The organism is Aliiglaciecola sp., assembly GCF_039982535.1.
Lineage (GTDB): Bacteria > Pseudomonadota > Gammaproteobacteria > Enterobacterales > Alteromonadaceae > Aliiglaciecola.
Window position 1 is genome coordinate 1 of the sequence record NZ_JBDWYG010000046.1, and the last position, 57,671, is coordinate 57,671.

At 40.4% G+C, this 57,671-nt stretch carries 44 protein-coding genes (1 of these 44 running past the window's edge); 17 read left to right on the forward strand and 27 right to left on the reverse strand.

From position 1 onward, the window contains the following. Window positions 1–724 (forward strand): patatin-like phospholipase family protein (locus tag ABJV04_RS15360; RefSeq protein WP_348492456.1); only part of this gene is annotated, 724 nt, incomplete at its 5' end. Between the two features lie 61 nt (window positions 725–785). Here ABJV04_RS15360 and ABJV04_RS15365 read toward each other — a convergent pair. Then, window positions 786–1,676: a hypothetical protein gene (locus tag ABJV04_RS15365; RefSeq protein WP_348492457.1), complete on the reverse strand. Its 891-nt coding sequence runs from the start codon at window positions 1,674–1,676 to the stop codon at window positions 786–788. 177 nt (window positions 1,677–1,853) lie between these two features. Here ABJV04_RS15365 and ABJV04_RS15370 point away from each other — a divergent pair, with 177 nt between their 5' ends. After that, window positions 1,854–2,591: a PEP-CTERM/exosortase system-associated acyltransferase gene (locus ABJV04_RS15370; RefSeq protein ID WP_348492458.1), complete on the forward strand. Its 738-nt coding sequence runs from the start codon at window positions 1,854–1,856 to the stop codon at window positions 2,589–2,591. A 112-nt stretch (window positions 2,592–2,703) separates the two neighbouring features. Next, window positions 2,704–3,570, forward strand: coding sequence for a ThiF family adenylyltransferase (locus ABJV04_RS15375; RefSeq protein ID WP_348492459.1), 867 nt, complete (start codon window positions 2,704–2,706; stop codon window positions 3,568–3,570). Window positions 3,571–4,059: 489 nt separating this feature from the next. Here the strand turns inward: ABJV04_RS15375 and ABJV04_RS15380 are convergent, their stop codons facing one another. The 5 genes from ABJV04_RS15380 to ABJV04_RS15400 all read right to left on the reverse strand — a co-directional run bounded on the left by ABJV04_RS15380 (window position 4,060) and on the right by ABJV04_RS15400 (window position 10,534). Next, a complete protein-coding gene (locus tag ABJV04_RS15380) occupies window positions 4,060–4,890 on the reverse strand; it encodes a PEP-CTERM sorting domain-containing protein (RefSeq protein ID WP_348492460.1) in 831 nt (276 codons plus the stop codon). Between the two features lie 192 nt (window positions 4,891–5,082). Further along, the gene (gene prsT / locus ABJV04_RS15385) at window positions 5,083–7,749 is read right to left on the reverse strand and encodes an XrtA/PEP-CTERM system TPR-repeat protein PrsT (RefSeq protein WP_348492461.1); all 2,667 of its coding nucleotides are present in this window, start codon (window positions 7,747–7,749) and stop codon (window positions 5,083–5,085) included. Window positions 7,750–7,844: 95 nt separating this feature from the next. Then, complete coding sequence (gene wecC / locus ABJV04_RS15390) at window positions 7,845–9,086, reverse strand: UDP-N-acetyl-D-mannosamine dehydrogenase (protein WP_348492462.1); 1,242 nt, start codon at window positions 9,084–9,086, stop codon at window positions 7,845–7,847. 9 nt (window positions 9,087–9,095) lie between these two features. Then, window positions 9,096–10,220: a UDP-N-acetylglucosamine 2-epimerase (non-hydrolyzing) gene (gene wecB / locus ABJV04_RS15395; protein WP_348492463.1), complete on the reverse strand. Its 1,125-nt coding sequence runs from the start codon at window positions 10,218–10,220 to the stop codon at window positions 9,096–9,098. Between the two features lie 26 nt (window positions 10,221–10,246). Next, a complete protein-coding gene (locus ABJV04_RS15400) occupies window positions 10,247–10,534 on the reverse strand; it encodes an acyl carrier protein (RefSeq protein WP_348492464.1) in 288 nt (95 codons plus the stop codon). An 88-nt stretch (window positions 10,535–10,622) separates the two neighbouring features. Between ABJV04_RS15400 and ABJV04_RS15405 the strand changes: the two genes are divergently transcribed. From ABJV04_RS15405 to ABJV04_RS15420, 4 genes are read left to right on the forward strand one after another with little or no spacing between them, the layout of a single operon-like run. Continuing rightward, on the forward strand, window positions 10,623–12,200 hold the full coding sequence (locus ABJV04_RS15405) for an acyl-CoA ligase (AMP-forming), exosortase A system-associated (protein WP_348492465.1): 1,578 nt from the start codon (window positions 10,623–10,625) through the stop codon (window positions 12,198–12,200). Then, entirely contained in the window at window positions 12,193–13,428 is a 1,236-nt protein-coding gene (locus ABJV04_RS15410; protein ID WP_348492466.1) for a pyridoxal-dependent decarboxylase, exosortase A system-associated, read from the forward strand. The genes ABJV04_RS15405 and ABJV04_RS15410 overlap by 8 nt, the downstream gene beginning before the upstream one ends. Before the next feature lie 10 nt (window positions 13,429–13,438). Next, window positions 13,439–14,731: a hypothetical protein gene (locus tag ABJV04_RS15415; protein ID WP_348492467.1), complete on the forward strand. Its 1,293-nt coding sequence runs from the start codon at window positions 13,439–13,441 to the stop codon at window positions 14,729–14,731. A 24-nt stretch (window positions 14,732–14,755) separates the two neighbouring features. After that, window positions 14,756–16,201 carry a polysaccharide lyase gene (locus tag ABJV04_RS15420; protein ID WP_348492468.1) on the forward strand — a complete coding sequence of 482 codons (1,446 nt, stop codon included), beginning with the start codon at window positions 14,756–14,758 and terminating at the stop codon, window positions 16,199–16,201. A 21-nt stretch (window positions 16,202–16,222) separates the two neighbouring features. Here the strand turns inward: ABJV04_RS15420 and ABJV04_RS15425 are convergent, their stop codons facing one another. The 3 genes from ABJV04_RS15425 to ABJV04_RS15435 are packed head-to-tail and all read right to left on the reverse strand — an operon-like array spanning window position 16,223 to window position 20,517. Next, window positions 16,223–17,443, reverse strand: coding sequence for a hypothetical protein (locus ABJV04_RS15425; protein ID WP_348492469.1), 1,221 nt, complete (start codon window positions 17,441–17,443; stop codon window positions 16,223–16,225). Further along, complete coding sequence (locus ABJV04_RS15430; protein ID WP_348492470.1) at window positions 17,412–18,221, reverse strand: outer membrane lipoprotein-sorting protein; 810 nt, start codon at window positions 18,219–18,221, stop codon at window positions 17,412–17,414. The genes ABJV04_RS15425 and ABJV04_RS15430 overlap by 32 nt, the downstream gene beginning before the upstream one ends. Further along, window positions 18,211–20,517, reverse strand: coding sequence for an MMPL family transporter (locus ABJV04_RS15435; protein ID WP_348492471.1), 2,307 nt, complete (start codon window positions 20,515–20,517; stop codon window positions 18,211–18,213). The genes ABJV04_RS15430 and ABJV04_RS15435 overlap by 11 nt, the downstream gene beginning before the upstream one ends. Before the next feature lie 359 nt (window positions 20,518–20,876). On the opposite strand from ABJV04_RS15435, the gene ABJV04_RS15440 reads away from it, so the two are divergent. Both ABJV04_RS15440 and ABJV04_RS15445 read left to right on the forward strand, forming a co-directional pair. Continuing rightward, window positions 20,877–23,120, forward strand: a complete 2,244-nt coding sequence (locus ABJV04_RS15440; RefSeq protein WP_348492472.1) for an acyl-CoA dehydrogenase — start codon at window positions 20,877–20,879, stop codon at window positions 23,118–23,120. Between the two features lie 265 nt (window positions 23,121–23,385). Further along, entirely contained in the window at window positions 23,386–24,129 is a 744-nt protein-coding gene (locus ABJV04_RS15445; protein WP_348492473.1) for a hypothetical protein, read from the forward strand. Window positions 24,130–24,212: 83 nt separating this feature from the next. Here ABJV04_RS15445 and ABJV04_RS15450 read toward each other — a convergent pair whose 3' ends face one another. From ABJV04_RS15450 to murJ, 11 genes are all read right to left on the reverse strand, one after another. After that, window positions 24,213–24,680, reverse strand: coding sequence for a type IV pilin protein (locus tag ABJV04_RS15450; RefSeq protein WP_348492474.1), 468 nt, complete (start codon window positions 24,678–24,680; stop codon window positions 24,213–24,215). A 14-nt stretch (window positions 24,681–24,694) separates the two neighbouring features. Beyond that, entirely contained in the window at window positions 24,695–28,780 is a 4,086-nt protein-coding gene (locus ABJV04_RS15455) for a PilC/PilY family type IV pilus protein (RefSeq protein ID WP_348492475.1), read from the reverse strand. Window positions 28,781–28,792: 12 nt separating this feature from the next. Continuing rightward, window positions 28,793–29,359: a PilX N-terminal domain-containing pilus assembly protein gene (locus ABJV04_RS15460; protein WP_348492476.1), complete on the reverse strand. Its 567-nt coding sequence runs from the start codon at window positions 29,357–29,359 to the stop codon at window positions 28,793–28,795. Next, window positions 29,356–30,225 (reverse strand): PilW family protein, encoded by an 870-nt coding sequence (locus tag ABJV04_RS15465; protein ID WP_348492477.1) that lies wholly within the window; start codon window positions 30,223–30,225, stop codon window positions 29,356–29,358. The genes ABJV04_RS15460 and ABJV04_RS15465 overlap by 4 nt, the downstream gene beginning before the upstream one ends. After that, a complete protein-coding gene (gene pilV, locus ABJV04_RS15470; RefSeq protein ID WP_348492478.1) occupies window positions 30,222–30,863 on the reverse strand; it encodes a type IV pilus modification protein PilV in 642 nt (213 codons plus the stop codon). The genes ABJV04_RS15465 and pilV overlap by 4 nt, the downstream gene beginning before the upstream one ends. Before the next feature lie 370 nt (window positions 30,864–31,233). After that, window positions 31,234–32,175 carry a 4-hydroxy-3-methylbut-2-enyl diphosphate reductase gene (gene ispH / locus ABJV04_RS15475; RefSeq protein ID WP_348492479.1) on the reverse strand — a complete coding sequence of 314 codons (942 nt, stop codon included), beginning with the start codon at window positions 32,173–32,175 and terminating at the stop codon, window positions 31,234–31,236. Between the two features lie 11 nt (window positions 32,176–32,186). After that, window positions 32,187–32,618, reverse strand: coding sequence for an FKBP-type peptidyl-prolyl cis-trans isomerase (gene fkpB, locus ABJV04_RS15480; RefSeq protein WP_348492480.1), 432 nt, complete (start codon window positions 32,616–32,618; stop codon window positions 32,187–32,189). Continuing rightward, window positions 32,605–33,117: a signal peptidase II gene (gene lspA / locus ABJV04_RS15485; RefSeq protein WP_348492481.1), complete on the reverse strand. Its 513-nt coding sequence runs from the start codon at window positions 33,115–33,117 to the stop codon at window positions 32,605–32,607. Before lspA ends, fkpB begins: the two co-directional genes overlap by 14 nt. After that, window positions 33,110–35,935, reverse strand: a complete 2,826-nt coding sequence (gene ileS, locus ABJV04_RS15490; RefSeq protein ID WP_348492482.1) for an isoleucine--tRNA ligase — start codon at window positions 35,933–35,935, stop codon at window positions 33,110–33,112. The genes lspA and ileS overlap by 8 nt, the downstream gene beginning before the upstream one ends. Window positions 35,936–35,965: 30 nt before the next feature. Continuing rightward, window positions 35,966–36,892: a bifunctional riboflavin kinase/FAD synthetase gene (ribF, locus tag ABJV04_RS15495; RefSeq protein ID WP_348492483.1), complete on the reverse strand. Its 927-nt coding sequence runs from the start codon at window positions 36,890–36,892 to the stop codon at window positions 35,966–35,968. A gap of 184 nt (window positions 36,893–37,076) precedes the next feature. Continuing rightward, on the reverse strand, window positions 37,077–38,645 hold the full coding sequence (murJ, locus tag ABJV04_RS15500; RefSeq protein ID WP_348492484.1) for a murein biosynthesis integral membrane protein MurJ: 1,569 nt from the start codon (window positions 38,643–38,645) through the stop codon (window positions 37,077–37,079). 233 nt (window positions 38,646–38,878) lie between these two features. Between murJ and rpsT the strand changes: the two genes are divergently transcribed. From rpsT to ABJV04_RS15515, 3 genes are all read left to right on the forward strand, one after another. Beyond that, window positions 38,879–39,139 (forward strand): 30S ribosomal protein S20, encoded by a 261-nt coding sequence (rpsT, locus tag ABJV04_RS15505; protein WP_303474411.1) that lies wholly within the window; start codon window positions 38,879–38,881, stop codon window positions 39,137–39,139. Between the two features lie 275 nt (window positions 39,140–39,414). Then, window positions 39,415–40,215: a UDP-2,3-diacylglucosamine diphosphatase gene (locus ABJV04_RS15510; RefSeq protein ID WP_348492485.1), complete on the forward strand. Its 801-nt coding sequence runs from the start codon at window positions 39,415–39,417 to the stop codon at window positions 40,213–40,215. A 108-nt stretch (window positions 40,216–40,323) separates the two neighbouring features. Further along, window positions 40,324–42,042 (forward strand): lysophospholipid acyltransferase family protein, encoded by a 1,719-nt coding sequence (locus ABJV04_RS15515; RefSeq protein WP_348492486.1) that lies wholly within the window; start codon window positions 40,324–40,326, stop codon window positions 42,040–42,042. Window positions 42,043–42,484: 442 nt separating this feature from the next. On the opposite strand, the gene ABJV04_RS15520 is transcribed toward ABJV04_RS15515, so the two are convergent. After that, window positions 42,485–42,847, reverse strand: coding sequence for a type IV pilin protein (locus tag ABJV04_RS15520; protein WP_348492487.1), 363 nt, complete (start codon window positions 42,845–42,847; stop codon window positions 42,485–42,487). 80 nt (window positions 42,848–42,927) lie between these two features. Between ABJV04_RS15520 and ABJV04_RS15525 the strand changes: the two genes are divergently transcribed. The 4 genes from ABJV04_RS15525 (at window position 42,928) to ABJV04_RS15540 (ending at window position 47,255) form a co-directional block, all read left to right on the forward strand. Next, window positions 42,928–43,476, forward strand: a complete 549-nt coding sequence (locus tag ABJV04_RS15525; RefSeq protein ID WP_348492488.1) for a GspH/FimT family pseudopilin — start codon at window positions 42,928–42,930, stop codon at window positions 43,474–43,476. Further along, entirely contained in the window at window positions 43,470–44,096 is a 627-nt protein-coding gene (locus ABJV04_RS15530) for a prepilin-type N-terminal cleavage/methylation domain-containing protein (protein ID WP_348492489.1), read from the forward strand. Before ABJV04_RS15525 ends, ABJV04_RS15530 begins: the two co-directional genes overlap by 7 nt. 100 nt (window positions 44,097–44,196) lie before the next feature. Further along, window positions 44,197–45,207: a hypothetical protein gene (locus ABJV04_RS15535; RefSeq protein WP_348492490.1), complete on the forward strand. Its 1,011-nt coding sequence runs from the start codon at window positions 44,197–44,199 to the stop codon at window positions 45,205–45,207. Beyond that, entirely contained in the window at window positions 45,207–47,255 is a 2,049-nt protein-coding gene (locus ABJV04_RS15540) for a prepilin-type N-terminal cleavage/methylation domain-containing protein (protein ID WP_348492491.1), read from the forward strand. Before ABJV04_RS15535 ends, ABJV04_RS15540 begins: the two co-directional genes overlap by 1 nt. A 116-nt stretch (window positions 47,256–47,371) precedes the next feature. Here the strand turns inward: ABJV04_RS15540 and ABJV04_RS15545 are convergent, their stop codons facing one another. The 6 genes from ABJV04_RS15545 to tig all read right to left on the reverse strand — a co-directional run bounded on the left by ABJV04_RS15545 (window position 47,372) and on the right by tig (window position 56,119). Further along, a complete protein-coding gene (locus ABJV04_RS15545; protein ID WP_348492492.1) occupies window positions 47,372–49,258 on the reverse strand; it encodes a SurA N-terminal domain-containing protein in 1,887 nt (628 codons plus the stop codon). Between the two features lie 295 nt (window positions 49,259–49,553). After that, window positions 49,554–49,826 carry a nucleoid-associated protein HU-beta gene (hupB, locus tag ABJV04_RS15550; protein ID WP_008844220.1) on the reverse strand — a complete coding sequence of 91 codons (273 nt, stop codon included), beginning with the start codon at window positions 49,824–49,826 and terminating at the stop codon, window positions 49,554–49,556. A gap of 237 nt (window positions 49,827–50,063) precedes the next feature. Then, complete coding sequence (gene lon, locus ABJV04_RS15555; RefSeq protein WP_348492493.1) at window positions 50,064–52,430, reverse strand: endopeptidase La; 2,367 nt, start codon at window positions 52,428–52,430, stop codon at window positions 50,064–50,066. A gap of 288 nt (window positions 52,431–52,718) precedes the next feature. Continuing rightward, entirely contained in the window at window positions 52,719–53,993 is a 1,275-nt protein-coding gene (clpX, locus tag ABJV04_RS15560) for an ATP-dependent protease ATP-binding subunit ClpX (RefSeq protein WP_348492494.1), read from the reverse strand. Between the two features lie 95 nt (window positions 53,994–54,088). After that, window positions 54,089–54,718, reverse strand: a complete 630-nt coding sequence (clpP, locus tag ABJV04_RS15565; RefSeq protein ID WP_348492495.1) for an ATP-dependent Clp endopeptidase proteolytic subunit ClpP — start codon at window positions 54,716–54,718, stop codon at window positions 54,089–54,091. Between the two features lie 90 nt (window positions 54,719–54,808). Further along, on the reverse strand, window positions 54,809–56,119 hold the full coding sequence (gene tig / locus ABJV04_RS15570; protein WP_348492496.1) for a trigger factor: 1,311 nt from the start codon (window positions 56,117–56,119) through the stop codon (window positions 54,809–54,811). A gap of 446 nt (window positions 56,120–56,565) precedes the next feature. On the opposite strand from tig, the gene ABJV04_RS15575 reads away from it, so the two are divergent. Next, window positions 56,566–57,671, forward strand: the 5' end (the start) of a protein-coding gene (locus tag ABJV04_RS15575; protein ID WP_348492497.1) for a sigma 54-interacting transcriptional regulator. The gene runs 1,834 nt beyond the window's last position; only the first 1,106 of its 2,940 coding nucleotides appear in the window; its start codon is at window positions 56,566–56,568; the stop codon falls past the right edge of the window.

A 57,671-nucleotide genomic window follows, 5' to 3' on the forward strand; every position in this document is an offset into this window, starting at 1 on the left:
TCACGTCGTAGGGATCTCAGGTGGGTCTATCATCAGTGCTTTGTACTGTAGTGGCATGCCATTGGAAAAAATATTAGCCTTATCGCTGGAGACGGATTTTAAACAATTTAAGGGGTATTCCATATTTCGCCTGCTAAAAGAGGGAGGATTAAGTTCGGGAAACCAATTCGAAAAATGGATGGATAAGCAGTTAGAAGGTAAAACCTTTTCGCAACTCTCTACGGAGTTAAGCATAGTCGCTACAGATGTTAATGGTGGCGGTCCAGTGATCTTTAATCATCAAACCACGCCAGATTTAAAAGTTTCTCAAGCTGTTCGATTTTCAATGTCTATTCCATTAATTTTTAGCTTTAAAACCTATGGCGATCACCTTTTAGTGGATGGCGCAATTTTGGCGGAGGATGCGCTTTTTAGAAATTGGACGGGAAGTGACGCTAAAAATGTTTGTTTCAGGTTGAAAAGTCAGCAGATACAACAGGTACGAAAGCGGCAGGTATTTTTTCATTTACCTGAATATATATTTATGCTGATAAAGACCTTTATGACAGCTCTATCAAGAGAGTATGTGCACGCTGAGCATTGGCATAACACGATAATAGTTGATACTGGAACCTACTCTTCAGTTGATTTTTCTCTGACCATAGAGCAAAAAAAAGAGCTTTATCAAATTGGCTATGACACTGCCCACGAATTCTTACCCAAAAAAATCACACCATTGCAGTAAATTCTAATAATCTATTGTTAGTTAAGCAGTTCTGCTAATTTATTGGTAAATAATTCAACCATTACTTACCTAACATTGCACTCAATGGTAAAAGTACAATTTGCGCCATAAATAACGGCACATTTCCTTTTAAATACCCCACACAAATGTGGCTTACTTTAGCAGCACTGCCTGACATTGGGATCTCTGGCGTGACGACAATATTCAACACGTCGTTGCTGCGCAAACTTTCTAATTGTCGTTTATCAATACACAATTTGTGAGACGAATAAATCATCGGATCTTTTATTAAGTCGTGACCGATGGCTTGGGCGCGTTCCAACAAAGCAGAAGATAGCAAACTCATTGGATACATTTGTGGAAAGCGAACTTTATCAGCAAATTCATCGATATATTCAGATTGCTCGCCAAAAGCACTGGTTAGGAAGTTTTTCGCATTGCCAACAATCATGTATTTACGCTTCAAAAAACATTGGCTTGCCTGGTCAAATGTACGATCTGCGCGCATTCCCCAATCAACATCCTCTGGAAAGTTATCGGGCAGTTGAATAGGATTATATTCAGACTCACGCTTAAATCCCAAAATAACGGCTTTATCATTTGCTTTTAACAAAAGACGATTAGAATGCAACTCTCCGTCACTACTCTGGCTCTTTTTAGTAGCTTTAATATCTAGACTTAAAGTATCACCGGGATTAACAACGCCAGCAAAAGTAAATTCGAAAACACTGAAAGGTAATCCTTTAGTATCCTCGTCGATATTCAATTCAGCTTGCCTATGTTGAAATTGAGTTTCGATAAAACAGCCCAATTGAAACCCAAGAGCAATAGGTCCAGCAAAGGGATTATCTACAATCCAGTTCCAACGATTCTTATCATGAAACAAGTTAAAATCGTCTGTTGAGTTTCGCGCCGTTTCAATGTGAATTTGAGATAGCTGATAGCTTTTCAATTAAAATCCTCTCTAGAATTATATTCAACCGATGTTTAAACTAAGGTATAACACAGAAAATGCGGTATTTGTTTGACAAATAAGGACTTTAACCCGACACTTTAGTATTAACATAGTTTTTATTTTGAAAGATCCCCTATTAATAATGGTCAATAAACATAACAAAGGAAAGTTGTAATGACAGAAATTTCTGCAGACAGTATTTCGGGTCATTTTTCCGATTATTTAAAACCTGTATTTTCGGAGTCTGAACAACACAAAAAGCACTCTTTTGGTATACGCCATCAAGTGTATTGTGAAGAACTCCACTTCGAGCCTGAAAATATACAAAAAGTTGAAACAGATGATTTTGATGATCATGCATATCATTGTTTAATTCAGCACAAGTCTAGTGGGCAATATGCTGGAACAGTTCGGCTTATCACCTCAGAAAATGATGATCAAAAATTACCTATTGAGCTCTATTGTCAAAATGCAATTCAACGTCCAGAGCTTTTTCCAAATAATTTTGATCGCAACGATATTTGTGAAATATCACGCTTGGCAGTCCCGTTAGAGTTTAGACGAAGAAAAATGGATAATTTCGACGGTGCCGCGCTCGGTGTGATAAATAAAGAAATATATTCAGAAACAGAACTTCGCTGCTTTCCTTTTATCGCCGTTGGATTATATCTATCTGCAACTGCAATTTTGTTAAGTAAAAACATCCACCATTGCTACGTAATGGTGGAGCCTAGATTAGCTAGAAGTATGCGATTTGTTGGGTTACCTTTTGAACAAATTGGCCCAGTTATCGATTACCACGGAAAACGTGCTCCTTTTTACATTCAACCACAGTCTGTTGAAGATAATCTTAAACCGGATTTTAAAGCATTATTGAACAATATAACGGCTGAAGTTACTCCTCAGATATAGATCATGAATAAGGGTTTAAGTCTTTTGACTACAAGCTGTGCAAAAACATAACGGAAAGCAAATTATTTACCGTTATTAAACGACAATACCTAACACATTGAGAGTGAGAGTTATGTTTAATTATAAAGAAGCATTTTCACGTAATATTGGCTGGATGACCGAACAAGAACAAGAGGTACTTAGAAATACCAAGGTTGCAGTTGGTGGTTTAGGTGGTGTAGGTGGAGACCACGCTATAGTTTGTGCAAGGCTTGGTATAGGTAACTTTCACATTTCTGATATGGATCAGTACGATTTAGTAAACTTCAACCGCCAGGCCGGTGCTTCAATGAAGACGTTAGGCCAAGAAAAATCTAAAGTTATGGAAGACATCTTGGCGAATATCAATCCCGAGTCTAGTGTCAAAAATTTTGACAAGGGAATTAATGATGAAAACCTTGAAGACTTTTTGGACGGTGTGGATTTATATATTGATAGCTTAGATATATTTGCAATGGATATCCGTAGAAAAGTTTTCAAACGTTGCTATGAAAAGAATATTCCATGTATTACTGCAGCACCAATGGGAATGGGAACCGCAGTATTGGTTTTTATGCCCGGCAAAATGTCATTTGAAGAATATTTTTGCTTAGAAGGTTTAGAGCCAGAAGATCAGTTTTATAATTTAATTATGGGCTTATCTCCAGCGATGTTGCAACTAAGCTATCTAGTTGATAAAAGCAAAGTTGATTTTTGGGCAGGTAAAGTTCCTTCGACCCCCATGGGGATTTCTTTGGCTGCTGGTGTATTAAATTCTAATGTATTGAAAATACTACTGAAACGTGGAGAAGTGTTGCATGCCCCTTGGGGTTGGCACGTAGACGCATATAAAAATAAATCGAAAAAAACCTGGCGTCCTTGGGGTAATAAAAACCCTATCCAGAAGTACATCATGTTTCCAATGGTCAAAAAAGCAGTTGGTAAAACCAAGCCTAGCTAAGTTTCTAAGCGCTTTTATTTAACTAAATATTAGCGCGTTATAACCTAACGAAAATATCTCCTGTAAACCATTTCCCGCCATTATTTAGAGTGATTAAGCTCTAACTCCGTAATTATATTTTAAATAGATATACCTTGTAGAGAAGAGCTAGAACTCCAGGTTTTGCTGGTCTGAAAGCATTACAATTTAAATATATCACTACCAAAAACCGCTTATTCTTAATCAATGAGTCTTAGGTGAGTCAAATCACTATTATATCAAGCAACTACATTAGAAGTTTAAATCTTTCGGCCATAACAAAAGAGCATGGGATAAGGTTATTTTAGGGTTAGGAGCTAACTTGGATATTGGCAGGAGATTGAACGTAAAGCTACGAAGAAATGTTAAGTTAAATGAATTAAGTAGAAAATTATTAGATTTTTTGTAGAACTATCAAGCAATAAAAAACCCGGTGATTAAACCGGGTTTTTAAAATACTTTAAAGCAATCTTAGCTTTTACGTCTGCGAGCTGCACCAGCAAGACCTAGAAGACCAAGACTCAAAACTGCTAAGCTTGAAGGCTCAGGAATTTGGAATGAAATTGAACCGTCGTGGTTACCATTTAGAGTATAAGTACCGTCTAAGTTATCAGTAACTACTACGTCGTTAGGGTCAGTATTGAAATCTACGAATGAGAAGATATCAACCATATCACCTAGTAAATCAGTCATTGAACCGTCTTCGAAATTAAATACGTCACCTGCGGCAACACCGTTAACTGTACCTGCACCTACAGAAGAAACCATAGTCTTCAAAGAAGGACCACCAAGACTCTGAACAATTGAAACAAAATCAAGAGTAAATAACTCTGTAAATTCAGAAGTGTTAGTGAAGCCAGGTTCAAAGTAATAGAATGTAATATCACCTGAAGTGTAGTTAGTTGCTAAAGATGGACCAAGAGTACCAGATAGTTCGAATTGGAAGGTTAGACCCCAATCGCCGTAATCGTTGTCACTTTCAGGACCAAAGCTGTTTGGCAAGAAACCTTCAACAGCATTAAAAGCAATCGCTGAACTTCCCGCTGGACCACTAGTGAATCCACCAGTAGTAGTAATTGCATCACCATTGCTAGGACCATTTGCGTCCGCATCTGTAACAAGGGTTTCAGACTGATAGTTGTAAGTCGCCTGATCTAACCAACCAGTAGTAGTTGCTCCAGCAGCTTGGTTTCTAAAGTTATCGCCGAAATCAGCACCAACATCGATGTAAAATTGGTCAGCCATAGCAACAGAAGAACCCGTTGCTAAAATTATTCCTGCTATTAAGGATTTAGTTTTCATGTCTATTCTCCAGCTTAAAGTAATTTATAAGTTTTAGGTTGCAAAGTTGCCAATATTTCACAAGCTTTCCATGGCTAAAGATAATGCACATAGCAGGCCAACTTGCAAGTCACTGTTTTTTAACGTTTTTATTATTCCACCTTTTTGTCTCTGTTAAAAAAACTGACACTTTAATTACCCTTAGCTGAGAATTTATTGATTAGCCTTAAGAGAATTTTCATAATGTACACGGTAACTTTGATTGCTAGGTTCAATATCAAACGCTTTTTTACTTATTTCGATAGCGCGCTCGATTTGCCCGTCCTTTAATAACGCAACTCCAAGGGTATCCAACAACTTAGGGTTTTCAGGACGTAATGAAACCGCTTTTTCCGCGTAAGTAACGGCTTTACCACTGTCACCAGATTCCGAATACAACCACCCTAAGTTATTCAAGGCAATTATATTTTCTGGTAAAAACTTCACTACCATTTCGTAATGTTCAATTGCTTTTTCAGGCTGCTTGTCCATATAAATTTCAGCTAAACGTCCCCTTACATTCACGTCATTGGGACGTTTCACTAAGTGATTTTCAAGGAAATCTATTGCCGAATCAGCGTTTTCTAAGTTAGCTTTCGCTTTGGCTATTAAAATTGCAAAGCGACCATCTAAGCTCGCATTATAAGACTCTTCTAATAGAGGTAATGACTCTTTAATTTTACCTTCAGCAAAAAGTATCTGACCATTAATACCTTTTACGGTTACTATTGACTTAACTTGGTCTGGCAGACTGTTCATCAATCTTTTGGCCACCAATACATTACCACTCATTAAGCTATAGTGTATTTCCATTACTTTCAGTTCAGGATCATCCTGATGGTGCCCTAACGCACGTTTAACTGTATCTAGCGCACTTGAAAAGTCTCTCAAACCATCGTTAATATAAATTGCACCACTCCAAGGGTCTCTTCTTTTAGGCTCCAATTGCTGCCAAGTTTCATAAACACTAAGTGCGTCTGATGGTTTATTGAGGGCTAAATAACTGTCAGCTTTGCCTTTCCAATAGAATAGAGGCATATCCTTAGTCGGTTTTATATCCTCTAAGATAGTAAGTGCTTTTTGAGGTTCAACCGCAAATATAAGTGCACGAGCGTAGTTTAGCTGTTTCATCAAATCGTCTGGCTGCTTTTCATACATGGACTTAACTAAATCCAATGCTTTCGCCTGCTCATCTTTTCCTTGTTGTGATGCTTCAACAAAATAATCAAAAGAACCTTGAACATACTCTGGATTGTTCTCAGCAGCGGTTTTAAGAAGCGTAAGCGCTTCTTCGTTATTTCCGTTTTGCTTCGCTAATTCAGCCATAAACTTTAGAGAAGATGGATTATTAGGCGCCAGTTCCAGAATCTCATTGTGGGTTTGTTCGGCCAACGTATTTTGTTCTGACACCTCATAAATTTCTGCTAATAAGTTATGTGCTACAACTTGCTTTGGAGCATAGGCAATCCAATTTTTAGCTACTTCTATAGCCATTTCGTAGTTTTGCTCACTCACGTATGCTTGCGCCAACATCAATCTTGCAGTATCCATTTCAGGAGATAACTCAATAGCTGATTTTAAATTATCTTTGCCTGACTCATCTTTAAGGGATAGTTTTAAAATACCAAGACGAGTTAACTCTTCGGCGTTAGTAGGGTCGGTTTTCTTAGCCAACTCCAACATCTTTTGCGCTTTTGAGTCATCTCCACTTTTAATTAAATCGAATCCAGCTTGAGTAAACAATGTCACATCATTCAAGTCATAAGTGCCCATACCACCAAGAGTCTGAGCTGCGTCTGTGCTATAGCCTAAACGCAATTGTATTTCAGCAAAGAGTCTCTTTGCTGGGTGTGATTGAGGAAGTACGCCCTGCACTGCAGCTAAGTGGTTATGCGCTTGCTCTAACTTCTGCAGGTTATAGGAAGCTACACCTGCGATAAGGCGAGAAGTTGGGGAGTTTGAGCCAGAGGATATTGCTTGCTCCATAGATGTTTTTGCCGCAGAGTAATCTTTGTTATGGAATTGAACGATTCCAATAAACTCATTAAGCTTTGGATTATCAGGCAGCTTTTTAAGCAAGCTAACAGTAAGCGATTCTGCTTTGTCGTATTGCTCATTTCTTAGTAGTGCATCGATAAGCAAAAAGTTCCCTTGAGCATCCCCCGGCTTTTGCGCAACATATTCAGTAAAATCTTTGATTGCAGTCGCATAATCTTGCTGCTGCATACTTAATTGCCCTTGCAGTAATACAGCTTCCATGAACTTAGGATCGTCAACCAGTAACTCTTCAAGAATAATTAATGCATCTGTAACTTCACCATCATTTAGGGCATGGTGTGCTCTGCCTAGGCGGCTGTATGAGGAATCGGGGTAAAGTTCTGTAGCACGTTTAATAGCTAATTTAGCTCGTGACACTTCGTTTTTACGAAATAAAGCTAATCCTTTATATACTTGGGCTATAGCCTCAGTTTCGCTAGTAAGTCCAGTTAATCGTTCGACCACTTGAATGATTTCATCATCTCGATGTAAGAAGTTGAGCGTCCCTAAATAAAGGGGTAAAACTTCATTTTTAAAATAACCGCCCTCGAACGCAATCTTAAGTTCTTTTTCCGCGGATTCAGAGTTGCCACGCTGAAAGTATACTGAGCCTAGTAAAAATCGTGCTCTTAAGTTTTTAGGATCCGACGATAGAGCATTTTTAAGAACGATGACGGCACTTTCAGTGTCATTTTGTAAAATTGCTTTTTCCGCTTCATCGATGTATTCGGAAGGTGTTTTTTGGCTACACCCCATCATTACCAGAACAACAAGCAATACTCCGTATTTTTTAACTGAACACATATGTTTCTCTTTAAAGTTGGTATGAATTTTAACAAATAAGAAGACCCTAAAAAGGGTCAAACTATGATGATGTTAGCACTGAAATAGGACAACAACTAGGCAATTAGCCCACTAGAATCTATTAGTACTTTGGTATTTAATTGAGTCTTATCAAGCCCTTTAAATTGCTTGTGATTCACTAATACAACGACGATATTGGCTTGTTCTAGAGCTGATTCAACGGGTAATAGCTCAATATCGGCTGCGATTAATTTTTCCGGTAATTCATGAATATTAGGTTCTACGGCGAGCACTTTACCCAAGCCCATTTGCGCTAGTTTAAGTGTTATATCTAATGCAGGGCTTTCCCGCAAATCGTCTATATCAGGTTTGAATGCTAGCCCTAAGCAGGCAATAACCGGTCGTTTGAATTCGTCTGCGGCCTTTTCTATTTTATCAATGACAAAGCCAGGTTTTCCGTCATTAACTTCCCTGGCTGTACGGATCATTCGAGCGGTGTCGGGAGCTGAATCGACAATAAACCAAGGGTCGACTGCAATACAATGTCCACCCACACCAGGACCTGGGGTTAAAATATTCACTCTTGGATGGCGATTTGCCAATGCAATTAGATCCCAGACATTAATATGCAATTCATCGCATATCATTGATAACTCATTCGCAAATGCAATATTCACATCACGGAAGCTATTTTCAGTCAGTTTGGCCATTTCTGCAGTACGAGCGGTGGTTTTTAAACAATTACCACGCACAAACACATCGTAGAGCTCAATTGCTTTGTCACTACATTCGGCTGACATGCCACCAATAATTCGGTCATTTGATACAAGCTCTTCTAATACTCGGCCTGGCAAGACGCGCTCTGGACAGTGTGCCACGTACATATCCGGTTCTTGACTGCTGTGCCCAGGAAAGTGTAGGTCAGGACGAAGTGCTTGTAACCATGCAGTTAGCTTTTCTGTAGCACCAACTGGAGAAGTAGACTCCAAAACAATGAGGTTACCTTTTTCTAAGACTGGAGCGATGGCATTGGCCGCTTTTTCAATAAAGCTTAAATCTGGCTTTTTGCCTTCTTTAAATGGTGTGGGAACAGCTATCATAAAAGCATCGGCGGGTTCGGGCGTTAATGACGCCTTGAGTTTCCCCATAGTCACTGCTGCTTGCACAACCATGTCTAAATCCGGTTCAACAATATGAACTTTACCTTGATTAATGGTATCAACAGCTTTTTCAGACACATCAATACCAATGACTTCGACACCACGAGAAGCGATTACTGCGGCGGTGGGTAGACCAATGTAGCCCAAACCAATAACTGAAACTTTAGCAAATGCCATGTTTTTCCCTTAGTTATTTATTATTAAATTCGCTATTCTTTGGCATGCTTTTCCATCTCCGTAAGGGTTATGGGCAAAAGACATGGCCTGATAAGCTTCCTCATCATTTAATAACGAAAACGCATTTTCGATAATCTTATCGTAATCTGTACCAACTAACTTAACGGTGCCAGCCTCTACGGCTTCAGGCCTTTCCGTGGTATTGCGCATTACCAGTACAGGCTTACCAATTGATGGTGCTTCTTCTTGCACCCCTCCGGAGTCGGTAAGAATGATATGCGCTCGACTCATTAGGTAAACAAAAGGAAGATAGTCTTGAGGGTCGATTAGAAATACATCTGGCGTGTTGGCAAGTAAACGATTGACGGGTTCTTGTACATTTGGATTTAAATGCACCGGATAAAGAACTTGAACATCTTCTTGTTCGGCCAAGGTTTTTAACGCTCTACAAATATTTTCAAAACCATCGCCAAAACTCTCTCGACGATGACCAGTGACCAATATCAGCTTTTTATTTTCATCTAAAAACTCAAAACGGCTAGCAAGTTCATTATTCAAAGAATCATCTGTAGCGATTTTACTTTCCACTTGAATCAGGGCATCGATGACCGTATTACCGGTTACAAAAACAGAGCTCGATGCTACATTTTCAGCCAACAAATTCGCTTCGGCCTTAGGCGTAGGAGCAAAATGTAACTTTGTTAGTGCACCAGTTAACTTGCGGTTAACCTCTTCTGGCCAAGGGCTATAAATATCACCAGTGCGAAGCCCCGCTTCCACGTGACCGACGGGTATGCGCTGGTAAAATGCGGCCAAAGAAGCGGCAAAAGTGGTGGTGGTGTCACCATGAACTAAAATCAAGTCGGGTTTAGCTTCACTGAATACGTCCCGTAAACCTAACAATGCTCTGGTGGTGATATCATAAAGATCTTGTCCAGGCTGCATTAAATCTAAGTCAAAATCTGGAGTGAGTTCAAAAAGTGATAAAACTTGATCAAGCATTTGTCGATGTTGCGCTGTCACACAAACCGATACGTTTAAGTGACTATGCTTTTTCAGTTCGATAGCTAAAGGTGCCATTTTAATTGCTTCGGGACGGGTCCCAAACACCAGCATGATATTTTGATATTTCATAATGACTCTTTACTAAAAGGAGAGGATTAAACTTTGGTTTCAACGAATCCGCACAATGCGCCAAAGGTTTCAAATATATCTGCACTTATTTCATCATCGTCCACTTCAACACCAAAGGTATCTTCTATAGACGTTAGCACTGTTACGACAGCCATTGAATCAAATTCAGGTATTGCTCCTAACAGTGGTGTATCTTCATCAAATTCAACATCACTGGATAATTGTAAAACATCAATTAAAATTTCTTTCACAGACGCGGCTGTATTCATACTCTCAGTACCTGTATTATTGTATTTTTTAGATAGATTGGACATAAACCTCTATCATCCATTGATGTATTGTTCCATTATTTAAAGTAATAAGAAATAGTTGCAACCCATAAACAAGAGATTAGTATTAAAAATGGTAACGTTTTTTGATGAGTTAGTATCTGAATCTGCTAAGCAGTATGCTCAAAAGTCAGCCTTAATTTTCAAGCAAACGAAAATATCCTATGCAGAACTTGAAAGCAAAATCTTAGATTTAGCCGGTGGTCTTCAATCTATTGGAATCAAACGCCATGATCGGGTTGCGGTTTTCTTGCCTAAATTACCTGAAACTATAATTAGCTTATTCGCAATAAGTCGAGCAAATGGTGTATTTGTGCCAGTAAACTCGGTTTTGAAAGGTCCACAAGTTCGACATATATTAAACGACTGTGATGTTAAAGTACTTATAACTAGCAGTGACAGGCTCAAATCTTTAGAGCCGGTACTAGCTAACTGCCCAGCCCTGCAACACGTGATTCTAACCGACAAGCTACCCGCGTTTAATATTGAAGGTATCACTTTCTCTCTAATGTCTGATTTAGAGGCTCAACCATTAACTCAGGTTCACCGCACCGATAATGACATGGCAGCAATCTTATATACCTCAGGCAGCACTGGCAGACCTAAAGGAGTAGTTTTATCCCATCGCAATATTGTAGTAGGCGCAATAAGTGTTGCTGACTACCTTGAAAATGATCAATCTGATGTGATTTTAGCTTTGTTACCTTTAAGCTTTGATTATGGGCTAAGTCAAATTACTACGGGCTTGTTGTGTGGTGCGACTGTGGTATTGATGGATTACTTTTTGGCGGGAGATGTGGTCAAAGCAATGGCTCAACATAAGGTGACTGGTTTAGCCGCTGTTCCCCCCCTATGGCAACAACTTATGAAAGCCAAATGGACGACAGAAGCAACCGAGAGCTTACGTTATTTTACTAATTCCGGCGGCGCTATGCCGCAAGTAACGCTAACACTTATTCGTTCTACCTTCCCCAATGCTAAGCCCTACTTAATGTATGGTCTCACCGAAGCATTTCGCAGTACTTATTTAGATCCTGCCTTAGTGGATGAGAAAATAGGTTCTATGGGTAAAGCTATTCCTAATGCTGAAGTCATGGTTGTTCGCGAAGACGGCACTGAATGTGATGTTGATGAACCCGGTGAATTAGTCCACAGAGGTCCTCATGTTAGTTTGGGCTATTGGAATGATCCTGCGAAAACGGCTGAACGTTTTAAACCTGTACCAGCCCAATTGGACGGTTTAGTGCTTCAAGAAATGGCGGTTTGGTCGGGAGATTCGGTTAAACGAGACGCTGAGGGCTTCCTGTATTTTGTTGGACGCAAAGATGAAATGATTAAAACCTCTGGCTACCGAGTGAGCCCCATGGAAGTTGAAGAGGCCTGTTATCAAGGCTGTAGTGATATTGCTGAAGCCATAGCCAGCGGAGTGAAAGATACGGAATTAGGTCAAGCCATCACCCTGTTACTTGTTCTCAAAGAGAATTCTGACCTTAGCGAAAAAGAAATTTTAGCAATGTGTAAAAAATCTATGCCTAATTTTATGCACCCTAAATACGTCGAATTCAGAACGTCGCTTCCGCGCAATCCTAATGGTAAGGTTGACCGCAGTTTGCTCACCAAAGAAGTAAAGGAAAAGTACGAAAATGTCTAAGCCAGTTCCCGTGCACGCTCCCATGGATCAATTTGAGACTAAAGATCAGCAAATTTTAGTGGGTGGAAAAAATCTTGACACCATTGAGGCGATAATCGATAAACCTGTCTTTTATGCCTACGATAAAAAAATCGTAAAAGCCCAAATAGACAAATTTAATCAAGCAATACCAGATGCCATTAAGCTGCACTATGCAATAAAAGCTAACCCTTATCCCCCTCTAGTAAACGCCATGTGTGAATGGGTTGAAGGATTTGACGTTGCCTCACAAAAAGAAATGCTAATCGCTCTGCAATCTGGGATGCCGGTAAAAGACATTAGTTTTGCAGGCCCAGCAAAACAAGAAAACGAAATTAAAAGCGCTATTTGCGCAGGCGTTACCCTGCATGTCGAGTCAGAGTTAGAATTATCACGAGCCATGGAAATCGGACAAGAGGTTGGTATTCTGCCGATTATAGCCTTTCGAGTTAACCCTGCCTTTGAATTAAAAGCATCGGGTATGAAAATGGGGGGCGGTCCAAAACAATTCGGCATTGATGAAGAGCGCTTGTTCGAAATTTTGCCAACCCTAGACTACAGCAAAATGCAATTTCGGGGTTTTCATATATTTTGGGGCTCTCAAAACCTAAAACAAGAAGCCATTATCGACGCTCACAACAATACTTTTGAATTAGCTCAGCGTCTTCTGGACGTTACCCCTGTTGACGTCGAAACTGTGAATTTAGGAGGCGGTTTTGGTATTCCTTATTTTCCAGGAGAAACCCGTCTAGACCTAGCACCAATTGGTGACAACTTAGCGTCACTTTTATCCCAATACCCCAACCTCGCACAGCTAGAACTGATCATCGAATTGGGGCGCTTTATTGTTGCAGAAGCTGGAATCTACGTGAGTAAAATCACAGATAAAAAGGTCTCACGGGGTCACACTTACCTAATGACTAATGGTGGTTTACATCATCACCTGTCTAATTCGGGAAATTTTGGACAGGTAATCCGCAAAAACTACCCAGTGGCTATAGGCAACAAAATGAACTTAGGTAAAGGCACAGAAGCAGTTACCGCTGTTGGCCCATTATGTACTCCGTTAGACACCTTGGCCGATAAAATGATGTTATCAGATCCTCAAATCGGTGATTGGTTAGTCGTATTTCAATCTGGCGCTTACGGCCCAACGGCAAGCCCTCAGGACTTCCTCGGACATCCTCATGTAGTTGAAGTTTTGCTTTAATTAATCGTTAATGAAGAGCAATAAACGCGGCATTAAAAAGCTCGCCATTGCAGCATTTACTGTGATATTTATCGCTTCCTCTGCGGCGATAATATTTTTGCAGACGGATTATGCAAAAGAGTTGACGATTAAGGGCCGTCAGTACGTACAAATTAATTTGCATAAAAACTGGGGGATAAGGCTCAACATGCTAAAAGGCTTAGACTTGCTTCTAGGCCTTGCCCCGAAATCAGAATTGATTCCATTTGATAAGGCAGCTTCTGAGGTTGGCTTTGACAAAACCAAAATATTTGATTCTCACAGTATAAAAGCAATCTCATTACAGGCTTCCCACTTTTATTCGGTAAAGAGTACCAAAGAGTTACGAGCTGCAATGTTGAAAGCCCAACAAGGTGACGTAATTCTACTAGCACCAGGCCAATATTCAGTGCTTAAACGCCTTGAAGTTAGACACCATGGTACGCAGAAACAACCTATCCGCTTGATAACCAGTGTCCCTGGTACCAGTGTTTTAAACATTCAGAATACAGAAGGTATCTACTTAAATAAAAGTAATTGGCACATCGAAAACATTGTTTTTAATGGCGATTGTGGTGAACAAAGGTATTGTGAACACGCAATTCACATCTATGGTAATGCTGACAACACGCAATTAATTAATAATCAATTCATCGATTTTAATGCTGCCTTAAAGTCCAATGGAAATTACCAACAGACACCCGCAACCTTTGCTGACAATGTACTAGTACAAGACAACGACTTTTACAATCAAAGCGTGCGCAATACAAACACGCCTGCGACACCAATTGATGTAGTTGGTGGCAATAATTGGCTTGTTGATAACAACTTTATCGCCGACTTCGCCCGTCAATCCACTGGAAAAATATCCGTAACCTATGGTGGGTTTATGAAAGGAGGTGGTTCGGGAGGTGTGTTTAGTAATAATGTTGTGAATTGTGCTTGGCACCTACCCTATCAATCAAGCTTAGATGTACGCGTGGGTTTGTCTTTTGGAGACGGCGGAACTCAACAGCAGTTTTGTCAAAACAACGAATGTTACTATGAGCATTCCGGTGGAGTGATCAAAAATAATTTAGTGCTCAATTGTATCAATGACGTCAGCATTTATTTGAACAAAGCCAGTGAAACCGAAATTAGTGGCAACACCCTTTTAAACTCTATCGGTATAGATGCACGCTTTAAACAAACTTCGGTGAAAATAAATAACAATAGAATTGAAGGCAGAATAAAAGCGAGGGAGAATGCATTTATAAGTGAGCGTGACAATGATATGGTTAATTAATCACTCTCAGCTTACCCAGTAAACATGAAAAGCCTATTTATACCCTGTTATTTTTTAGTATTTTTCGCTCTACCTAGCACAGCACAAGTATTCGACAACAGCGTCACTTACAATTACGCAAGTAATGTAGCCCGCATTTATTGGCCTGAAGGCAACTTTGCCAAATTTCACCAACAATATGCCCAGCATATCAATAAGTTTGAAGTCCAAGATGTGGATCGGGAGCATACCGTTAGCATTGACTTATCAACGGTGAAATTAACTAATCCTCTTGTGCTTACCCTTTCAGCAGCTCCAGGGAATAAGGGGGTTGCCGATTTCTATAGCGTAGAAAAAGGAGGGTATAAAGCGCCTCAACTAACGTTCCTTGAAGGGGACAAAAAGCGTCTACTATTGGCTGAAATAGACACCTATGTCGCTAAGAAAAATCGTAAACCAGATGGTTCAAAACCGATTGTTAAGGCCGGTGGTGGCCATACGGTTTTATTAAAATTCCAATTTGCTGAAAATATTGATTTAAATTCCCTTAAACAACTTAAATTACTCCTCACCACGACGAATCGTCAATACGGTAAGTCTTCATTACAAACCCATCAAATAGATTATGTTCCACCATCTAGGCAACCAAATACTGAAGGAATTGCAAGCAAGTACATCCTAGACAAAGGAATAGAGCAAGACAGCGCAGTTTACTATGCCGACGATTTTAATAAACAGAGCTGGTTAAGCGATATAAAACAAAGCATAGGTATCTCTGAGCCTATTTGGCAAAACACTGGAAAACTGCAGTTTGTAGAGCATCAACAGGTAAGGCATTTTAGCGGTCAACCAGGAAACAGTGTAAAAATGCCCTTCAGAACCTCTCGGAATTTAGCCGGTAATCTCGACTTCTATTTTGCCAAACAGTCGGGAAGTGAACCCGAAGAAGCCTATTTTAGATACTATTCCATGTTAGCCCCAGGAGCAAAAGTAAGCGGTGGAGGAAAGTTGCCAGGATTCGGTGGAACTTACAATAAAGCCGGTTGGGGTGGGCGTGCAAACAACGGCAAAAATGGTTGGTCTGCCCGAGGTTCGTTCTACAAGTCAGTATCTCCCTCAAATGCAGACTGGGGAGGACGAATGCCAATTGGTAGCTATCTTTACGAAGTGGATACTAGAAACAAATATGGTAAATCGATACCCTGGGGAGATGAGTTGTCAACCATGGAGCCAGGCCGTTGGTATGCTATTGAACAATATCTAAAATTGAACTCCCCCGGTAAAAAAGATGGTATTTTCAAAGTTTGGATTGATGGAATACTAATTTATGAGCGCCATAATATGCATTTTAGAGACACTGAGAAACTTAAAATAGAAAAAGTGTGGTTGAATTACTATTTTGGAGGCGTTGCTAAACCTAAAAACAACTTCGATATGTACCTTGATAATATCGTGATTGCATCAAGTTACATCGGGCCAATAAGAAAATAGCCGCCAAATAGGCGGCTACTGTTAGAAGTAAAATTCCATACTCAGTTGTACAAAATCATCACGGCGATATTGATAAATAGGCTCTTCAGGAGTATCACTAGAGAAAAACCAAGCATCAAGTCGCCACTTCCAGTTATCACTGATTCGACTAGAAGCTTCAATAAAACCAGAGCGGCTATTGCTTTCATCTAAATCTTGCACGATACCAAACAAAATTTCAGTGCCGTCGATGTCATTATAAACAATTCGAGTTCCGAGCATTAAATCGTTTTGAGACGGGGTTAGCAGAGTATTGTCTCGTCCATCGTATTGGTATTCCATCAGCCAGCCCAAATCGAATTGGCTGTCAAATACACCCACAGTAGTATATTCAAATCCGCCTACCAGGGCTCGATAATCTTCAGCCGTTGTATTACGACTAATACCTTCGAACTTGATCAACCAGGATCCCATTACAGCAAGAATATCGACTCCAGCTTGTTGCATCTGTGGATAATAAGGTCGAAGTGCAGTTGACTCGTCATTAAACTCAGGGACTAAAATAGGCTCTCGAGATGTACCATCAAAATAGGATAGACCAATTTCCCAATTACCAATAGAGTGCTGCCAACGCGCTGCCCAATCGATATTATTTTCTTCATCACTGGATTCAAATATCGGGTTATCGGTATCAACATTTAAAGCAAATCTAGGTCGCCCATCTACTCCAGCAAAAGTGCGTTCACGGAAGTAAGGTAGAACAAAAATGGAGGTGGTTCCCCAATCTTTAATTAACGAAAGATTAACCATGGGTTGGCCAAGTTTATCTTCCCCATCAATTGCTTCTATTGAATCGGTTTGATTAATCACATCAACCAAATGAAGGGACTCTGTTTGCCCCCAAAACACTTTCCCGACTCCGGTACGCATTTCCCAACTGTCACCCACGTGCAACCAGATTAGTTCACGAATATCTGCATGGGTTCGCTCATCGTCATTTTGATCTATCCGGTAGAAAGGCTTAAAGGAGATGCTGTCATCCCCATCATTAAAGGCTTTATAAATTTCAGCTTCACCATAAACTGAAAAATTTGCTCGGCTTTGCTCTTCATACAGCGCATCTTGCAGAAAATAACGTTGTTCAATTACTGCCGAACCACGAACTTCAATATCACTGGCCGCTGAATTTGCGCCAACAAACATTAAAGCCAGCAATGCAAAAGTTGCAGGATTACCTTGCCCTTTTGAGACTATTCTTGTCAAAGTCACCGTCCTCTAGTCCAGTTTTAAACTCAATTTCATGGGTAATGAGCTCAGTACTTTTTCCATTTTGCTCATTAAACATTTCAGTGCGCAAAGCGCGCCAGTATTTATCTAAGTATAAAGTATACTCATCCAGTTCAAGGGTTTTTAATAAACTGTTTTTCTTATCGTAATATTCAATTTTGTATGGAATATAACGTTCCTGATCAATCCACACTTTTTGTCTTGCATAACCTGAAAATTCATCCACCGGTGTTTGTTCAACAACAAACATTTTGCGATTTTGATAGGTTTCATCAGCAATGTATTTAAAGGTGTATTTTTCAACTTCGAAAGCGGTCATATCTTCATAAGCGAATTCACTGCCCATGAAAGGACCTGATTTATTTCGAGACGCGATACGTTTGACTCGCTTCAAAGCGGGTAGATAAATCCATTGTTCATCAGGCTTTTTAGCATGGGAGAAATTGAGGAAAGCCGTTCCTTTTACGTCTTTAGGTTCATCAAAAATAGTTAAGGATTTATCGCCGCCATCTAATACTTCGAGGCCTTGCAAGCGCATAGCTCGCTCAGTTTCCTGACCTTGAGAATTACGCAGCACCATAGTAAGTTCAGCTACTGAATCCCCCCAACCACGATCTCGTAATTTACGCTCTTTAGCGATTTCTAAACCTTTTTCCTGCGGAGATTGTGCAAACCCCTCTTTGCCGATTGTGCACAAAGTGAGTAACGTAAATACAATACTTAAACGCTTAATGTGCATTTGATTAATTTTCATTGCTGGCTTCCTCAGACAAATTTTGTTTGTCAAACATCAGTAGAAACGCGGGTAAAAACAGGAAATCGACCGCTAAAGCTACCACTATAATAATTCCTGTTAGCAGTCCCATATCAGAGTTTAGTGCAAAGCTGGATAAAGTTAACACTGCAAACCCTAAAGTTAACACCACAGTTGTAACCCAGAGTGCTTTTCCAACGCTTGCAAAGGCATACCTTACTGCATTTTCAGCGTTTTCATTCTGTTGCCGTGCGTGCTGATACTTACTCAAGAAGTGAACTGTGTCATCAACTATTATACCTAAAGCCATGCTTAATACGACTGACAACCCCATATTAATTTCACCAGAGTATAGACCCCAGATACCGAAGCCGATAGCAGCTGGCAATAGATTGGGAATTAAACTAATAGCCCCCATCTTCCAAGATTTCAGTGCAAACATTAAAATCACACTAATTAAAACTAAGGCAAGAACAGTCCCTCTGAGTAGGCTATTCATATTGGCTTCACCAATATGAGCAAACATCAAATTCTGACTGCCTGCAGTAAGTCGTAACTCGGGGGCATTATCCTCCACCCATTGGTAAGCTTGCTGTTCAAAAGCAGTAATTTCTTTACTGCCAAGAGTTTCCATAGTGACAAATATACGGGTTCCCGATTTATCAATATTCAACTGGTTATTTAGGTCTAAATTAAAAGGCAGTGACATTTCATACAGTAACAAAAATTGTGCGGCCATCGGCTGGTTCTCTGGCAATCGATAGTATTCAGGATCATCACCATGCATATTTTTATTCAAGCGCAAATAGACGTCACTGATAGAGGACACATTATCAACCTCTGGCCGAGCTTTTAACCACTGACTAAATTCGTGAATATGTTTAAGGCTGGTAGGTTCGTTTATTCCAGACTCTTGTTCCGTAAATAACGCAAAATCTATAGTTGTCATGCCACTTAGAACTTGTTCTTGATAATCTGCCGCTATTTTAAATTCAGCACTGTCATCAAAATATTCAACGGGCGTATCATTTATTTTATTCATAAATGAGGCCCCTATAGCAGCAACAACCACTACAACAGTAAACGGCAATATGCGTTTATGATGGGTAATAACCCACTCTCCAATCTTTATGAAACTATCATTTCCCGATTGAGATTCGTTAGTCACCTTAATGGGTAAAAGTCTTAATATTGAAGGGAGAAAACTAATCGACATAACAAACGCGATCATTACGCCTATTGCTGTCAATGTTCCTAAATCAGCCAAAGCCGGCACATTTGAAAAGTTTAAGGTTAAAAAGCCAATAGCGGTCGTTGCGCTGGTAATAAAAATGGGTTTAACATTCAGCTGCATACTGGTTCTTATTGCTTCTACTTTTCCTTTCCCTTGTCGCAATTCGTACAATAAAGAAGCGATAACGTGCACACAATCCGCAACGGCTAGGGTCATTACTAGTGTAGGCACGTTTACTGTCGCTGTGGTTAAATCAAAGCCAATCCAGCCACCAACTCCCATTGTAGATGCGATTGAAAAAGCCACCACTAATAGCGTCACAAAAGTACCCACAAAAGATCTGAGTAACACGCCTAACACCACCAAAATGACAATAAACATGAGAGGAACTAAAGTGCCAGCATCACCTTTTGCTGCAGTTTCAAAAGCAGAGTTCATAAACACGATTCCAGTGTGATGGAATTCGTGATCTGGATATAACGATTGATATTTATTGGTTAACTGTTTGAGGTATTCAACAATTTCGCCTGTTTCTTTGGTTTTATCCCCATCAGGAAGATTCACTGTCACCGAGACTAGCGCTACTTTACCTTGCTCATCCACTAACCGGTTGAGTAAATTAGGTTCGGCTAAAGCTACCCGTTTTACTCGTTCAACTAACTCATTACCTATGCTGTCAGAATCAAGAATGAGTTGTTCAACGATCATGTCATCTTCTTCAGCCCATGTGTGCTGAAAGTTAGCGATTGAGTCTACCCGGCTAGACAAAGGCGTTTGCCAAGCATCTTCAGTAAAATCAGAAATCAGTTTCAATGTAGTTGGGTTAAAAACACTTCCGCTTTTCGGTGAAATGAGAATATTTGCATTTTCATTCTTACTGAAAATAGCCTGCATTTCATCAAATGCAATTCGCTGGGGGTTGTCTTTTTCAAAATAAACTTTGTAATCACCATTGAAAGCTAATTTCTGTGCTCCAGTGGCGCATATAAAAACAAACAATAGACTTAAGAAAATTGTTAACCAAGGTCTATTTAAAACGATATTCAACCACAAACTGCGCATTGTTCATCCTCTAAAGGGGTAAATTGGTCGCTTTGCAAACATTTAATATTGATAGCTAACAATACATCAATACAGTTACAAATTCTTGATCAGGATAATGATTAAGATAATAGTTTAATCCTTAAACAAACACCTAAATAGGTGTACCCAAGTCTCTGTATTTTGAACGAATTAATATTTATTGATACCCCTACGTTCGTTGTAAAACAAGCTCAATTCCGTGTTAATTCAATACTTCAGTTAAGTAGTCCCTTTGTATAATCGCAAATTTCGATCATATTTTTTGCAGTTTTTTTTGATCTTTTGTTAAAAACATGTAGTATTAATTCCAACTGGTCAGATGAGCGGACGTGTTAATTATGAGTATTAGAACAAGTTTAAAGAAAGTTTTACCCCCAATTTCAGTAACCGAACAAGAAGCCTTAGATGCTGGTGATGTTTGGATTGAATCTTCAATTTATCAAGGTAAGCCAGATATGCAGGCCTTGAGAGATATTCCAGCTGCTAAGCTGAGCAAAGATGAACAAGCCTTCTTAGATGGGCCTGTTAAAGAACTTTTAGGAATGATTGACGATTTTGAATTACAAAATAGCAAGCATATTCCAGACGAAGTGCTTACCTTCTTAAAAGTAAATAAATTTTTCGCATTAATAATTCCAAAGAAATTTGGCGGATTAGAATTCAGTCCTTATGCAAACTCAACGATAGTAGCAACTATCGCAGCCACCAGCGGCGCAATAGCGGTTACTGTTATGGTGCCTAACTCATTAGGCCCTGGTGAGCTGTTAATGCACTACGGTACTGAAGCACAACAAAACCAATGGTTACCTAAATTAAGTATTGGTGAAGATATTCCTTGTTTTGCGTTGACTGGCCCTGAAGCTGGTTCAGACGCTGGTGCAATTCCTGATGCAGCCTACGTTACAAAAGGTACATGGGAAGGCGAAGAAGTCATTGGTTTAAGTGTTAGTTGGGACAAGCGTTACATTACTCTAGCCCCTATCGCCACAGTCCTTGGTTTAGCATTTAAAGTGTTTGACCCTGACCAACTATTAGGTGACTCCCTTGAGTTAGGTATTACCTGTGCACTTATCCCTAAAAGCCACCCAGGTGTTGAATTAGGTAATCGCCATGATCCAATGGGCGTGCGTTTTTACAATGGTACTACTCGTGGTGAAAATGTATTCATCCCTATGGACTTTATCATCGGTGGCCAAAAGAATATCGGTCGTGGATGGCAAATGTTGGTGGCATGTTTAGGTGCTGGCCGAGGAATTTCACTTCCGGCAATGGGCGTTGCTACAGCGCAAACTGCATTTAAATCTACTGCTGAGTATTCATTTGTCCGTGAACAGTTTGGTGTGCCTATTGGGCGCTTCGAAGGTATTCAAGAGAAGCTAGCCGATATTGCCGGTAAAACCTTCGTGTTAGAAGCGATGCGAGTGTTAACCACAGAAGGCCTTGGCCTAGGGTTAAAACCCTCGGTTGTAACTGCCATTGCTAAATATCACATGACAGAGCTAGGTCGAGATGTATTAAACTCGGCTATGGATGTGCAAGCAGGAAAAGCGATTCAACGCGGTCCTCAAAATACCTTGGCAAATGGCTATGCCGCATTGCCAATTGCAATTACCGTTGAAGGCGCGAACATTTTAACTCGAAACCTAATGATATTTGGTCAAGGTGCAATGCGTTGTCATCCTTACCTTAAAGAAATGGTTGATTTGATCCACAGTGACGACAATGCTGCGGATGCTGAATTTAACAAAGTGTTAAGCAAAACCGTCAAGTTTAGTGTGGCCAATTCGTTCCGTTCGATGTTGAATAGCTATGTACCTTTTGCTCGTTCAGCTAAAAGTGCTATGCCTGAAGTGAAAAAATACGAAAAGCGCTTGAATGCATTATCTGCAAAACTTGCGCCATTGGCTGATTTATCACTATTAGTGCTAGGTGGCGACCTGAAAAAAGCAGAGCTTTTATCTGCTCGTTTAGGTGACATCATGAGCTATACATATGCAGCTATGGCAGTTGTGCGCTTTTATGAACAAAAAGTGTCTAATCGTGCTGAAGCTTTGCCATATTTTGAATACGCTATTCAATGGTGTTTACAACAAGGTGAACAAGCACTGGTTAATTTCGTTAGTAACTTCCCCAACACGGCAACTCGTGGTTTGATGAGAGTACTAACTAATACCTACAGTTCTTCAGTAAAAGGCATTTCTGATGACTTAGTTCGCCAGCTTTCATCAGCGACTATGCAGCAGTCGAGCATTAAGAAAGAACTGACACACTTAGTACAAACTAACGTAGGTGATGGTAATTACATTAATGAACAAGCATTTGATGCTAAACACGCAGCCATGCCTGTTCTTAAAAAGATTCAAAAACAGTTACGTCAAACTCCAGTGGTTCCTGCGTTAACCTTTGAACATATTGTGAATACGTTTGCTGATAAAGGTCTCTTAACCACTGATGAAGTTAGCTTGGTTATGGATTACAACGAAAAACGTAAACTTGCTGTTAGAGTTGATGAATATACTTTTGAATTAGAATTAGTGGATATTCACCAAACATCAGAAGCGGAACAAGCCGACGCAGCTTAAACAACTCAACCGTCATCGGCGGGGCATTGTATAGAAATTAAAAAGCAGATAGTAATATCTGCTTTTTTTTGTGCAATTTTTGTTTAATTTGCTCTGTAATTATGTAAAAAGTCTAAATGTGATGCAGGATAACTTCTCCATTGATAGCATCACTCCCAAAAAAACGCTACCATCACTGGTAACACTAGAAGAATATTGTTTAATCAATATTTCGATTCTACCCCCATCAAAAAATTCAAGATTTTAAAAGGCTGGATGAGACGTAATGGCAAACGAGCGATTAGATAACGATCTACCCAACATCGTTCTAGATAAAGAAGATAGAGAAGCTTTTCAGCGCACAAGAGCGAAAGAAAAAACCAAAACTAAAAAAACCAGCAGTGCTAGTAAAGAGCCCAAAAGCGGTATCTCAGGTGCTTGGTTGTTCTTAGTATTGCTGATTGCCTTGGCTGCGTGTGGAGCAAGCTACTGGCTTTACCAGCAAAAAGTTCAAAGTGATGCAGAGTTGGCCAATGCCATCAGTCGCGTCTCTGAGTTGGAACGTCGATTGTCTGCAACCGGTGAGGAGATGGACCAATCCGCTGGCGCCTTAAGAGTCACAGTATCAGAGTTGACTGAAAAGACCGATGAGTTATGGGAACAAATGGATAAACTTTGGGCTTCCGCTTGGCGCAGAAATCAAACTGACATCAACCAACTTGCTGAAAATGTTAAAAAACAAAATACCCAAACTCAGAAAAAGTTAGGTGTCATGGAAGGCGACTATTCTACGGTTTCAACCAATTTAGCTATTTTGGAAGAGCAGTTATCACAACAAGCAAATGAGTTGTCGCAATTAAGTACATTGTTAGCAGAAGTGAAATCAACAAGTAACAATAGCGCCAGAGAAGTAGGCGATATTCAGGCCAAACTGGTAGCTCTTGACCAAGTAAATGGTGCCTTAACTCGCAGAGTGGCTGAATTGGAAAAGTGGCGCAGAGAAGCACAAGTTACAACAACTGTTCCATAATCACTCTTAATACACTGTTGCTAATATCAAAAAGGCTCAATATTTTCATATTGAGCCTTTTGTATTTTAGCATCAACGCTAAGCTAGCAACCCCAGCAATACTCACTGGATGACAAAGAGCTACTGTTGTCTTTATCCCAAGCCTTTCTGCCATCACTATAAAAATACACATTGCCATCACCTGCTTGAGAAGTCCCTGTAACAGGGGTGGCCGTTATCATATAGCTACTTCCAGATGCTGAAACAGTTTCAATGGTGAGGTCATATTTTTTCTTTGCCGCAGGCTCAGAAGAAGGTGAATGCTGATGGAAAATGGCAGGTTTACCGGTATCAGCCGCAGATTCTGCAGCACCTTTATAGGTATAAGTGGACGCTTTATGACGTTCCATTGCCGCAGCTAACGCCATTAAATCAGACTGTGCTGCGCCTCTATTACTGGTTTTCAAATAACCTTGGTAACTTGGGTAAGCAATACTGGTAATAATACCGATAATTGCCACCACTATCATTAATTCAATTAAGGTAAAGCCTTTATTTAAATTACGCTGCATAATCATTCCTCTTATTACTCCCGCTCAACTTCGGTTTTCCAACTGTTTTTTAGCACCCGTTCAAAACGTCCGTAAATATTTTCCGCTAAACATTCAAATGCGGTACCACATGCTAGAGGATCTCCATCCTCATCCACATCAATCACCGCTGAAGTACACTCTGTACCTAAGCACACCACTGGTGTAGTGATATCTTCGATAAGTATTTTAGTTTCCGGGGCAATACCGGTTTGCTGTAGTTGCGCATACCTGTCTTCATTGGAAAACTCATCATCATAATTTAAATCTGTGACGGCATTAGCATTGACCAGGTTAACCAAGTAAGCACGGCTATTTCCCGTTGGCGGTGCACAAGAACTATCACTGGCAGTGGCCGGCAGATAGGTGGTAAAGAATAATTTATAATCAATGATCAAAGGTGAGGCTAAGACTTTTTCACCGCCAGCTCCAAGGGTCAAGTACCAACCATGTTTACTGGCAAATTCCGAAGTAGCTATTTCCTTGGTCGTTTCATCACTCGAGGTCAACGAGTGCGCTGTCGCATCGTATAAGTCAGAAACCAGGTAAGGCGTTGCGGGCATCGTATAATTACCATCTTCATCAAGGGTAAATACCCCTTCATCTTTAATCATATAAAAATGATCTTGAATGACGCTGTTCAGAGGTTTTGCGCGATAGCCTGATCCAAGTGCTACGGCATAATAATGATCTGTACCAAGATTAATCTCTGAAACATCAGGACCATAGAAGAAGCGTCTATTATCTGCGGCTGAATCGCCGCCAAATTTAGCCATTACCGCGCCAGTTACAAGCTCATTAACACTACTGCCATTGTGAATGTCTAATCGAAACAGTTGTCCGCCCATATCAGCTACATACATGTGATCAGCAAAGCCATCCCCTTCCCTATCAATTACTGATACTCGAGCGGGAATACTGTACTGCATATCCGTTAATACTAAGTCTGCATCAGAGTTACTGGCAGTCCACAACAAACTCCCTGTGTCTGCGTCTACCATATAAACTGCGTTACCCACAGCATCAGCACTGCGAAGTTCTTTTTCATCTTGTGAGTCATCATAACCACCAGCAAAAATTAGTACATCTTTTGTTGTTGAACCGATTTTAACTTTGGTTACAGTTGGTCTTGACCAGCTTTGCCCTAATTTTTCGAATCCGGTGCTACCACCGCGTATTTCAAACTTTAAGGAAGGTTGAGTTTTATTGGTGATATCAAATGCGTAATAATTTCTGCCACCTCGACGCATGCCAACATAGAGGTACATGCTGCTGTCTACATTGCGTAAAACCATATCTCCATCTAAGCCGTAAATATGATTGTAAGAAGAGCCATCTTTGTACAAATCATATTGGTTCGAAAGTAACTCTTTGGGCATCACAGCAAAGTTTTCACTGCCCGAAGTGGGGTCGAAAGAATGCAATAAACCATGATTGGTAGCGACTAAGATTGCACTATCTGTTGCCGTGTAGTTGACTATTATGGGCTGTGAATGGATCGGGTCACCCATGGCTAGACGAACATCTGAATAATCACCATCGCCATCTTCATCTCTTACATCTACGCCCCTAACCCATTTCAGAATATCGCTTCGTAACTCTGCCGAGTCGGGTAACGCTGAAACCGCGAGATCATCCTCAGTGATATTTGAGTTACTTTCATGGATTTGATTAGCATCAACAGCAATTGCTCCTGCGCCATCAAAAGCATATATATTCCGCGTGAGGTTCATTCTGCTTGCAGCCCCACCTTCTCTAACATCATTTCCATCAGCTAACACAGACCAATAACTATGGGCATTTTCAGAAAAGAATCCGGTACCTTCATCTACTGCTTCTATACCATTTTGATCTAGCACTTTATCGCCGTCTATTCGGTAACGTTTTAAATTTCCTGGCCATATTGCGCCTTCAGAAGGCTTGAAGAGAGCAAAGTACAACTCGTCATTATGGGTCAAACGATTTAATTGGTTAACCGCTACACCGGGAGAAACAAAGGTAGTATTAACATCTTTAACCGTTTTTAAAATTGAAGAGAATGCTGTAACCAAATCAGCGGAGTTATCAGCTTCATAAAAACCGCCACCACCATTAATAGCAAGTTGGTTTAAAAAAGCGCTGGCATCGCTGCTGGTAGCAAAACCAATAGTGTGAGTTATGATCCGCGTATCTATAGCTGAATCACCCAAATCACCAATGTTTGCAACTAAATCAACACCGCATTTTTCACCACCACTACCGCTACAATTTTCACCTAACAATGTTTGAATTTTGGTTACACTGTGATTGTAATTGGCTTCACCATCAGATAATAAAACAATGTGATTATTAGTTTGGCATTGTTGATCTTGGATTGGAGTATCATAAACAGCGCCAGAGGGTATGTACTCACTAACACAATAACCTGAACTTAAGTTATCTTCAGAACAACCATAGGGAAGCACTGAATTATCGCCGATATAAGATAATCTATGGCTTACCCTTGTACTTTTTCGTACAGAGGATGAAACCGAACTTGGTCCACGCTGTAATCCATAATCAACAGCACGGCCACCATAATAATTAGTTGCCTCGAGTAGAGTATCAACAATAGGTGTATAACCATTTGCAGTTAACTCATCTACCTTTCCAATTAAATGTTCCCTTACAGTAGAGGTGCTTCCTGGAGTAGATAGCCCTTCATATTCCACCACCAATATCGGTGCAGCAGAAGGTTTGCCATTATAAGAATAAGCGCCTCTGTTACCTGTAATATTAGACACCACAAACGACATATCATTACCAGACTCCCAATCCCCGCGGTCCACTATCTCTTGAACAATAGCCGACAAATCAGGCGTCTCGTAAGTGTAGTTTTTATACCAACTTGGAATGCTACCCCAGGTTACCGACGCAGAGGTTTTAGGATCGTTTTTAAGTCGATACCTTGAAAAATATTTGAAGCTACTTGAGTCACCGTCATCGATCCCTCGAATAACAAAAGATGCTCCACTACCAGTGCGATTCTGATACCCCGTAAAGCGAATATAAGCATTGGTGATGACTGCATTTTGTGGCAAAGCCAGACTTCTGAAGCGCATGCCAACATAAGCATTATAAGATGGGTTAAAGGTTAACTCAGTACCTGTCGATTCATAACCATTAGTGCGCTCTTCCGCGTTGTCATCATTAGAAGCCACTTGATACGTACTGTTGCCTCTTACACAACCGGCTGGCGAAGAATTATCGTAAGCCACAACTAATTGCACACCTGTGCCCGAACCATCCTCGAAAGACTCAACTTTACGACTACTCGAACTATCGACACTTGAACCTTCAATAATCACGTTTAAGTCGTTTTTACCACACCAACTCGTTTGATCAATAACCTCTTGCAATACATTTGTAATATCGGGTGAAGGTATAGTTTCGCCGGCTAAGGGCCAACTATTATCACTGCTCCATTCAACTTCGTTTGCTGTAAGGGTTCGGCCAGAGATATTAAAATTAGTATCATCAAATTCAGTTCCATCAGAAACCAACTCTGCGCGTATTTTGAGTGTTGTGGCAGAGGTATTTAGCTGCGCCGAGGTAAAGCGTAAATAAGCGCTAGTAATAGTCGCACCTTGGGGGATATTCAACTCTTGAAAACGAAAACCGCTGGTAACTACTTCAGTTCCATAAGAAAGTCGCACATCAGAACTAGTTAAATTTACACTGCCCGAAATTTCGTGGGCATCATCATTACCACTAACAATAGTTTTAGTGAGTACAGGCAATACACTCGAATCTATTTGACTTACCGGATAAAGAACTGGACCACCATAGTCGGAAAAACGCATTAAGCCTGCATTGATGTTAGTAACTGAACCTAAGGTTTCTTTCAACGCATTTTGCACTCGTAACATACGCGTTTCACCGGTACCGTCTTTTGAGTCCATACTGCCTGAAGTATCCATGATAAATAATACATTTGGATAATATTCAACAGCGGCATCAGAGCTACCAAGGTAAATTTCTAAATCATCCGCAAAGGCGGAAAACATAATCATCCAGGAGAAGAGACAAGCAGTCCCCGTATGCAGCGTTTTTTTAATAGACATAATACAACCTCGTTATTGTGACGCCGGCGCAAAAACCGATGCACTTAACGTGTTAGCCACGGCAAATTTAGATCCTTCCATTCTTCCGCAACCTTTAATAAGAAAAACATGACAATTTATGTTACTTCCCCCTATAACATTACTCGAACCTAAACATGCCCTTTCGGCAATAAAGGCCGTTCTAGACCAGCTAGTAATAGCCGGGTTGTTATCGTACAGCCCTTCAGTATCATGCACAGTATTTGTGCTCAAACCATTGGCTGCAGTAACAGCACGATTCGTCCAATCGTCATCATTGAAACAACTCATATCATCATTGACTAAATCTACGGCATCGCCCATTCGGGCTTGAGATAACGGATCCAGCTTATCTGGATCAGATAGTAATACTTCATCCTCGGATTCAAATACCACTCCTGCAATGGCAGACTCAGCGGCATCAAAAGCCAAAGATTGTTTTTCCATTGATACGGCCATTTTATTTTGCATTAAACTACTGGATACCGATGCCACACCAAGCACGGTTAAGCTCATTAATACCAACAGTGCAAACACCATCACTAAACCTTGTTGTTTCATACTTTTCTACTTCGCATTAGATTCTTCGCATTTCGTAAGGTAATTGTGGTTTCAAATAACTTAAATAGCCGTTTATCAGAGGGGGAAATGGCCGTTTCGTTTAATAGTTTGAAACTGGGTACTGAATTTAACGAGACTTCAGCATCTCCTTTAAGTAACAGCGCAATTCGAATCGCTACCACCTGACCATTATCGGCCAAAATAGCGGGTAATTGCTCCGCTGTAACGTAACTGACCGGTCTGCCGGAGTTATCTCCGGTTAACAGGTTATTGGTATACCCATATTGAACCTGAAAACTCTCAACTTCATCCAAGATAATTGTTGGCGAATGCCCATCGTGTTCTACAGCAACTTTTTGACCACGTAACACCCGCCCATCAAAACCTCTACATTTAAGGGTTTTGCCATCAACAAAATATTCATTAACAACAAAAAAATCCTCATCAGCAGCGTAACCTAACTTATAACCGCGACAGTCGGTTTGTGCCTGTAAAGCAATTGCTACTTTATCATTCGCCCCTGCAGCGCCTTGTGCTGAACCAACATCATTAAATGCAGCAAAGTCGCCAGGTAAAATAACCGGGTGGTTGGTAACGAATGCACTTTCTAACACAATATCTTGATCAGTATTTAACGCAGGATCTAAAACATCATATAAACCCGCCATTAAAAACTCATTGCGTAAACGGGTGATTATAAAACGCCCGCTTTCTTGGGTAGATGCTAAAGAGCGATTAAGCCTTTCAGTTAAACTATTGCTCACCAATACTTGGATAATCGCCCCTGTGATAAGCAGACCCAATGCCAAGGTAATCATTATTTCAACTAAACTAAAACCTCTTTGCGAACGATTAAACGCTTTCATAACAACACGTCCAATTTGACACAGTCGCGGGGTTCATCTTCGTCAATTAGGCACTCTGCATTTAAGGTACGATCAATATTCTGCCAATTTTCTATTGGCCAAGATAAAACGATACTCACTCGGGATCCGGTGCTACATACCTCAGCATCAACAACATTGTTATCTTCACAGCTAACCGCAAGGGTTACTGTAGGATTGGATGAAACCGCCGAACAAGACGCTTCATAACCATCATAAACTGCAAATTCAGCGGCGCTACACTGGCCACCATCACAATCAGGTATATCGGCAGGTTTTGCCAAACAAAAGCAATTGTAGTCTGAAGCAGAGGACCCACATGACAGGTTATTAAAATTGTAAACGTCACTATCAAAGTAGTTTTCATCCACGACTAAGCCATCGCCAATCAGAGACATTCTTGCACTGGCACGAAGTCGCTCACTCAACTGCTGTGCAACCATTACAGACTGTGATCGATTTAAGGCATCCGAGTTTGAAAAGGAACTAATAAACTGTAGGGAAGCGACACCCAATATGCCAATTGACAGAATAAATAGCGTCACTAACACTTCAATCATACCTACACCTGATTGGCGCAGAGATTTGTGCTGATTAGTTTTACTATCGATCACACGCATTTCTCAATTCTCATATTTTTTAACGTCTTCGGGTTAGCTACTCTAAACCAGTTAACTTGCTTCCTACGGAAAGATTCTCTTGATGGTAGTAAATTTAGCTTAGTTAGGACAGGTTTTGGTTATCTGAAGCGCGGCTTAGGTATGAAAATGAAGTAGTAAGACAAATATAGATACAAAAGGCAGGATTTAAACTTTCTCGTTAAAATGCATGAATTACGATTAAAAACAAGAAGTTAGATTATAGACATGGTGATAATAAGCGAAGTTCACGGGCCTTTTATTATGCTTTCTTATACTTAAAGGTTGAGGCAAAAAAAAACCTAGATACATCACCCGCTGAATGAGAAACAACGGGTAATTTACAGTTCAGTTATAATTGGCGGACTCTGAGCTCTTTAGGCACTGCAAACTCGATATTTTCTTCACGACCAGGGCGCTCATGGGCTTGGCTGGCTCCCCAACTTAGCAGTTTGTCGATAACTTCTTTCACTAGTACCTCTGGAGCTGATGCACCGGCGGTTACCCCAATATTCTTCGCGCCATCTAACCATTCTTTTTGAATACACTCAGCACTATCAATTAAATGAGCTTGTGCGCCAATTTTTTCAGCCAGTTCACGCAATCGGTTTGAGTTAGAGCTATTTTGCGCGCCGACAACAAGCAACACTTCACAATCAGAAGAAAGCTCTCTCACTGCATCTTGGCGATTCTGGGTGGCATAACAAATATCGTCCTTGCGAGGACCTTCAATAGCAGGGAATTTTTCTCGGAGGGCATCAATAACATCAGCAGTATCGTCGACTGACAATGTAGTTTGACTGCAATAATATAATTTTTCTGGATTTTTCACAGGTACATTGGCAACATCGTCTACCGACTCAACCAAATAAATGCCACCAGCATCATTATTATATTGCCCCATAGTACCTTCTACTTCAGGGTGTCCTTGGTGACCGATTAAAATACACTCGGTCCCCTTTTTACTGGCTCGCATCACTTCCATATGAACTTTAGTGACCAACGGACAAGTAGCATCAAACACCTTCAAGCCACGACTATCTGCTTCATTTCTAACGGCTTGAGAAACACCATGAGCAGAAAAAATCACGATACTATCGTCAGGAACTTCACTTAGCTCATCAACAAATTTAGCACCCCGTTGTTTCAATCCGTCGACCACAAATTTATTGTGCACAACTTCATGACGCACATAAATGGGTGGCGCAAACATCTCCAGCGCTCTTTCAACTATTGTAATAGCACGGTCAACACCGGCACAGAAACCTCTTGGATTGGCTAAATGAATCTGCATAAGTTACACACTTAGCTTACGCTAAGGATCTCCACATCAAAAATGACCGTTTGACCGGCCAAGGGATGATTAAAATCAACGGTTACTGAGTCTCCAGCTACATCGCGAATAATCCCAGGAATTTCACTACCATCAGGCTGACTAAAGGCAATAATAGCGCCGACTTCAATGGGCGTCTCAGCAGAAAAACGAGACTTATCCATATGATGAATATTATCCGGATTTGGCATGCCAAAGGCTTCTTCTGCTTCTAAGGTAAAAGCTTTCTTGTCACCTTCTTTTAAACCCAATAAACAGGATTCAAAATTAGCGGTTAAACTGCCGTCTCCCATTTGCAGCTTAGCGGGTTTGTTATTCACCCTAGTGCTATCTGCAGCTGAACCGTCAGACAATTTAAGATCAAAGTGCATTAGCACCTCACTGGATTGATTAATTTCCAGCATTATCGGTTTCTCCATCTTTTTCTTTATTCTTAAACATGTCAATAATTAGCAAAAACGCGCCTAAACAGATGGCACTATCAGCAATATTGAATACAGGCCACTCGTACTGTTGATAATAGACGTGTAAGAAGTCGATTACGTAACCATATACAATGCGGTCGTAAACGTTACCTATTGCTCCACCTAAAATCAGACAAAACGCCACAGGCAACATTACCTGATGTTTCTTAGCACTTTTTAACCAACGTAAAATCACCACACTAACGGCTACGGCTATTGCGGTAAACATCCAACGTTGCCACCCACTAGCATCATTTAAAAAGCTAAATGCCGCACCGTAGTTACGGGTATGGGTAAAATTAAAAAAAGATGTAATTTGGATAGATTGATACAGCTCCATGCCTGCTAATACAGCATGTTTACTCCACTGATCTAACACCACTGTAAGGACAGCGAGCCATAAAAAGCGTAATCCAGTTTGCGAGAATAAACTAAGCATATTGTCTCGACTCGCCAGCACCTTCTACGTTGTCGATACAACGATGGCACAACTCAGGGTGAGTCTCATCACTGCCCACATCTTCACGATGGTGCCAACAACGAACACACTTAGCTGCCTCTGACTTGGCAATATCTAACCACAATTCAGGAATTTCTGTAGAAATTGCGTTATCTGGCTTGGCGCTCACTTCTACTACCTTAGCGGTAGAAGTAATCAACACAAAACGTAACTCATCTTCTAACTGCAACAATTTATCGGCTAACTCTTTGCTAGCATAAAGGGTAACTTGCGCTTCAAGGGAAGCTCCTAATTTACCATCTTTACGTTGCTGCTCTAACGCTCGGTTCACTTGCTCTTTAACGGCAAGAACTTGTAACCAAAATTCATTGTCGAACTTGCCAGAACTAGCTTGTTTTGGCAATTCATCGTACCAAGTACCAGTGAAAACAAACTCATCACGTTTACCTGGCATTTGTTGCCACAACTCTTGTGCAGTAAAACTAGTAATAGGGGCCATCCAGCGCACTAGGGCTTCAACAATCCGATATAACGCCGTTTGACAAGAACGTCTAGCGTGACCATCAGCCTTAGCTGTGTACTGGCGATCTTTAATAATATCGAGATAAAAACTACCTAGTTCAATTGAGCAGAACTGCATCATTTTCTGACTAACCACCAACAAATCATATTTTTCGTAGGCTTGAATGATCTCATTTTGAACTTCTGCGGCGCGCCCTACAGCCCATTTATCCAATTCAACTAACTCTTCAAAAGGTACTAAGTCAGTTTCTGGATTAAAGCCATTTAGATTCGCTAAAAGGAATCTAGCCGTATTACGTATGCGGCGATATGAATCCGCCGAGCGTTTCAATATTTCATCAGATACAGCGATTTCACTGCGATAATCTGTAGATGCCACCCATAAGCGCAAAATATCAGCGCCTAACTTGTTAATCACTTCTTGGGGAGCCACTGTGTTACCAATAGATTTTGACATCTTCTTGCCTTCACCGTCGACGGTAAAGCCATGAGTTAACACTTGTTTATATGGCGCATGCCCTTTTTCAGCAACACTGGTCATCAATGACGACATAAACCATCCACGGTGCTGATCTGAACCTTCAAGATATAAATCAGCAGACGCTGGAATATCATCACGGCTATCCACTACAAAATGGTGAGTCACGCCAGAATCGAACCACACATCTAAGGTGTCAGGAACTTTCACGAACTCTGTAGCGTCGTCACCCAAAAATTCTTGGGTATCGATATCCCACCATGCTTGGATACCACTTTCTTCAACTAATTTGGCAACTTTTTCCAAAAGCTCATCAGTATTCGGGTGCAAATCACCCGTATCTTTATGAACAAATAGCGCAATAGGAACACCCCAAGTACGTTGGCGCGATATACACCAATCAGGGCGACCTTCCACCATACTTTCTATTCTGTTTTGTCCCCACTCAGGGATCCATTGGGTTTTGGCTATTTCGTCTAATGATTGTTGGCGTAGACCATTTTTATCCATACTAATGAACCACTGAGGGGTAGCACGGAAAATGATAGGCGTTTTGTGACGCCAACAATGAGGATAACTATGAGTGTAAGCATGATGATGCACTAAAGCTTTGTGCTCAACTAACACATCAACAATGTGCGAATTGGCTTTTAAAACATGCTCACCTTCAAATAATTCAGTACCTGGTAAATAAACACCATTTGCACCCACAGGGTTGGCCACTTCTAGACCATACTTAGCACCAACGTTAAAATCGTCAACACCGTGACCTGGAGCCGTATGCACACAACCTGTACCAGACTCAGTGGTAACGTGATCACCTAAAATAACCGGTACCGTAAAGTCATAGAATGGATGCCATATTTGCTGATTCTCTAATGCATCGCCGTGGCAGTAGCCTAGAGCGTGATAATGTTCAAAACCAAATCGGTCCATACAAGCACTAACTAGATCAGAGGCTATCACTAACCGTTCTGGATTCTCGCCTTCAACTTGCACTAAGGTATATTCAAGTTGTGGGCTGACACAAACCGCTCGGTTTGCCGGTAACGTCCAAGGTGTTGTGGTCCAAATAACCACTGACACAGGGCCTTCCCCAACATGATTTTCGGGATGTTTAAACGCTTCCGCTATGGCGTTTTGATCTTTTGCACTAAAGCGCACATCAATGGATGGAGATTGTTTGTCTTGATATTCAACTTCTGCTTCCGCTAATGCTGAACCACAATCTGTACACCAATGAACTGGCTTGAAGCCTTTTTCCAAATGGCCTGAACGCACAATACCGCCTAGCGCTCGAATAATGTCGGCTTCAGAGGAGAAATCCATGGTTTTGTAGGGTTTGTCCCACTCACCCAATACGCCTAAACGGATAAAATCAGTTTTTTGTCCAGCAATTTGACGCTCTGCGTATTCACGGCACTTTTGCCTAAACTCTGCAGCTGTGACTTTCTTGCCGGGTTTGCCGACTTTTTTCTCAACCTGAAGCTCGATAGGAAGTCCATGACAATCCCACCCAGGTACGTAAGGTGCATCAAAATCAGATAAGGTTTTGGATTTAACAATAACATCTTTAAGAATTTTATTTACCGCATGACCGATGTGAATATTACCATTCGCATAAGGAGGGCCATCATGCAATACGAAAGGTGTCTTACCTTTTTTAGCATCGCGAATAGCGTGATATAGTTTTTTCTGAGTCCACTGCTTCAGCATTTGCGGTTCCCGATTAGCCAAATTTCCGCGCATTGGGAAATCGGTTTCGGGTAAATTCAACGTATGTTTATAATCGCTCATTAAGGCTAAAATCCAATTCTTAAATCTATTTTAATCAGCGCACAAAAGCTCGCGAGCTATTTGTGCATCAAACTCTATTTGTTTCTTCAATAATTCGAATGACTCGAATTTAATTTCGTCTCTTAATTTCTTAATAAATTCTACTTGAATCAACTGTCCATATATTTGTTGTTTAAAATCAAATATGTGGACTTCAAGTTGAGAGCGTTCTCCGTTCACAGTAGGACGCTTCCCCACGTTAGCCACGCCATTTAGATAAGCGCCTGCAAACCTGACTTTTACGGCAAAAACACCTTGTATAGGTGTTTGACAACGTTTCAGTAATACATTGGCAGTAGGAAAACCTATGGTTCTTCCCCGTTTTGCACCATGCACCACTTTACCGGCAATAGCAAAAGGTCGACCTAACATGGCTTCCGCTTCAGCAATATCGCCATTTGCCAAAGCCGTACGAATTTCAGTAGAGCTAATGCGACAATCTTTGCGCAAAAAGCTTCGCGTGCTAACAACCTTGTAGCCGTGCTCTTCAGCATTTTGCTGTAATAATGCAAAATCCCCTTGGCGACCTTGCCCAAAACGAAAGTCATCTCCGACAACTAAAAACTCAATACCCAACTTTTCGATCAACAGATGTTTGATAAAATAATTAGCACTTTGACTGGCAAACTCCCGGTCAAATTTGATGCATAACAGACGGTCAACACCAATTAATCTAAGTTGTTCGAATTTATCCCGTAATCGACTGAGTCGTGCGGGAGCATCATCAGGAGTAAAAACTTCCTCAGGCTGAGGTTCAAAGACCATGACAGTGGAAGGCAGCCCAAGATTTTTAGCCTGTAGGACTAAATTTCGTAAAACGGCTTGATGACCCAAATGAACACCATCAAATTTGCCTATTGTTAACACACATCCCTTATGGCTCTCGCGGATATTGTGTAAACCTCGGATTAATTCCACTGCTTTCCTCAATTAAAAAACTAAATTTTTTCACTTCATTCAAGGGCGGGAATTATAACGAACTGTACACGTAAAGAAAGTCCATAGGTGTTATATACTAGCAAAAGTCTGTATTAGGCGTTAAAACTCACTCAAAACGAAGAATTTGCCGGTCTATATAACTCTATTTTTACGCTTTATGGCTTTAGCGGACTTTGTGTGTCCCAACAAAACTACTCAGTCTGACACCCACTAAAAGTAAAGTAACTACAAATGAAAAGAATCCAAATATTATTAACTTAGCTAGCTCGAGGGCTTTAGATAAGGTATCCATGCTTCTCCACATGGCTATATCGGAATTGAAGTACTGAATAACCAATACCATAACAACACAACCCGCTAGCACTTTAAGCAAAAACACTAAGGTATTGGTGGTGATTTGAAACACCCCTAAACGGTGTAACTGCACATATAAAAGAGTCGCGTTCATCGTAGCTGACATAGCGGTTGCAATGGCAAGCCCCACATAACCATAAGGAATCGCTAAGGCAATATTGAAAAATATGTTTGCTACCATGCAATAGATACCAAAACGAACCGGGGTTTTTAGATCTTGACGAGAGTAAAAGCCTGGCGCTAACACTTTCACTAACATAAAGCTTAATAACCCTGTGGAATACGCCATTAGACTATAAGAAGCCATAGTTGCATCTTCCGACGTAAAAGCCCCACCGTAGAAAATAGTTAACAACATAGGTTCAGCCAAGACAAATAAACCTGCGGCAGCTGGCGCACCAAGTAGGCACACAACTTTTATTCCCCAGTCCATACTGTTACTAAACGACTGCCGATCTTTGCTCACATATTGTTTTGATAAAGTCGGCAATATGACTGTCGCAATGGCAATACCAAAAAGTCCTAAAGGAAACTCTAACAATCTATCTGAATAATATAGCCAACTTACTGATCCCGTCATTAAGGTGGTGGCGATCATTGTGTCAATAAGCAAGTTAATCTGACTCACGGAAACACCAAATAATGCAGGTATCATTAAGGTTCTAACTTTACGAACTTTAGGATCCGACCAAGCCCATTGGGGTTTTACCAACACACCCGCACGGTACAGAAATGGAATTTGAAATAAAAGCTGCATCATTCCACCAATAAACACTCCCCAAGCCAGTGCAAATTCAGGGTTGTCAAAATAAGGTGATAGATACAACGCACAACTAATAATGGCAACATTAAGCAAAACAGGCGTAAACGCCGCCACGGCAAATTTATTGAGGGTATTTAAAATCGCACCAGATAGACCAGTCAGAGAAACAAAAAATAAATAGGGAAAGGTAATTTTTAACATCAACGCAAAAGGTTCGAATTTATCTGCCTGAGGACCATCATTTAAGTAGTCCACAAACCACCCTGCGCCAAACAGCGCAGCTACCACTGGCGAGCCGATAACGCCTAGAACAGTGACTACGGTTACAATAACACCTAAGGTACCTGAGACCTTTGCGATAAATAGTTTTAGGTGGGCTTCATCCCCTTCACCTTTCACTTCAGATAGCACCGGAATAAATGCTTGAGCAAAAGCGCCTTCAGCGAAGAGTCTACGTAAAAAGTTGGGGATTTTGTTGGCCACTAAAAACACATCGGCGGCCGCACCGGCACCAAGCATATTGGCAACCACCACATCACGAATTAAACCAAGAATCCGTGACAAAAACGTCATAAACGAGACAATAACACCGGATTTAAGCAGCTTTTTTGACAAGAATGATTCCTTTACACCGTATCCGGTAAAAACTCAGGGGACTATATTATTATGTGTGCGATATTATGCGTGATAAAGGTGAACTGAGTCTATACTCAGTCCTGAATCCAAGCTAAATTAACCTAGTTGCTGTAAATATCAATTATTCCGTCAAAACTGTTTGACAAAGGCTTATCAAATAGGCACAATCTGCGCCCTTGAATTTTGACTAGATTTTTTTCGGGAGTTTCAAATTGGCTAACATTAAGTCTGCTAAGAAACGCGCAATCCAAGCTGAGAAACGTCGCCAGCATAACGCTAGCCGTCGTTCAATGGTTCGTACTTACCTTAAGAAAGTAATCGCTGCCATTGCTGCTGGTGATAAAGAAGCTGCTACAGCTGCTTACACTACAGCTACTCCTTTGCTTGACCGTATGGCAACCAAAGGTTTGATCCACAAAAACAAAGCTGCTCGTCATAAGAGCCGTCTTGCTTCACAGATCAAAGCTCTGTAATTACGCGTTTTAGGTAATACATTAGAAAAAGCGCTTATGGCGCTTTTTTTATGCCTGTTTTTTACCCTTTCCACTGCGATTATTGCACTAACCCGTCGTTTATATTCAAAAGCAGTGAATTAGCCTGTCATCATTTATTCAAATAAACGTCACTAATCTGTCAATCCCCTAAGTTAACTTGCAAACCCCATAAACAAACTTAAATTTGTTGTTGCTTTGAATAGCAGCGAGGAACTTATTTTGCCTAGTTTTTACTTCACGTTTATGGTGCGCGCATGAAAAAACAATACAAAACAGTTTGGTTGTCAGATATTCATTTAGGTTGCAAAGATTGTAAAGCTGAGTATTTACTCGACTTCCTAAATAACCACCAATTTGAAACGATTTATTTGGTGGGAGACATTGTTGATATGTGGGCCATGAGTAAACAATTTCGTTGGCCAGACAGCCACAATCAGGTTTTACACAAAATTTGGCAATTATCTCAAACAGAAACCACAGTTATATACCTCCCCGGAAACCATGACCAACCATTGCAAAAATACAACGGCATGGAGTTTGGCCATATCAAAGTTCTGCGTGAAACAATTCATGTTACCCAAGACGATAAAAAACTCTTAGTTTTACATGGTGACCAATTCGATGAAGAAGTATGTTTCGGGCCATTTCATGCCTGGATTGGAGATAAAGCTTACGATTTATTGTTATTTATAAATCGTTGGTTTAACCGTATTCAAACCTTTCGCGGTAAACCCTATTGGTCTCTGGCAGGTCATATCAAAAAACATATTAAAGGCGCAAATTTAGCCATTGATAGATATAAACAAGCTTGTTGTAACAGAGCAAAATCTCACGGACTTGATGGCGTTATTTGTGGTCATATTCATCACCCAGAAATATGTTCAAAACGAGATGTTATTTATTTCAATGATGGCGATTGGATCGAAAATTGTTCAGCCCTAACTGAGAATGAAGAGGGCCATTTAGAACTAGTATATTGGACGAATTTGGCTGAAAAAGCCCAAGTAATTCCGATTAAACAGGCGGGTAAGTCGAAAAACTCACAAGCAGCTTAAAGCCATTATCAGAAAGCTTAACGTCACAAATTTGCAAGAAATGTGGCGTTAAATTGTCATATTTGCTCGGTAACATCCGCAAAAATGCAGATACATTTAGGTTTGAATATGTTCACTGTTGAAGACGTTATCAAAAAACATTACCCACAAGCAGAAAACAACCCTTGGGTATCAAAACCCCTGCAATTCGCTTTGAGACACCTACTTCATGAAAAAGAGATGTTGGAATTTGGACAAACCTACCCAAACATCCAAGGCATAGATTTTATCGAACAAGTCTTAGCCTATTTCAATATCAGTTACTCAGTCAGAGATATTGAAAAAGAGCGTATTCCCAGTTCTGGGCGAGTGGTAGTAATAGCGAATCACCCTATTGGCTCATTGGATGCCTTGGCGTTATTAAAACTATTATGTGAAATAAGACCAGACGTAAAAGTCGTAGCTAATCAAATGCTAATGACTTTAGATCCCCTGCAAGATATGTTGCTCCCAGTCAATAACATGCAAGGCGGTACGCCCAAAGAACATCTTCAAAATATTCATCAACACCTTAAACAAGAAGGGGCTGTATTAATCTTCCCTGCTGGCGAAGTGTCACGTCTACGCCCCCAAGGTGTCAGAGACACTCGCTGGAATTCAGGATTTTTAAAAATCGCGCGCTCAACCAACTCCCCTATCCTGCCGACCTTTATTGATGCTAAAAACTCGCCTCTTTTTTATGGCGTATCTATGTTGTACAAACCACTGGCTACCGCGCTATTGGTAAAAGAGATGTTTAAACAAAAGCGTAAACACTTACCCATTAGAATCGGCGAAATCGTGCCAGTAGAGTCATTCAATCACAATACCTTGTCGCGCACACAACATGTCAAACTGTTTAAAAAACACTTGTACAAGATCGCTTCGGGCAAACGTGGGGTATATAAAACCCAAACTGCCATTGCACCACCAGAAGACCGTAAAGCCTTATCCAAAGCCATCAAAACGGAATGCGAGTTATTAGGTGAAACCGGTGATGGCAAACTCATTTATTTGTATCAATATGGAAAATCATCGCCCATTATGCGCGAAATAGGTCGATTGAGAGAAGTTGCCTTTCGAGCTGTGGGAGAAGGCAGCAATCGCCGTAGAGATATAGACAAGTTTGATAATCACTACCTACAACTCATTTTATGGGACAGAGATGATTTAGAAATTGCTGGCGCTTATCGTATAGGTGATGCAAAAAGAATTGTCGAAAAATATGGTGTAGACGGGCTTTATTCAAGCACCTTATTTAATTATAAAGACAGCATGCAGCCCTACTTTGAACAAGGTTTAGAGCTAGGCCGCAGTTTTGTGCAACCCCGCTATTGGGGTAGACGTAGTTTAGATTATTTGTGGTATGGAATAGGGGCTTTTATTCAGAAAAATCCTCAATATCGCTATTTATTTGGCCCTGTGAGTTTAAGTAACACTTACCCAAATGCCGCCAAGAACGTCATTGTGCAGTTTTATCAAATGTATTTCCCTTGCCAAACATGCCTAGCTAGTTCAAAGCTACCGTTTGAAATGAGCGAACAACTCAACTCACCTTTTAGGGGGAATGATTACAAAGAAGATTTCACGACCTTAAAGCATTTGTTGGCGAATATGGGCATGCTAGTGCCAACCCTATACAAACAATATTCTGAAACCTACGATGACAATGGCCTACAGTTTTTGGATTTTAATATTGATCCTGACTTTAACGACTGTATTGATGGTTTAGCATTAGGTGATATTTCAAAAATGAAAGCCAAAAAACAAAAACGTTATTTGCAGCAAGAAATCAAAAAAGCCAGCTAATGGATAATAACAACCAACATCAACTTATTTACACAGCAGTCAAAAAAGTGGGCTCTACTGGTACTTCTAGAGCTAGCAACTAAGCAGCGGATATTAACGATTCACCATTGACTATTGCAACTGAATCGCTATATCGTTGCTGCTAAGTAAACTACTTAAATTACTGAGTAGCTCTACGCTGATGTTAGGAGAAATACTTTGCTGCGCTTTTTATTTTTAATACCCATTGCGCTATTTTTGATTTGGATTATTTACCTAAAAACCCATGGCTATAGTTTAGATGATGGCAAAAAAGGATTTATTAAAATTCTGGTAATTTCATTAGGGATTGCAGCCACCTACCTGTTGTTAATGTGGATACTGTGAACATGCCCCTCAGCTAAAGAACTTGCTGTTACAGGCTTTAGCGTTTAAGCCACCCAAACAATTTATTTGACGCTTGTTACCAGCAGCCTTTGGGCAAACGTTGCATTGACTGATTAATGCTTAACAGGCTACAGGCTGAGTCTTTTTTCTGGTTATTTTGTGCTGTCGCAGTTAATACAAAGGTTATTCCTCCTTTGTTTTCTGTCGCAAATATATAGTGTTCAGAATTTTTTAATCCCAACTCCTCTGCATTTGCGTAACGGCCATGAGTCAAGCGAAACTGTCCTTGCAAAAGGGTGCTTTCAAACAACTCATTTTGCGCCTGCTGCCTGCGAGACTTTAAAATATTACTGCTAAAAACGTTACCCGATACCGCTACCAGAATGGCAATGATTGCCAAGGTGATCATTAATTCAATTAAGCTAACTCCCTTGCTCATAAAACTGTACTCCATCTTTTTTAAATTTTCATATACTCAATATCAGTAAAGCACATGGAAAAATTCAAAGGGTATTGAAAGTGCGTATAAATCAAAAACATCGGTTTAAAAGGACTTTTCTTCCGGGATTTACCATTTTGGAAGTAATGGTAGTGCTATCAATTATTGCGTTGCTTTCGGCAGTTGGAGCTCCGTCAATCATGCAAACCTTGCGTCACCAGCAATTAAAAGGCTCCTTACAGACCAGCTACTTTTTATTGCAACAAGCGAAATCAACAGCCATAACTCAGAATAAACAAGTAACCGTTCAATTCGAAAAAGGAGAAAACTGGTGCATAGCACTTAGTGATAGTGGTCCTTGTGATTGCCAATTGCATGCCACGTGCAAAGTAGATGAAATTGAATATCGGGTTTCCGCTGACGATTATCCAAACGTTTTATTTTCAGATATAACCATGGGAAAGAACCAAGCTATTATCTTCGATGGTGTGAGAGGAACAGCCATTGGCAATGCAGGTTCTGGCGTATTTAGTAATGGCAATGAAGCAGCCAAACTTATCGTCAGTAATTTAGGGCGCGTTAGAATTTGCATGCAACACGGACACTTAGGCGCGTTCCAAGCATGTTAAATTCATTATCAAAACAGCTCGGATTTTCACTCATTGAGTTACTCATTGCGATGACAATAGGCTTGGCTGCAGTATCGAGTTTAGCCGCATTTGTGGGTAACAGTGCAGCAACCAATAGCAAATTTTTGATGCTAATGCGCTTGCAGGAAGAACTCAATACAGTTGCAAATCTGATCTCAACGGATTTACAAAGAGCAGGTTTTAATGCTGATATTAGCGCTGCGATAAAGAGTCCAGATATCTACCTAAGCCAATATCATCATCCTATTGTAATCGCCATGCACCCGAAAGAACCCGACAGTAGCTGCATTTTGTATGCCTATGATAAAGACAAAAGTGGCGTTATCAATATCGAAGGAAATAACGAAAACTACGGATTTCGACTCCGCAATAATGCTGTGGAAATGCGACAAGATGGTGCCGACTGTGCAGCCGGTGGTTGGCAGGATCTTACGGATAGCAGTGTAACGCATGTGGATGAGTTACGATTCACTATCATTTTCACCTCCCAATCCACAATGGCGATTCGCTTGCATTTAGCGGCTTCGGTGAAACAAGACAGCAACCTCAGTCGACAGATAGTTCGAGATGTGTTTCTGCAGAGTCAATACGATGCATAAATTTTCTCCTGCAAGGCATGTGGGCGCAATAATGTTAGCAACTGTCACATTGCTGCTTCTCCTTAGTTCAACCATCTTGGTTTATTCAGCAAGAGTCAGCATGGCTAAAAATAGAATTAGCCTTAACACACAAAACCATGTAACTGCGGAAAATTTGGCGGCAATGGGAAGCTTCCAGTTGCTATCCCAAATTAGCGAGCAGCCATTGGAGAAGCTAAGTGAACAAACCCTAATGATAAAAGGCCAAGGACAAATTGTAATAGACATGCAAAATACCCAAATCGAGCGCTTTAATCAGCAAATGCATATCATTGAAATTCGCTCCAAAGGGACTTCGGAAGATAACTTAGCCACTGTAAATTTGTCCCAGCTTGTTATCTCTTACCCGTTACTCCGTGCATTACCTAAAGCACCGTTAATAGTCGGTAAGTCTTTGTCTATCGAAAGCAAATTAACCTTAGTCGCAGACCCTAACGGTGCAGGAACGGGGTTACCCTTGTCCCTATGGATGGCAAATGAGTTAGATATGGCAACGTTAGACTTAGTGAGCTGTCAGCTGTATGAATATTTAACTAACGACTGTGAAGTATCGCCTTTGAGTGTGGAACATAACAAAAACAGCGACATCATTGATAATCCCGGCACTTTTCCCAATGATGTTTTTGCTTATCTAACTAACTTACCCGCTAAACACAGAACACAGTTTATGGATGAAGCCGATAAAGTTGTTTCTCACTGTGAAGATCTCAGTCATGCAAATTCAGGCTTAATATGGGTAAAAGGTAATTGTAAGCTTTTAAAAGACACCACAGTAGGTACAACTGAAGACCCTGTCATGTTGATTGTGGATAAAGGCAGTTTAACTTTCGCCGACAATACAAAAATCGTGGGGATGGTAATGATGTTGACCCCCTTAGACTCTATTTTAGCTGCGCAAATCCATGTTAATGGTGCTGCACTGATTGATGGAGCCTTGATTGCGACAGAGTCAATTGCCGTTACCAATCAACCGTTAATAATCAAATATAATGCTGATGTCATAAGTAACTTCCAACAAGATCCAAACAATTGGCGAATTGCCCGTGTGCCTAACAGCTGGCGAAATTTCTGATGGCTCAAGGTAACCATAAACGACTCACTGTAAACTATGGCTTTTCGCTCATCGAAGTGATGATAGCCTCTTTATTACTCCTTGTGGGAGTAACCGGCTTCGCCACCATGCAAACTCATATAATGACTTCTAAACAGTCCTTAGACATGCATGCCACTGCGGTGCAAATCGCAAAACAAAAAATGATTGAGCTAAGATATTTTGAGCAAAATAGAAAGTCTGAAGTTATACAGAACTTTCAATCTATCGCCGACGATCAAGGGGGAATTTCTCACTCTGGTGAAATGGAAATAGTCGAAAATACCCACACTGAAAACACCCTAAAATTTAAGCAGCACTGGCAAGTAAGGGAACAATATTTTGTGGATTCAGACGAAGATGGTAAAGCTGATAAGTGGGTGACTAGTGAGTCTGAGATTGTGCCTTCACCATTACCGCCCTTGCCTGCTAGAAAGGAAGTTAAAGTTCAGGTTAGTTGGATAGATGAAAAAGGTGATTCGAAAAAATATGAGTTAACCAGCTTCATTGCTCCAATTCCTACCCATAGGAGTTACCACGCTTTTAATAAGACAGAAGATTCTGAAGTAACCCCTGAACGACAAATGCCTTTGGCGCATTATAAAGCGCAAATGTTCCATAAAATAGATAAAAACACGCTGCAAACCAGTCTTCCTATTCAACTCCATAAGCAACAACCTATTAGTCGACTGGATACATTTAAGCTTGTTTACGATGAAGACTCCAAACTCAGCACTGCACAACAGCAAAGAGAATTAGCTTTTAGCCAATGCCGATGCAAATTATCTGTAAAGAGTAACGCTAAGACACCGGCCCAAATAATAATTGATGCAAACCAACTTAACGTTCAGCCTGGCAAATGGACAACCAAAATGACAGGTATACCAGAGCCAGGACAATCGCCATTATGTTCCTCTTGTTGTCGGGATCACCATGATTCAGAGGCGATGTTAGAAGAGCAAAATTACTATAGAAAAGAATCTGATTCGCCACATACACATTACAAATTAACGGATGATGGAAAATACCTTAAGGCAAGCAATAGCGGTGACCAATACGACGAACTATGCCGATTTCAAAGGGTAAATGGAGAGTTCGAAATACTAGCGGATTTACAGTCTTTGCAAACTATCGCTTTTCTTAAAAATCAAATGACAACAGCATTCAACTCCGAGTATCAAAAACACGTATCAGACTTACTCAAGAATTTTATTTTAGGTAAAGATTTACCCGTATCACCATTGGAAAAAACAGTGACCCTTGTGCCTTCTGCTGCACAATTAGAGCTAAGAAGTCTATATATAGAAAGACTTACAGAAGAACACAAAGTAACACTTCAACAAATGATCTTAAAAGACGACTCTGATTGGCTCAAACTCACTCCATTTTTAGATGTTGAGTTAACCATGCATGCTGATTGGAACAGCGGTGACAAAGCGGTTGCCCGAATCACGAATCAGCCTAGAGAAACTAGCTTTTCTCCTAAAGACCAACTTTATGCTTCTTATAGCAAGGGGCGGTTAGTAGCACTCGCTACAGGAAACACAAAACTTACCAATAGTCTAAACAGGGGGAATGAGGGGCTTACCGGCTCTCCAGCAATTTCAGTGTTCAATCTATCTCAAGTTACTTCAAGCAGCCCTATGCAACTAAAAGTTAAAGAAGGTAACTTACATGGTCTAGTTGTAGACATATATTGTGTGTCGTCAGAAGCTGATCTTGAGCAGCCCTGCTCTGTTACTCAAATGCTGGAGTTGAGTAAACTGAAAGTTACCCCCGAAAAGGAAGGGTTTAGCTGCAGTACTGAAATAGCAGCTCACCCAAGTACAAGCTTTTTCAATTGCTCAATGGTTCCTAATGGTTGGATAGGCACTATTGCTGTTGATAGCAGCCTGCTAGAGGCAAAGGTAAGTCTTTTTTGGAAAGATCCCAGCGGTAAGCTTACACTAGGCAATAATTTGGGTATAACAACCCCCATAACCGCAACATCACACTCTGAATATTGGCTGATAGTAGAATTTAACAGTTAAGCTAAATATTGCATTTTTAGCCAATATACCACCCCTTGAAACTTCAGCAATCAAATTAAAGACATAAAAAAGGCCAGTGTCACTGGCCTTTTACAAATTAATTTAAAAATAATAATTTATTGAATATAAACTTCAACATCTGCATCTGCTTTCAATGCTTCGATTAGGTTAGTAATTTCAATTTGCGAGTGCATTTGTTCTAATTGACGTTGCATTACTGACACCTGCTCTGCCGGAAATTCTTCCGAGCTATTTACATGATTTAACTGAACTACACTGATGTCACCGTTAGTTAACTCAACCACCGCTTTGTTTTGTTCTTCGTTGGGAGACAACTGAAACACCTTGTCAACTACTGCCGCAGGAACGTCATTACCAAAACGACTAAGGTCAGCTTGTAACTCCCAGCCAATATTTTTTTCTGAAAGTTTATCAGTTATATCAGAACCACTTTCTAACTCTGCTAACACCGATTGTGCCCAGACTTTCGCAGCTTCCTGCGCTTTTTGAGCCGTTAGCTGAACAACAATCTCTGGCTTAACTTCCTCTAATGACTTGGTACGCTCTGGTTCATGCTCTTTAACACGAATGATCATCACATTATTTTCACCAATGGAGATCACTTCACTGTTAACTCGATCACCAATTAGCTCGTCTGAAAAGGCTTGATTAACGACTAACGGACTGGAAACTTCAGTTGGCGGAGCATTTTTAGTAAACAACGCTGTAGATTTCACTTCAGTGTCTAAGGCATCAGCTACTTCGATTAAATCGTTGGGCATTTCAAACGCCAGCTCAGCAGCCGTATTTTGCAGTATGAAAAACTCTTCAACCGCTTTTTCACGTCTAACCTGCTCTGCCAATGTGTCTTTGACCTCAGCAAAAGGAGTAACTTGTTGATCTTTAATATCCGTAAGCTTGATAATTTGTAAACCAAAATCTGATTCAACAATATCGGTAATGTCACCAACATTTTCTAAATTAAATGCTGCATCTTCAAACTCTTCGTCCATGTCGCCACGTCCGATATAATCAAGATCACCACCATTTTCGGCTGAAAAGGCATCATCAGAAACTTCAGACGCTACCATCGCAAAATCTTCACCGCTACGTAAGCGTGTTAACGTGGCTTCAGCTTTCTCTCTAGCTGCATCTTCATCTTCACCAAACTCAATAAGAATAAGTGAAAGCCTTCTCTGTTCTTCAGTTTGGAAATCATTAGAAGAACGATTGTATAAGTCTTCTACTTCTTCGTCGGTAACTTCAATTCCTGCCATCAAGTCATCGGCGTTAAGCTCAATATATTCTAAGCTTACTTTTTCTTGGGTATCAAACTGAGTCAGGTTTTGTTGATAATAAACTTCAATATCCTGATCACTAATTTCAACTGAATCAGAAAAACCGCTAGATGCTACGGTGAAATATTGAATATCTCTGGTCTGAAATTGCAAAGCAAGAATTTTAGAGGCTTCAGACTCAAGGCTAAACTCGCTGCCTAACATCGCGCTGACAAACTGCTGACGTGTCATTTCGCTGCGTAAATAGTCTTTAAACGTACTAGGTTGAAAACCAATCTGACGCAATGTAGCTTTGAAACGTTCATTATCAAAGGACTGACCAACCTGAAATTCAGGCATACTCGCGATGCTTTTAAGTACTTGTTCTTCACTAACACGCAAACCAATTTCTTCGGCAGCTTGCTCCATCAATTTATCGGCAATCAATCTGTCGATAATATTTCTGCGAAACTGACTTAAATAAGCGCTATCGGCAGCTAGTATGCTGAAACTTTCTCCGTATTGCGCTTCCATTCTTGCACGTTCATTTTGATACGCACGATCGAATGTCGTTTGGGAAATTTCACTTCCATTTACTGATGCAGCCGCATTACTAGATGAAGATACATAACCACCAACGCCCGCGAAGACGAAACTTAAAATAACTAAACCTAGGATCACAACAGCCCAAGTGCCTTGGGATCCTTCTCTAATTTTTTCCAACATATGCGTCTTTTATCTCCGACGGACTAATGAATTCAACCGTATTAAACTTTTTTCAAACGGTAATAAAGCGGCAGGATTATAACGTGAAAATTGGTTTGAGCACCAGTGATATACCCAAGTAAACGGAATTCAGTCGCGGTTTATATTGATTCCATCACAATTATCCGGATCCGAAGCCCAATTACCTTATTTGTAACGAATAAACCATTGGGATTTGCTCGTTGCAGTATTGCTTTATTACACATACAAAAAGGGCGATGATTTCTCATCGCCCTTTTTTAAAAGACTAAAATTCTTAGTTACAAGAATCTTTAAGAGCTTTACCTGCTTTGAAAGAAGGTACTTTCGCTGCAGCAATCTGGATAGTTTCACCAGTTTGCGGGTTACGACCACTTCGAGCTGAGCGCTCACGAACTGAGAATGTACCAAAGCCAACTAGCGCTACTTGATCGCCGTCTTTAAGAGCTGCAGTAACTGCATCGGTAAATGAATCAAGAGCACGACCAGCAGCTGCTTTAGAAATATCTGCACCAGCAGCAATACTATCGATTAGTTGAGACTTGTTCACAATAGATCCCCTTCATTTGTTTTTATTTATTGTTCCGTACATTTTTTATTACGGTGACGTTATAGCAAGCTTAATTTTTAATTTCAAGCATTGATTTACAATTTATTTACACTTATTGAATCGCCTCAATCCCTTTTGTGATAAGGGTTCTGACGAATCTGTGCTAAAGGCTACCATATCTTTTAACTTAGTGAAGCCCTAAAATTCAAAAAATATAAAAAAAATAGCCGTTATTGGCTATTTTTTCTTCGATTGCACTTTTTCAGTGCTAAAACCTTCAGGATTGTCCTGCAATGCCAAGCTCAAAACTTCATCAATCCACTGCACAGCGTGAATATCTAAGTCTTGCTTAACGTTGTCAGGAATCTCTTCTAGGTCACGTTCGTTATCTTTAGGAATGACTACAGTCTTAATTCCACCACGATGAGCAGCAAGTAACTTTTCTTTTAAACCACCAATGGCAAGTACTTCACCTCGCAGAGTAATTTCACCCGTCATTGCCACTTCAGCTTTAACCGGATTACCTGTTAACGATGAAACTAACGCCGTGCACATGGCAATACCAGCACTTGGGCCATCTTTCGGTGTCGCCCCTTCAGGAACGTGAACATGTATGTCCCGTTTTTCATGGAAATCTTCATTTATGCGTAATTTTTCAGCACGACTGCGAACGACTGTCATTGCCGTCTTAATTGACTCAAGCATTACGTCACCCAAAGATCCCGTAAAGGTTGTTTTGCCCTTACCAGGTACTGAGGTTGTTTCAATTGTTAGTAAGTCGCCTCCCACTGACGTCCACGCAAGACCAGTGACTTGACCTATTTGATTGCTACCCTCAGCTTTTCCGTAGTCAAAACGTTGCACACCTAAGAAGTCTTTTAGATTTTCTTGGTTAGCAACGACTTGTTTTAAAGATTTGTCGAGTAAGATATTTTTCACCGCTTTACGGCAAATTTTGGAAATCTCTCGCTCTAAACTACGTACACCGGCTTCACGAGTGTAATAACGAATGATACCGATAATGGCAGAATCTTCGATTACCAACTCACCTTTTTTAAGTCCATTTCGAGACATTTGTTTTTCAACAAGGTGACGGGTCGCAATATTTAGCTTCTCATCTTCTGTGTAGCCCGATAAGCGAATAACTTCCATACGATCCAATAATGGACCTGGGATGTTCATACTGTTTGACGTTGCAACGAACATCACATCAGATAAGTCGTAATCCACTTCTAAATAATGATCGCTAAATGTGCCATTTTGCTCAGGATCTAACACCTCAAGTAAAGCTGAGGAGGGATCACCACGCATATCAGACGACATTTTGTCGATTTCATCGAGTAAAAATAGTGGGTTTTTAACCCCTACTTTAGCCATTTTTTGGATTAGTTTGCCTGGCATTGAACCAATATAGGTTCGTCTATGTCCACGAATTTCAGCTTCATCGCGTACACCACCAAGAGCCATTCTCACGTATTTACGGCCAGTTGCTTTAGCAATTGACTGCCCGAGTGAGGTTTTACCAACACCAGGAGGCCCAACAAGGCATAAAATTGGTCCTTTAAGTTTTTTAACACGCTGTTGAACGGCTAAATACTCTAGGATTCTTTCCTTCACTTTTTCCAAACCATAATGGTCGGAGTCAAGAATATCGTCTGCTTTGGCTAAATCTTTTTTAACCGCACTACGTTTATGCCAAGGTACATTAGCGAGCCAGTCTATATAGCTTCTGACCACAGTGGCTTCAGCCGACATAGGTGACATCATTTTAAGCTTGCGTAGCTCAGCAGTTGCCTTATCCTTCGCCTCTTGAGGCATCTTGGCATCTTCAATTTTTTTGGCTAACGCTTCAAATTCGTCAGGAGTCTCATCAAGCTCGCCCAATTCTTTTTGAATGGCCTTCATTTGCTCGTTTAGATAATATTCACGCTGACTTTTTTCCATTTGCTTCTTAACCCGAGTACGGATTTTTTTCTCTACTTGAAGCAAATCAATTTCGTTTTCCATGAGCGCCATCAAATACTCTAAACGTTCGTTAACGCCTTCCATTTCGAGTACTTTTTGTTTTTCAGACAATTTCAGGGGCATATGCGCGGCCATTGTGTCTGCTAAGCGAGCCGCTTCTTCAATACCACTAAGAGAGGTTAGTACCTCTGGTGGGATCTTTTTATTAAGTTTAACGTAACCTTCAAACTGAGAAATGGCAGAGCGTATCAATACTTCCTGCTCGTTCTCAGCAACCTCTTGATCTTCTTTACGCACAACCTCTGCAACAAAAAAATCATCAGTTTGTAAAAAGGTTTGAATTTGACCTCTAACATTCCCTTCAACTAACACCTTTACAGTGCCGTCAGGTAGCTTTAGAAGTTGTAATATGGTCGCGATGGTACCAACTTGATACACATCTTCGGTTTCTGGCTCATCTACGCCAGCGTCTTTTTGGGCAACCAAGAAAATCTGCTTATCTTTGTCCATTGCTGCTTCTAAACAACGGATAGATTTTTCTCTGCCAACGAATAATGGAATAACCATGTGGGGATACACCACCACATCACGCAATGCCAATACTGGCATTTCAATGCGATCAACTCGCTCATCTGTCATGCTACATCTCGTTTTAGTTAACTGCTAGAAAGGTATTGATTATGTATATGGGGTTAACACAGTAAAGTTCAATTGAATAACACTACGATACTATGAATTCTTATTCAATTTATATTTTTGTCTTTAAAAATCAGAACGTTAAATAAAATCACAATAAAAAATAATTTACCTACTGGTAATCGAGTGAGGTTTACTTAGAAAAATCTATGAAGATTAGGAGGGGCTGACGCTTGATGAAGTGGTATATAACAATAAAGGCTCCGAAGAGCCTTTAAATTTCAATAGAGTTTATTCTGATGCAGCTTTTTTATCGCCACTATCGTAAATAAGAATCGGTTTAGACTCGCCTTTGATAACCGTTTCATCAATGACGACTTTGCTCACACCTGTCATCGACGGTAAATCATACATGGTTTCTAGCAAAACACCTTCCACGATAGAACGTAGTCCACGGGCACCGGTCTTGCGTTCCATTGCTTTAGCAGCAATTGCATGTAAGGCATCTTCACGGAACTCTAACTCTGTATCTTCCATAGCGAACAACGCACCATATTGCTTAGTAAGGGCGTTTTTAGGCTCTTGCAGAATTTGAATTAATGCTTCTTCGTTTAACTCTTCTAAACTAGTTAGAACTGGTAAACGACCAATAAACTCAGGAATCAATCCATATTTAACCAAGTCTTCAGGTTCTACTTTTTTGAATAGTTCGCTGGCAGCTTTTTTGTCATCTTTATTTTTGACCGTAGCGCCAAATCCAATACCTGAACCTACAGCTGCACGCTGCTCAATCACTTTATCTAGACCGGCAAACGCACCGCCACAGATAAATAAGATCTTAGAGGTATCAACTTGTAAAAACTCTTGTTGTGGATGCTTACGCCCACCTTGAGGGGGAACTGAAGCAATAGTCCCTTCAATCAGTTTCAACAATGCCTGCTGAACACCTTCACCTGAAACATCGCGGGTAATCGATGGATTATCTGATTTTCGAGATATTTTATCTATTTCATCAATGTAAACGATACCACGTTGTGCTTTTTCCACATCGTAATCACACTTCTGCAATAACTTTTGAATAATGTTTTCAACATCTTCACCCACGTAACCCGCTTCGGTTAACGTAGTCGCATCTGCCATGGTAAAAGGTACGTCCAATAGTCTTGCAAGTGTTTCAGCAAGCAGAGTTTTACCACTACCCGTTGGCCCGATAAGCAAAATGTTACTCTTACTTAACTCAATGCCGTTGTGCACATCACCGCTTCGTAGTCGCTTATAGTGATTATAAACCGCAACAGACAAGACTTTTTTAGCATGTTCCTGACCAATTACATATTCATCTAGGTGACTATGTATTTCTTTCGGCTTAGGTAATGCGTCCTGCTTTTTCTTCGGTGAAATTTCTTTAATTTCTTCGCGAATAATATCGTTACAAAGTTCGACACACTCGTCACAAATGAACACCGAAGGTCCAGCGATAAGTTTACGCACTTCGTGCTGACTCTTACCGCAGAACGAGCAATACAATAGCTTGTTGTCGCCGTCTGTGTTTTGCTTATCACTCATTTAACAATTGCCCCTTCCATTTCGTCGTATCGTTTTGTATTTGACTATTTAGCTCATATTGACGATATGAACTAGACGATATACTACTTAAATTACTATTTGGTATTAAGCGCATCTGCTCGACTTGTCAACACTTGGTCGATCAAACCGTACTCTTTTGCTTCAGAAGCACTTAAAAAGTTGTCACGGTCTGTATCTTGAGACACTTTTTCATAGTCCTGACCGGTATGTTCAGACATCAAACGATTCAACTTCTCTTTAATAGACAGGATTTCTTTAGCATGTATTTCAAAATCTGATGCTTGTCCTTGAAATCCACCTAATGGTTGGTGAATCATCACCCTAGAGTTAGGCAAACAATAACGCTTACCTTTAGCTCCACCTGATAACAAGAATGCACCCATGCTGGCAGCTTGCCCAACACATACGGTACTCACATCAGGTTTAATAAAGTTCATAGTATCATATATGGCCATACCTGCCGTAACAGAACCACCTGGAGAATTAATATATAAAAATATATCTTTCTCTGGGTTTTCAGCTTCTAAAAATAGCATCTGTGCGACGATCAAGTTCGCCATGTGGTCTTCAACTTGACCAACCAAGAAAATGACATTTTCTTTTAACAGTCTAGAATAGATATCGTAAGAACGCTCACCCTTTGCAGTTTGTTCTACTACCATGGGGACAAGTGCGTTGAGTGGATCGATTGGATTATTCAACATAAAATTACTTCTTCAAAAATAAAAATGCTCGGTAATTACCGAGCATTTAATCAGGTGCTGACTATTGAAGTCAATTACCAAAGGCTTAAATTACTGTTGTTTGTTCATGATATCGTCAAAAGCAGTGTCGACTTCTTTAACTTTAGACTGACTTAGAACCAACTCAACTGCTTGCTCTTCAAGGGCAACGTTTTGAATTTGCTGTAGTAATTCATTATTTGTTTTGTAGTACTCAATGACTTCTGATGGATCTTCGTAAGCAGAAGCAGTAGTTTCAATTAACTGCTCAACTTTTGCGTCATCAACCTTAATTTCATTGGTTTTAATGATTTCGCCTAAAATAAGACCAATTGAAACGCGACGTTTAGCATTTTCTTCAAACAAATCAGCTGGTAATTCAGGCATATTTGCAGTGTTGCCACCTGATTGTTGTTGGAAACGTTGCTTAGCTTGTTCACGTAAAGCTTCAATTTCTTGGTCAAGAAGTGCTTTAGGAACTTCAATGCTGTTTTGCTCAAGCAAACCAGAAATCACATCTTCTTTTAATTTAGCTTTAAGAGTTTGATCAAGTTCACGTTGCATGTTCTTACGAACTTCTACTTTAAGATCTTCAATATTGCCGTCTTCGATACCGAACAATTTAGCAAACTCTTCATCAACTTTCGGTAGCTCTAAACCTTCAACCTTAGTGACAGTGATAGTGAACTCTGCATCTTTACCTTTAAGGTTTTCAGCATGGTAATCTTCAGGGAAAGTGACTTTAGAAACAACTTCTTCGCCTTTCTTAGCACCAACAAGTGGCTTTTCGAAGCCAGGAATCATACGATCTTTACCAAGCTCTAGAGGGAAGTCTTCAGCTTTTCCACCGTCGAACTCTTCACCATCGATAGTACCAACAAAGTTGATAGTTACTCGATCATCTTTCTTCGCTTTACGCTTAACTTCTTTCCAGTCAGCGTGTTGCTTGCGCAAAGTATCCATCATGTTATCAAGATCTTTGTCGTTAATTTCAACAACCGGCTTTTCGATTTCAATTTTGTCGATACCTTGAACTTCTAGTTCAGGATAAATTTCAAAAGAAGCAACGAATTCTAGATCTTCACCGTCTACATCTTTCTTCATTTCGAAGCTAGGCATACCCGCTGGGTTCAATTTTTCTTGTACCACTGCTTCGTAGAAGTTACGTTGCATGGCTTCACCAGCTACTTCTTGACGAACCGCTTGACCAAAGCGTTTTTTAATTACAGTGACTGGCACTTTTCCTGGGCGGAAACCATTAATACGTTGGGTTTTAGCCAACTGCTGTAAACGTGACTTTACTGCTGAATCAATAGAATCAGCAGGAACAGATATGGTTAAACGGCGCTCTAGGCCTTGAGTCGTCTCGACTGAAACTTGCATTATTATTCCTCAACTATGCGTCACATAACGCGTAATTCGAACTCGCAGCAACTGATAAATAACGTTTTAGTTTGATGTATTTATTTAATGTAAAAACAACAGGCTATTTTAGATACCAATACTGCCGTATGGTGCGGACCTAGTTGGTCCACCTCGGTTAAAAAAGACGCGACAGTATACAGGCTGAGAGTTATATAGTCGAGGGCAAAAATTAATTTAAATGGGCTGATTTATATGTGTACTAAAATTGTTCGAAAAACCAAGGCGCTCCCCCTTAAAATTTTCACCTCAGGGGGAAACCCTCCCCTGATTGCATAACTGCTTAATATGTGGAATATTAAATTCAGAAAAGTGACTATATTCCCGAGCCCAATTTGAACCCAAAAGATATGCTATTGCATCATCTACGATGCATATTAACGATTTCTGGTGCGAAACATATAAGTATGTTTCATCCCCAATTTAATTGGAAATCAGATCGCGTATCAGCGAGCTCCGTTGATCCCATACCGCAACTCTCAAACACTGAAATTAGTTTATATAATGCTAAACAACCAATACGGGTATCAACAGAAAAAGAAATTGAATTCAAACAGTTAGATGAAAAAACCATACTAATTCAAGCCTCTGATTTAGTTTCCACTAACATAGCCGGTTTAGGTTATAATGACACTGATGCTAATTTGTCAAAACCAACGCCTTCTCGTCGCACTCCCATAAAGCCTTTTAACCGCGATCAGTTTTATTTTATAAAAATAGAATTTAGTCACACTTTACCTTCTTGGTTAGTACAACCTGACAATAATTTAGACGAGTCAAGCTCAACATATGCGGCGTTTGAACAGTTAATTGTTTCAGCCGGTATGCAAAGCAAATTAATCAGTGACTATGTGTTTTTGTTGTCAGACCCGCTCACTAATTTATGCTCTAGGTCGGTTCTGCAAAGTAAAATTGCTCAACTTAGTCAATCTTATTCCATTGGTTTGGTGATGGTTCACTGTATTGATTTTCATCAAATCAATAAAAAATTTGGGCATCAATTTGGTGATAACGTCATTCAAGAGATTGCAAGTAACCTCAATGATATTACACGTGACGGAGACATTTTATGTCGATTTGGTGGCGCACTTTTCGGGGTTGCATTTCCTGTTAATGAACAAACCGATGTCGCCAGCCTCGCAAAAAAACTACAGCGAAGTTTACAACAAAAACAATATTTAGATGGCGCAATCAACTTGCTTTTCGATTTAGGTGCAGCAATTGTCGAGCACAATCCACAAGTAGGTAGCGAAAGTGAGAGTGCTAACACGCTAATAAATCGCGCGGATCAGGCGTTAAAAGTTGCCCAACAAGAAAATCAGCCTTCGATAATTACCTGGCACAAAGATGATTTTAATTTATATCAGCAACAATTTAATTACTTAGGTGGAATTTTCACTGCCGACACTGTCACTGATTACCGTAACATGTTGTTATTATGGGATATATCCTCATTAATAGCTGACAAGTTTAACTTTTCACAATTATCTCAAAGTGTGGTGCAACGTTTAGC

Excerpts from the sequence above, each read along its gene's own strand:
- ABJV04_RS15370 (WP_348492458.1), top strand. The coding sequence starts at position 1,854 with ATGACAGAAATTTCTGCAGACAGTATTTCGGGTCATTTTTCCGATTAT.
- ABJV04_RS15375 (WP_348492459.1), top strand. The coding sequence starts at position 2,704 with ATGTTTAATTATAAAGAAGCATTTTCACGTAATATTGGCTGGATGACC.
- ABJV04_RS15380 (WP_348492460.1), bottom strand. The coding sequence starts at position 4,890 with ATGAAAACTAAATCCTTAATAGCAGGAATAATTTTAGCAACGGGTTCT.
- prsT (WP_348492461.1), bottom strand. The coding sequence starts at position 7,749 with ATGTGTTCAGTTAAAAAATACGGAGTATTGCTTGTTGTTCTGGTAATG.
- wecC (WP_348492462.1), bottom strand. The coding sequence starts at position 9,086 with ATGGCATTTGCTAAAGTTTCAGTTATTGGTTTGGGCTACATTGGTCTA.
- wecB (WP_348492463.1), bottom strand. The coding sequence starts at position 10,220 with ATGAAATATCAAAATATCATGCTGGTGTTTGGGACCCGTCCCGAAGCA.
- ABJV04_RS15400 (WP_348492464.1), bottom strand. The coding sequence starts at position 10,534 with ATGTCCAATCTATCTAAAAAATACAATAATACAGGTACTGAGAGTATG.
- ABJV04_RS15405 (WP_348492465.1), top strand. The coding sequence starts at position 10,623 with ATGGTAACGTTTTTTGATGAGTTAGTATCTGAATCTGCTAAGCAGTAT.
- ABJV04_RS15410 (WP_348492466.1), top strand. The coding sequence starts at position 12,193 with ATGTCTAAGCCAGTTCCCGTGCACGCTCCCATGGATCAATTTGAGACT.
- ABJV04_RS15415 (WP_348492467.1), top strand. The coding sequence starts at position 13,439 with ATGAAGAGCAATAAACGCGGCATTAAAAAGCTCGCCATTGCAGCATTT.
- ABJV04_RS15420 (WP_348492468.1), top strand. The coding sequence starts at position 14,756 with ATGAAAAGCCTATTTATACCCTGTTATTTTTTAGTATTTTTCGCTCTA.
- ABJV04_RS15430 (WP_348492470.1), bottom strand. The coding sequence starts at position 18,221 with ATGAAAATTAATCAAATGCACATTAAGCGTTTAAGTATTGTATTTACG.
- ABJV04_RS15435 (WP_348492471.1), bottom strand. The coding sequence starts at position 20,517 with ATGCGCAGTTTGTGGTTGAATATCGTTTTAAATAGACCTTGGTTAACA.
- ABJV04_RS15440 (WP_348492472.1), top strand. The coding sequence starts at position 20,877 with ATGAGTATTAGAACAAGTTTAAAGAAAGTTTTACCCCCAATTTCAGTA.
- ABJV04_RS15445 (WP_348492473.1), top strand. The coding sequence starts at position 23,386 with ATGGCAAACGAGCGATTAGATAACGATCTACCCAACATCGTTCTAGAT.
- ABJV04_RS15450 (WP_348492474.1), bottom strand. The coding sequence starts at position 24,680 with ATGCAGCGTAATTTAAATAAAGGCTTTACCTTAATTGAATTAATGATA.
- ABJV04_RS15455 (WP_348492475.1), bottom strand. The coding sequence starts at position 28,780 with ATGTCTATTAAAAAAACGCTGCATACGGGGACTGCTTGTCTCTTCTCC.
- ABJV04_RS15460 (WP_348492476.1), bottom strand. The coding sequence starts at position 29,359 with ATGAAACAACAAGGTTTAGTGATGGTGTTTGCACTGTTGGTATTAATG.
- ABJV04_RS15465 (WP_348492477.1), bottom strand. The coding sequence starts at position 30,225 with ATGAAAGCGTTTAATCGTTCGCAAAGAGGTTTTAGTTTAGTTGAAATA.
- pilV (WP_348492478.1), bottom strand. The coding sequence starts at position 30,863 with ATGCGTGTGATCGATAGTAAAACTAATCAGCACAAATCTCTGCGCCAA.
- ispH (WP_348492479.1), bottom strand. The coding sequence starts at position 32,175 with ATGCAGATTCATTTAGCCAATCCAAGAGGTTTCTGTGCCGGTGTTGAC.
- fkpB (WP_348492480.1), bottom strand. The coding sequence starts at position 32,618 with ATGCTGGAAATTAATCAATCCAGTGAGGTGCTAATGCACTTTGATCTT.
- lspA (WP_348492481.1), bottom strand. The coding sequence starts at position 33,117 with ATGCTTAGTTTATTCTCGCAAACTGGATTACGCTTTTTATGGCTCGCT.
- ileS (WP_348492482.1), bottom strand. The coding sequence starts at position 35,935 with ATGAGCGATTATAAACATACGTTGAATTTACCCGAAACCGATTTCCCA.
- ABJV04_RS15510 (WP_348492485.1), top strand. The coding sequence starts at position 39,415 with ATGAAAAAACAATACAAAACAGTTTGGTTGTCAGATATTCATTTAGGT.
- ABJV04_RS15515 (WP_348492486.1), top strand. The coding sequence starts at position 40,324 with ATGTTCACTGTTGAAGACGTTATCAAAAAACATTACCCACAAGCAGAA.
- ABJV04_RS15520 (WP_348492487.1), bottom strand. The coding sequence starts at position 42,847 with ATGAGCAAGGGAGTTAGCTTAATTGAATTAATGATCACCTTGGCAATC.
- ABJV04_RS15530 (WP_348492489.1), top strand. The coding sequence starts at position 43,470 with ATGTTAAATTCATTATCAAAACAGCTCGGATTTTCACTCATTGAGTTA.
- ABJV04_RS15535 (WP_348492490.1), top strand. The coding sequence starts at position 44,197 with ATGGCTAAAAATAGAATTAGCCTTAACACACAAAACCATGTAACTGCG.
- ABJV04_RS15540 (WP_348492491.1), top strand. The coding sequence starts at position 45,207 with ATGGCTCAAGGTAACCATAAACGACTCACTGTAAACTATGGCTTTTCG.
- ABJV04_RS15545 (WP_348492492.1), bottom strand. The coding sequence starts at position 49,258 with ATGTTGGAAAAAATTAGAGAAGGATCCCAAGGCACTTGGGCTGTTGTG.
- lon (WP_348492493.1), bottom strand. The coding sequence starts at position 52,430 with ATGACAGATGAGCGAGTTGATCGCATTGAAATGCCAGTATTGGCATTG.
- clpX (WP_348492494.1), bottom strand. The coding sequence starts at position 53,993 with ATGAGTGATAAGCAAAACACAGACGGCGACAACAAGCTATTGTATTGC.
- clpP (WP_348492495.1), bottom strand. The coding sequence starts at position 54,718 with ATGTTGAATAATCCAATCGATCCACTCAACGCACTTGTCCCCATGGTA.
- tig (WP_348492496.1), bottom strand. The coding sequence starts at position 56,119 with ATGCAAGTTTCAGTCGAGACGACTCAAGGCCTAGAGCGCCGTTTAACC.